Source organism: Paenibacillus sp. Marseille-Q9583, assembly GCF_976954365.1.
This window is the reverse complement of the sequence record NZ_CDRJTB010000013.1, coordinates 1-57671: the sequence shown is the minus strand read 5'-3', so window position 1 is coordinate 57671 and position 57671 is coordinate 1. Positions and strand designations below refer to the sequence as shown.

Here is a 57671-nt window from a genome sequence, read left to right as displayed (position 1 = left end):
GCTAGTTCTCCGGCGGTTCTTCCCCGCTGCTTGAGCATCCAGAGAATGGATAACATATGATCAGCCTTGGACATAAATCTGGAGCCTCCTTGCTGGGTTTATTGAATAATATAGCAAGTGTAACGTGAAAGTCACTGTTCCGCCAACTGAAGAGAAGGCTTTTATACCATTATTTTTTTGAGAATATGAATGTAACGAGATCTAGCAATAATGAAATAGAGGGTCTGCACAGCAAGGAATGTACCGGATGTAATTAGTACGGGAAGAGTTACATCGGTGATATTCATTTGCTTCAGTATGGGACGAATCACGACAAGGGTCTGAATGGTGGCAATCACAATCGGAATATAAAAGAGCACAGAGATCTGTTTGGTAGCAGAAGCTGACATTTCTTTGGTGCTAAGACCGATTTTGGATAGCGCGGTGTACATTTGCTTATCTGTGTTCAGCTCGGTATGAAGCTTGAAAAACAGAAAGCTGGCCGATGAAAGTGAGAAGATCAGAGCGATAAAAATGCCGATAAAACTAAATATGGCTGTTCCCTGTTTGGTTGATAAATAGCTGTCTGCTCGTGCTGTTAGTAAGGCGCTGTATTGATGGTTAGCACTGTTGGATGCTTTACTCCACTGGATAAGTTCTCTGGTGATCACAGCTTCAGGGGAGTTATCCTCAGGAGTAGGGCCGTCCCATGCAGGGATTGAATATAGGTATCTCACATATGGTCTTGTGTACTTCGCTGCTGAAGAGAATTTATCATAAAAACTGTCATTTACGATTAAGAGTGAGCTTGCCATGGGGTCCATTGGATGTATCTTGGGAGTTCGCAGTTCTTTTAGCAGCAGCTCTTCATCTTTCTGATTTTTCAAAAGAACCGTTTGATTAGCAGCATAATTCTGTGTCTGGATATGAGGGCTCAGCAGTAATACAGCTTCTTTCTCAGATAAGGGCCCCACTTCGGGCACATTCATTTGAGGAGCCAATTGATTGAACTCTGACTGTGAAATGATATCAATGTTAAGTATGGTTTCTTTATCAATTCCTTGAATGGAAGCGGAGATTAGATCAACTTTATTCTCTGTATACTCGACTTTGGCATTCTGTAATTTATTATGGAGGTGTCCTAAATCAGGCATCTCTCCCTTTGGGTTATAACTTGAATAATTCATAGCGAAGGAGGTTTTTTTATAGTGCTCCGTGTTCGCTTGATTGATGGACAAAAGAAATCCTGAAGCCATACATGCAATCGAGGTAACTACCGTAACAAGGAATAACATTCTTGCATTGTCTTTGATCTTGTAGCTCATCTCGGAAATCCACAGCAGATTGGTTCCACGCCAAAACCGTTTTCTGCTTAGCTTAAGCAATCGTATTCCTAGTACGGACAGCTGAGAGTAGAAAAAATAGGTTCCCGCAATACCTGTGACAGCAGCGACTAGGAGTGAGCTGGGAGACAATTGCTTCCGTATAGCGAGAGCGCCGATGGCTAACAGAAGAAATCCGAAAAGCGAGAACAAGAAGGAGACACGAGGCTCTTTCTTAGGCTTAACATTTCCCTTAAGCAGTTCAAGGACTTGATGCTTGCGAATGAACAATAATGTGAAGATCGAAATGACCAGAAATAATGAAACGAAAGAGATAGAAGTAATTATTAACGCCTTCATTGGCCAATAAAATGGCAGTGGCTCCATGCCCATAATTGTCGTGCTTAGCAGCAAGAACAGCTTGGATAAAAGCATGCCGAAAGACGTACCTGTTACTATAGAGATCAGCCCGATCAGCATATTTTCTATAAGAATCAGCTTGTTGATCTGGCCAGGGCGTGCGCCTAAAATCATTAGTAAGCCGAACTCCAGATTACGCATTTTCAGAAACGCACTAATCGAGTATAGAACGAAAAAGAACGCAAAGATAAACACAATATAAGAAGCAATTTGCATGCCGGAGGCTGAATTCGCACCCAGCGCGATGTTTGTAATACTAGGGTGGTAAATAAAGACTGAATAAGAGAAAAAGATCATGACCATAAAAGAACTGCTTAAGAAAAAGGCAAAATAAGCCCGTGAATTGCGCCGCACATTGTTAAACGCGAATTGAGGAAAGTTCATGACTATTCCCTCCCCAGAATGAAAGTGTATCGATAATCTTTTGGAAGAAGGCCTGACGGTTATCTCCCCGGTGAATTTCTGCCGCCAGCTTGCCGTCTTTTATAAATACGATTCGATTACAGTAGCTCGCTGCCAGTGGATCATGCGTTACAAGCATTATCGTCGTGCCCTCTATGTGGTTAATATTCTCCAGCGATTCCATTACCGTCCGTGAAGAGTTGGAGTCAAGCGCACCTGTAGGCTCATCGGCCAATATAATCGAAGGGGAGGTGATGATTGCGCGGGCAATTGCGGTCCGCTGACGTTGTCCCCCTGAAATTTCATAGGTGCGTTTACTAAGAATATCGATAATGTTTAAGCGTTCTGCGACGCTTTGAAGCAAGATCTCCATCTGTGAGAGTTTACGGTTATCCAGCGTTAGGGGCAGTACAATATTCTCGGCGACGGTTAATGTCTCAAGCAGGTTAAAGTCCTGAAACACAAAGCCTAGTTGTTTGCGTCGAAAATGGGCGAGCTCTTTTTTATTCAAAAGATATGGGTTGCTGCCATTGATATTCACCTCGCCAGAGGAGGGCTTGTCGATCGTGGAGACCATATTAAGCAGTGTTGTCTTGCCGCTACCGGAGGGGCCCATGATGCCTACAAACTCACCTTTTTCAATATTAAGATGGATATCGGTGAGGGCTTGAGTCGTTATTTTGCCGGGGTATACCTTATGAAGTCCTTTGACCTCTAATACATTCATATCATACATTCCTTCCGTTACAAAAGTGATTTCATCCCTCACGAAGCGGGGACGGTTTATGTATATAATTTATAAGATAGGGTGATAAGTTGCTATGGATTTACCTTAATATTATCTTACAATGTGGTTAAGGTTATGTTCGTATCTAGAGTGGGCTATTTGCAAAAAAAGGGACTGCATAGCCATAAGTATGACTAGAAGTACCCTCTGGGCTTATTTCTGTAAATGATCACTGTTGCTGAATGTAAGTCGCACGCGGGTTCCTTCTCCGAGCCGGGACTGAATAACCACTTTATGTTCGAGCCTGCTGCAAATCTCCCGAACGAGGTACAGTCCCATACCTGTCGATTCATGATAATGTCGTCCACGATCACCCGTAAAATAGGGATTAAAAACCCGCTTCAAATCCTCAGGAGAAATACCAATGCCTTGGTCGGTAATATCCAGAATCGTGTCGGTGCCTGCACGCTGAGCTGAGAGGGTAACGGTTTTAGCGGTGCTGGAGGTGGAGGTATAATTCACGGCATTGGTCAAGATTTGGGTCAGCATAAACATCAACCATTTGGCATCACTATATATGGCGAGATTGGCATCCACCTGCACATCTACTTTTATACCTCGGCGTATGAATAGTCTGCGATTCTCGGCTACCGCCTCACTAACTGTTTTGCGTAGAAGTAACGGTTCAACTCGAAAATCATCTTCAAACCGGTCGAGTCTTGCCGTGTAAATTACCATCTCCAGCCCGTCGCGTAAACGTTCTAATTCCTCCTGAATACTTGTAGCGGCTTCCTCTTCAAGATCCTTTAGCGTGAGTTGAATTACAGAGAGTGGAGTTTTAATCTGATGAACCCAGCGGTTCATGAATACGATATGCTGATCCATTTGACGGACATGCCCATTTGCCTGCTCCTGATACTGGCGGTCAATAAGCTGTAATAACTCATGGATCGCTTCGGCAAGTGGAGTGTCCCCAAAGGATACGAGATGCTTTTGGAGCGTGTCCATAGGATCGCTTAATGCTGCATACAATCTCCGGTGCTGAACATATCGGTAGCCTAAAAATAGTAAAAGAACTACGGTGCTCAGAGTGATTCCATAGAGCATGATAGAGATCGGTCTGTTCTCACCTGACAGCCAATATAGCAAGGGAATAAGTAGCATTTGAAGCAGATAGAACAGGATTAGTGAAAGTTGGTCTCTCCAAAATAGCTTCATGACATATCCTTAGTGACATTAAGCCGATAGCCAGCACCTCTTACGGTTTCCACAATATCATCAAGACCGAGGTCTTTAAACTTTTTGCGAACACGGGTAATATAGACATTTAATGTATTGTCATCAATGAAATGCTGATCTTCCCACATAAGATCAAGCAGGCGCTCGCGGTTTACGACACGTCCTTCCTTTAGTAATAAAGCTTCGAGCAGGATCGCCTCTTTCTGTGTCAGTTCGCTGGTTTGCCCGCCATATTGAATCACATACCGCTCAGGATAAAGAATTAGTTCTCCGGCTTGGAGCGTCCGTTCCTCTTGAATTTGTGAGTAAGAGCCGTAAGCTCTGCGTAAATGGCTGCGGATTTTGGCAAGTACGACTTCATAATGAAAAGGCTTGGTGATGTAATCATCTCCGCCATTTTCTAGCGCCATCACCTGATCCATTCCACTATCCCGAGCGGATATGAAAAGAATAGGGCAGAGTGAGGTAGTGCGAATCTGGCGACACCAATAAAAACCATCGTATTTAGGCAGATTGACGTCCAGAAGGACAAGGTCAGGTGAGCTTTCATTAAAAATCTCCAGTACCCTGTTGAAATCCTCAACTATCACCGTACGAAATTCATATTTAGATAGATACGTGCTTAGAAGGCTTGCGAGCTTAGCATCATCCTCTATGATTAGAATCGTCTCCATAGTTAGCTCCTTTGATCAAATATAAGAATGTGATGGTTCACACGGTTATACAGTAACACGGACTAGGAAAATTATGCAAAAAGGACGTCTAGCTGCCGAAAAATAATATGAGGAGGAGATTAGCTTAGTGCAGCTATAAAGTTGAGATTCGGCGCTGTGAAAGGAAAAATAGGAATTTAATTGCACGAAATACAACTAAAAAAATCTGGAGAGAGAGTTACAAGAGGAATAGTTGCACTTTGTACAATAGATTCTATCAAAAAGACATTGGAATTTGATTCTATTGCACATTCTGCAACCAATTGGTTACCAAAACGTCTTATTATTACAAATGGGTTGAATTCTAATGTACAAAGTACAACAGAATCCTATTTTCCTATAAAAAAGAATGCATCTATTGCACAACCTGCAATAGATGCATCAAAAAAAGTATTCTTAGAAGTCGAACCCGAAACCTAGCACAACGCTCGCACATGACGCTGGTTAGATCATTCTATTGATATTTAACCACAATTGCGTTGCTAATCTGACGCCCAGGGGTCGTGAGATATTTGCCATTGTAGTATAATCCGCTTGATGCGCCGCCATCCAGATTCATGGCTTGATACGCTCCAGCCTGCTTCATCATTTCTGCCAGCTGTGGGATAGTAGCTCCACCAGTGGTCAGCAGAATTAGCTTGTGGTCGCGAGTGAGGCCTAGTGCGCTGCGGGCACCGCCGCCTGTTAAGATTTTGGCATCTTTGAAGCCTTCTGCCGCAACATTAAGAGATACCTTACCATTCACAAGCAGACGTGGTCCGGCTTGGAGCGCCCCCTCCATAGATCCGGAAGCGAAATGGTTCGTAAACTCTAGTCCGGGAATAAGCGAGGCCAGGTGATTGCTGTCATAGGTGAAAATCGTACGGCGATCTCCAGAGCTATTTTTGAGCATTTTTCCACCACTGACCATGTAACCGTAAGGAGCTTTGTAGGCCCCTTTAGTATAGGCATCAAAGAACGTACCATTAATAGCCACTACGGCATTATTGCGCTTGGCTAGACTGCTCAGGTCCTCCACTTTTCCCACCGTATTTCCTGCTAGTACAACGTCGAGCTTCACTTTAGGATGCAGTAGGGATACTGTAACCGTTTGGGCTTTGAAGGATCTGCCGCCCACCTTGAAAGTTTTGCTAGCACTGACAACGGGGGAGGAATCTGCTTTGATAAGTGCGCCAGTCAGTACAGGTACCGTTGATGAAATCCCGTTATTAGTAAGGGTTACAGAAGAGGCTTCCTGATTCCATTCTAATTGAAAGCCCAGCGTTTTGCTGACAAAGGACAAAGGGATATATACCGTACCGTTTTCACTAAAAGCGGAATCGGTTAGTGTAACTGGCTTGTCGTTGACTAGCGCAGCTGCTTGTCCTACAGTAAGTGTAATCTTAGTGTCTGCGTTCGTAATGGTTATACGTTTGTCACTAGCATTCATTTCAGCATGTATACCAGTGAAATTATTTAAGAGACGCAGCGGGATGTACGAGTGATTATTCTTGGTCACATACACGGTGTTTTTCGGAACCGGAGCAGCACCAGCAGTGGAGGAACAAACTGTATAAACCGGAACCAAACATAGTAGAAATGCGAGAAAGAACGGAAACAATAACTTTTTCATATTAACCAAAATCTCCTTATCCTGTAGCTGATGTAAAAAGCGGTAAGGTTTATTATACCTCAAGTTCTAAAACATGGATAACCTCATTTTTCAAATACTCATGGAAAGATTCTGATAGAATGTAGTTACCATTACAAGAATAGTACTAGAATTCAACAACTAAAGGGAGATCTTTATGACTACAATAGGTTTAATTCGCCATGGAAGTACCGCGTGGAATAAAGAAGGCAGAGCGCAAGGGCATACGGATAATCCATTGGATGCTGAGGGTGTGCAGCAGGCGGTTCTTCTTGCTGAACGGCTCAGCACTGAACAATGGGACTATTTATATTCGAGTGATCTGCTTAGAGCGCGACAAACAGCAGAGGTAATTGCAACAAGGCTTGGCATGGAGATCGCCGGTTTAGTGCCAGGTATCCGTGAGATGAACGCAGGGCAGATTGAAGGTACTACGGAACAAGATCGCGTGGAACGATGGGGAAGTGAGTGGAAGAAGTTAGATTTGGGACTGGAAAGTCCCGAGGCTAGTGAGATCAGAGGCAGTCAGGCCATCGAAGATATCGCGGAGAAACATCCGGGCAGTCGTATATTGGTCGTTAGCCATGGTGCGATTTTACGGAGTAGTCTTAGAAGACTTTTTCCAGAACTGAATGTAACTGTTTTGCTCAGTAATACATCTATCACCCGGATTATTAAATCCGATTCGACATGGAATTGTGAACTATACAATTGTGCACGGCATTTGAAGATATAATTAGTGTTCAGATAATGTTCAGAGCATTTTAATATTGTAATTGCTCAGATAGTTAATCATTTTTGTAGTCAGAAGGATGTGCGAATTTAAGGTGGCAGAGGTCCAGATTTACTTACAAACGTTATTCTCCATTCTCATCGCAGCAGCGGCCGGTTATTTAGTGCTAAGACTTTACCGGGATATTTCATCTAAAACGCCTCAAAAAAGAGCGATTCATACCGGTCTTTCCGTGATCATTATCGTCGCCTCCCTATGGATCATGCACCAGCTAGGTGTAGAAACCTTACTGGGAAATGAAGTGGCCGAAGATGGGGTTATTATACCGCTGGTGGTCTATAGTCTTACGATAGCCCTATGTATGTTTTTACTTACACGCATGAATCTAGTATTGGCTGAAAGAGAGCAATTGAAAGAGCTGGCGTATAAGGATGCTTTAACGGGGTTATTGAATAAGAATGGAATGGATCATTTTTGGGATCGATGCAAAGTAAATGAGCAGCTTGCCGTGTTATTTCTGGATCTGAATCGTTTCAAATCGATCAATGACAGCTTGGGACATCATGTGGGGGACTTATTGCTACAAGAAGTGGGTAAAAACCTAATTCAATTCTCCAGCAAAAGAAAACGCCATATTTTCCGCGTGGGCGGGGATGAATTTGTGATTGTCGCCAAAGGTAGCACTCAGAAGGAAGCGGAGCAGCTTGCTGTGCGGATTCTGGAGAAGACGACTAAGAGTTACCAGCTTGGCGAGCATAACTTGTTCGTATCCATGAGTATAGGGATCAGCATAAGTCATGGTAAGGTGGATCATTTTAGGCTGCTAAATGAAGCAGATACAGCGATGTACGCTGCCAAACAGCTTGGTACGGGGCGTTACTCCGTTTATAAGAATTAGAATGAGTTGGTATAAAATACAAGCGGCAGCCATGGATCTTTACAATAGGTCCTAGACTACCGCTATTTTTATTGGACTAACTATTCTCTTTGAAATGAAATTATGCGCCAGGCGAATGAATGCTGTTAGTCACATCCTTGCGGCCTTTCATGAGGAACAAGCAGACAAGAGCAACTGCCATACTAATCGCCGCCACGTAGAACAGGATCGAGTAATCAAAGATATCAATCATAAGTCCGAGTAGTGGAGGCGAACTGATGGCCGCAAGGGAAGAGACGAGATAATACATCCCTGTTCTTGTACCAATACTCTCTTCTGTCCCTGTTGCCACAACATAAGGATAGGAATTGATATTAATACAAGCCCAGAAGACTCCACCTAGCAACAGTAACCCTCGAAGGAGCAATAAGTCCTTTGCAAAACCGACGAGAGCAAAAATGGTCATTAATCCGCATACGCCGATGATGATCATTTTTTTCTTCCCGAATCTTCCGCCCAGCCAACCGCTCGGAATGGCGAATAGCACAAAAGCCAAAGAGAAGAAAGTGAGCGAGAAAGAGGCCGCCTGTTCGCTTAGGCCGAGATGATGTTTGCCATATAAGGTAAACAGTGTCTCAACGCCTTGATATGCTACGAACCAGAAGAAAATCGCCGCTAGCAAAAATACTGTGGTACGGTCAAGCTGACTTCGAAAGGAAATACGAGAGGGCTTGGTGGCAGTAGCTGCTTCTGAAGGAAGCTTCATTTGCACGTTTACGCCGTCCCGATTTTCTTTAATGAAGCGTGATACGATAAACATACATAATAAGGTAATCAGTCCAGCTACGATAAACGGAAGTGCTGGATTGGATTTATACAGGATCGAACCTACACCAAAAGCGAGAATAGAACCGAACCCACCCATGAAATTAATCAGCCCGTTGGCCTTTGTACGCTGCTCTTCTGGCGTAATGTCCGGCATAAGGGCGACGGTTGGTGAACGGTATAAGCTCATGGCCAGATTCATTAGCATCATAAACAACAGAAGTGTAAATAGTCCGGTATGAAACGGAATCAGCATGGTTAGCACGGCAGCGAAAGGCATACCGATCATAAGATAAGGCATTCTGCGTCCAAAACGCGAGGTAGTGCGGTCACTACGGTTGCCAATCCAAGGCTGCAGGAATAAGGCAAAGTAATTATCAATCGTCATCAAGAAGCTGATAAGTGCCACACTATGTACGTATTTTTCTAGAAAAAAGGGTACAAATGCGTTATACAGACTCCACGTAATGCTGATGCTGAAGAAGCCGAATCCGAGCAACCAGACTTTTTTCACACAGTCACACTCCCTTATTATTTAGCTAGAAGCCCAGCCAGCACATCTGGATGATCTGTAATAATACCTGACACTCCAGCTTCGATTAAAGCCTTCATACGCTCTGGATCATTAACAGTCCAAGGATGATAAGCGATGCCATGCTTAGCGGCTTCTTCGACGAATTCAGGAAGCACCGCTTGATGATAAGCATGTAGTGCGTTTGCGCCAAGCGTAGCTGCATAATCCCAAGGACGGTACAGACCTTCCCCGTATAGAATTCCTGTCTTGATCTCAGGTGCGATCGTTTTACTGTGAGCTAATGAATAATGGTTAAAGCTTGAAAAAATCACGCGATCGCTCATCTTGAACTCCCGTACAGCCGCGATAACCTTTTCCTCCATACCCGGGTAAAAGAAAGTACCATTCTTAAACTCGATGTTCAGTACTGTATCTCGACCTTGCAGCAGATCTAACAAATCTTCTAGCAAGGGGAGTTTCTCGCCTTTGAACTCGGGACTGAACCAAGAGCCCGCGTCCACTTCCAGAATTTCTGCAAGGGTTTTATCCTTCACATAGCCGCTTCCGCTTGTCGTACGGTTTAGGGTTTCATCATGAATAAGAACAAGCCCGCCATCCTTGGTCATTTGTACATCGGTTTCAATCCCGGTTGCACCTAACTCAAGACCTTTGCGGAACGCTGCCATAGTATTTTCCGGACACACTGCCGATGCGCCGCGATGCGCAAAATTAACGATGTTTCTCATAAGATATTAATCCCTCCAATTTAGTGGTTGCTATCGCCCTGTAGATGAGGACTACTTTTCATATTCCACACGAAGACAAGAAACCCTGTCTAGAAATACTGACAGGGCTCTATTTCTTGAAATTTAACATACAGTTAACCTTACAGCAATTCTAGCTTCAATGATTCATAGTGCCATAAGGGATCCGTTCCAGCAGACCTGATCCATAGATGTTTTGCAGCTTCAGCTCTGGCATATGAATATAACCGATATAACAGTCGCATACCTTCATTCGGCAGGCTCTTACAGCGGATAGACCTTCCAAGCCATCGCGGTAGAGATTGCCAATGACACCTCTGTCCTTATAGCAGCGTTTCACCAGTCCAGCGCCTTGTACATAAAAGACTTCATTTCCAGCGTTGCAGGTTTGACCAAGACTCTCGTAATCCATAGCATTCACAGCAAAATGCGGATCAATTTTGCTCAGAATGGAAAGATCATCGGCAGTATAGTAATCCGGTTTATCTTTATAAGCATTGACCCATAGATATACACGCTCCGGTAATGCTGCGCGGAGCGAGGCTATAGCAGGAAAGGCGCTGTGGATCCCAACGCACCCTACACTGAAAGGCATATTATTCTCATACAAGGTCATGTATTGCGTTAGAAACTTATCCTCGCTCACCTGTCCGGGGTGATAAGTAGCCCAAAAGGCAGCCTTGTTTCGATTCAGCTTATGAATGAAGTCAAGATTTGCTGAAAGGTTCGTCTGAATCGCTACCTTCTCCACATGCTCCATATTGGAGAGCGAGATCATCGCTTCTTTGTACCAGCGATGAATCAGCCCTTCGCCATAAGGATTGAAAAAGATAGACAGCCGATGGCCCGCTGTACCTTGCAGAGAGGCCCACTCGACAAAGGTTTCCAATCCTTGTCGATCCTTCGCAAGAGTGGCTGCGCTGTCTCTTGTTTTGCCGAAAGGACAGTAGGGGCAGTCATAGTTGCAGGAGGTGAGAGACCCACGGTAGTAGAGGACCGCATTCATGGCAATACGAACCTTTCCATCTGCTCTCGTATCTCTCCTGAAATAAACCAATCACCGATGGAATCGGAGTAGCCCATGCCTTCAGTAGTGAGGCGTAATACTCCATCTTCTTCTTTCCCTAAGCCGGTATGAAGCAGGTTAGACAGTTCAGGATAATCACTCCAGAGTGAACTTTCGAAGCGCAGACTATAATCTTCAAGCCTCAGACCTTCACTATGTAAAATCGCCTTTAGAATAAAGCGGCGCTTCTGTTCTTCCAGACTTAGCACAATTCCGTAATCTGCCGTATCGTAACGATCTGCACTGACGTAATCGGCAATAATGCTCTCGGTTGCTTTACGGCTCACCCCATAACGGGAAGCGTAATGCACATTGCGGGTATAGGACCTAGCCCCGCAGCCTAGCCCGACCATTCCTTCTTCCTGGCAGCTGTAGTCAAGAATGCGTTTATCCGTTCCTGCGGTTTCCTTGGCGAAACGACGCATGGAATATTGGCGATAACCTCTGGCTTTAAGCAGTTGCCCAGCGGCCTTGTAGCAGTCTAGGCGAATATCCTCCTGACGCTGGATATCCCCTGGCTTTACGATGGTATGCTCACGGGTATAGAGCGGATAAATAAAGATTTCCTCAGGATCATAGCTAAGCGTCTGATTTAGCGAATACAGCCAAGAGTCGACGGACTGCCCCGGAAGACCATAGATCAGATCCAAATTTAGAATGGGAAAATCATACTTTCCCAGCAGCTCTAATGCGCGATACACCTCATCCGGATTTTGTGGGCGATAGATGGCCGCCGATTCAGCCGCGACAAAGCTTTGAATGCCCATGCTGACCCGATCCACCGTATATTCTTTTAGAATATTCAGCTTCTCTTCGGTGATCGTCTCCGGTGAAGTTTCCACTGAGATGGAGGCTGAGCTCGTATCCAGGCCCATCGTATCAACGGCAATGTGGAACAAGCGGCGAAGTTGATCTGCCGCCAGTAATGTAGGCGTACCCCCACCAATCGCGAAACGGGCATACGGCTTATGTTTGGTGAACGCAGCCCACTGCTTAGCTTGACGTTCTAGCGCATCTACGTATGTAGCGTGAACATTCGCGCGTTTATCAGGCAAGGTGAACAGGTTGCAGAATCCACAGCGAGCACCGCAAAACGGGATATGCATATATAGAAAAAAAGATTCTGCAGGCTCATCTCGCCATAAGGATTCTAGTGGTATCGGAGGCTGTAGATCCCTGTAAGCTGTTTTGTGTGGATAGGAATACAGATAAGATCGGTAAGGGTTAGCAGTAATATTGTCTTTCCACCCGTGAAGCTCTTCTAAAGAGAAGGACGATAACGTCATAACAGTTCTCCATCCTTTCCTTTTATAAAATAAATTCCCGATAAGGGACGTTCCATACGGTCTCGTGAGCCAAGCGATGCCCCTGATAGCCATCTTCGCCAAAAGCGGTTCCATGATCAGAAAACGCCAGACAGAAGGTAGGATTACTGCGTTCCCGGAAGGCATCGAATAATCGGCCCAGTTCACCATCCACATAGCGGAGTGCAGCGCGCTGGCTGTCTACGGAGTCCTTTTTAGCACCGGGTATAAAATAATGGCTCGGTCCGTGGATGGCTGAGACATTGAGGAACATGAACAATCTTTGTTCGCCCGGAGTATCCTTCAACAGCTTCAAGGCATGATTCACCTGATGCTCTGTGGAACGCGGATTGGTGACCCCGAACGTCATCCGCCAGTAGCTTTGCTGGAAATAGCTTGGTAACACACGAGCGAGTGGATTTTTTTTGGTGAAAAAAATAACGCCCCCAATACAAACCGTACGGTAGCCCTCGGCAGCAAGCCCGGATACGATATCGGGTGTATCGAACAGCCAGGTATGGGGATGCGTCTTCATTCCGGTGTTTCGGGAATGGAACATTCGGATATGTTCCGTCTTATCCGTTGTGGCTGGAGTAGGCAAAAAACCGCCGAAGAAGGCGTGATGAGCCGCATAGGTAAAGCTGCCTGGGGTATGTCTTTTCTCCCATGATCCGGTTCCGCACAAGTTCGGGCAGTTTGATTCTTCCATAACAGCAGCATCATAACGAAGCGTGTCGAGTGTGATCATAAGAATGTCATGAGTGCCGACGATGGTGTTCATATCCATTAAGATAATCCTTCCTTTATAAGCGGTGTGGAGGGAGGTGTGATATAGTCTCTAGCCGACAATACCTTCATTTCCCATTCGTAGGTGCTGCAGCCGCGGTATTTCACATCGTACAGCAAGTCGCCAAATGGATTGACGTCCGCGACAAAACATTGCTGTGAACCCTCGGAGACGAGTACATCGATTCCGGCTACCCCGGAACGGGGAAAAGCAGCCAGTGCTTGCACAGCGGTATTCCGCACCTGCTCCTGTACGGATTCAGACAGACCGGCTTCCGAAAGAGACATCCGCTGGTTGCGTAAATGCAGATTCGTAATTGGTGTAGGGCTGACCCGAGCCACCGCGTGGCAGGCCTCGCGGAGAACGACTAGCTGGCGAATATCGAATGCTTTTCCCTTAAGCCCCGCTTTAGGGATCCATTGCTCAGCATAAGCCCCGTGCCGGTAGATCCAGTTCATAATTCCCGAGATTGTGGCGGTATCCGTGTACCGTCGCAGTTTACCGGAATTATAGTAAATGGGTGGTCGAGTGATGTAATCCTCGACCCCCACTGTTGTTAAGGCGATTTCGGCCCCCGTCACAGGATGGATTTGATAGGCGATCACTCCAGAAGCGGCAGAACCAAAGGCCAGCTTAATGAATACCCGGTGCATGCGCCTGGATAACATCATCTCCCGGAGAGAGTCATAATCCGTAGGCTGCTGATCTTCGCCTACTGGGCGAGGGATTGGAATCCCTGCCTCGCTCAGAATCTGTTGTGTCTGGCGTTTATCGGTCATGGCCGCAATGTCAGTAGGGTCATTTAACCACAGCGAACCTGGACACGCGGTGTTGGCCTCTCGCTGTAGTCTAGCCAGCATTCGGCAGTAGCCACGGAACCATTGTGATGGATGATGCAGGACACCTTGCATTTCCTTCAATTGACGGGCTACCTTCACGCGGAGTGGTCGCGGATCAGGCCTATTGGCGAAGGGATGAAGGGAATCATCCATATCATCCGAATCCGGTGCACCCAGAGCGATAATGGCTCGTTCTATCTCGAAGCAGCTGCCAGGCGATTCCAGTCTCAGTAGCGGAGGAGCTGCACTGAGATCTACTCCGTTATAAACGGAGGACTGACGGGGTATCTGTTTCTTCTGCTCTTCCATAAGATCGCCTAACGATCTTCCTTGCAGAAACTCAGCGTACGATAAAATAATGGCAGGGGGCATTCCAAGATCGGAACGCGCTTGCTGGATGCCGCTAGTCCGTTTATCACCGGGAATACCGATAACGATCATCGGCCTCATGAGAGGCTCACTCTGTGATGGAAGGATAACGCCAGTCTTCCTCATCATCGCTTTCCTGCTTGTCGCTAACATCAACAGGCAATCCACTTTGCTTCCAGCGGCTAATCATCTCGTCAGACATATAATGATGGCTTAGGTTTAATGCTTTTAATTTTTTGATTCTGTCGCTGGCTAGAAGCAATTCCGCCCCCTCATCGCTTAGGGTACCGAGTGATAGATCGAGCGTATCTAGCTGATCCAGAATAGGCGCATTTGCTACTGCACCGGCGATTTCATCTTGTATTTCGCTATTTTTTAATCCCAGATAGGTAAGTTTAGGGAACTTTCCTACTTCTATAAGAGGTAAAATATCTGCGAGGCTTCCGTCAAAGCCGTAGTTATCTACGCCAAGATATAGTTCCAGCTTGTGTAAATTTGGCAATTGGCTGGCTGCAATATTTTCAAGTACGGCTTTACTTAAGCCGCCACTAATAATTATCAGTTCCTCCAGCTTGTCATGCTTTAGCTCTGATAGGCTCAGCTCATTCGCACCTTGAATCGTGAGTGACTGTAGCTCTGGAAAAGCGGGGAGCAGCGGCGATAGATCGCTTTGGGTAATCCAAGAAATCTCGCATTCCTCATAGCCCATCTCGCCTATGAAAAGCTTGCGCAAAGCAGGGAAGCTAGCACTATGCGTAACCAGTGACTCTACAACTTCTTCTGAACTATTTTCGTAGGCTTGCCCCCAATCACCGATAATTAGACTTGTCAGCGAAGAACTTTCAGGGCTGTTACTAAGTTTCTCAATTTCAGTGCCAATTCTTTGGCCTTCTTCGAATTCGTCGTATCCGATACTAAGCTTTACTTCCGTCATGGGCATTCCCTCCCGGAAAAATTTAACTTCGAAAATACCCTATCATCTGTAGCCGAGGGAGTCAAATCACAGGTTTAAATAATTATAGTCAAATTCGTCATGTCATTGAGCTAATCATTTATGGTAGGTTTATGCTAGGGAGAATTACATTATTTTGAAATATAAGAAAGTATACGTTTCAAACTATATTTTATCCTTATATTTCTCGCTAAACGCTTACCGTCCTTATAAGGACGCCGAAGGCGATTATACTGGAAGGAGCTGCTCTGATGAAGATCAAAATTCAGGAATGGATAATAGAAGCGGATATTGCAAAGCTGCAAGCGGCTATGGAAGCAGGCGTAGTCAGCTCAGAAGATTTGGTAGTAGCCTATTTGGAACGGATTCATAAGTACGATATAGACATAAACGCAATCTTAGAAATCAATCCAGAGGCTAAAGACATCGCTAGAGCACTGGATATTGAACGTAGGGAACAAGGAAGTCGGGGAAGTCTACACGGTATTCCTATATTGTTGAAGGATAATATAGATACCGCGGATAAAATGCATACGAGTGCCGGGTCAATAGCTTTAGCAGGATCATTCGCGGCAAAAGATTCCTTCGTAGCTGCGAAACTTCGGTCGGCAGGAGCTGTTTTGCTTGGAAAGGCGAATATGTCGGAGTGGTCTAACTTTATGTCTAGTTCAATGCCAGCTGGGTATAGCTCCCGGGGAGGGCTAGTGCTGAATCCTTACGGGCCTGGGAGCGTATTTGTCAGCGGATCTAGTTCTGGACCTGCGGCAGCTATTGCGGCGAATTTGGCAGCAGCCTCGATCGGAACGGAAACCGCGGGATCCATTGTTGGGCCTGCCTGTCAGCATGCTCTCGTCGGGATCAAACCAACGGTCGGATTAGTCAGTCGTACTGGAGTGATTCCTATTTCAGTTAGCCAAGACACGCCTGGACCTATTGCTAAGACGGTTACGGATGCGGCGATTATTTTGGGGTCATTAACGGGAGTAGATGACAAGGATGAAGCAACAATATCGAGCGAGAAGCATGCTTTTGCGGACTATACTCCTTTTTTAGATAAAAGCTTTATACGGCAAGCAAGAATAGGTATCCCACGGCATTATTATAACCATTTAGATGCAGAGCGACTTTCAATTATGGAAGCAGCAATCCAGACTTTGAAGAATGAAGGGGCTACGATTATAGATCCGGTGACGCTTTACGTTGAACAACAAAACTGGAATAATGATGTGATCTGTTATGAATTTAAAAAGGGGCTCAATGCGTATTTATCTGGGGTAGATGATTCCGTTCCGATTCACTCTTTGCAAGAACTGATAGCGTATAATGAGATCCATGCTGAAATCGCATTACAATATGGGCAAGACACATTAACTAGGTCAGAGGAAGTAACTTTAACCGAAGAAGAATATCAGCAAAAGAAACAAGAATACAGAAAGCTAGCGCTCGAGCAAGGAATAGATTACGTGTTGGAACAATATAGTTTGGATGCATTATTACTGCCAGGTGATGTAGATGGTATGTATATTGCGGCACGCTTGGGGTATCCGTTAATTACCGTTCCGGCAGGGTATGTAGAACAGGGCATTATTGATGCTGATGGTGATCCTACTCGGGGGCCCTTTGGTGTAGTTTTTTCCGGAAAAGCCTATAGTGAGCCTACGCTCCTATCCATAGCCTATGGGTTTGAACAAGCTACACAGCATCGTGTTCCACCGCAACTGGATTAGGTATTGACTACTTTATTATAGAAGGAAGAGATCAGCTTGAAATATTGTCTTGAATGTGGAACGGCGTTAGTAATGAAAGAAAGCGATGGGGAAGGGCAGGTACCTTATTGTAATGCATGCGAAATGTTCCGATTCCCTATTTTTAGCACGGCGATCAGTACAGCAGTATTAAATCGGGATATGAATAAGATTCTATTGATCCAGCAGTATAACCGACCAGATTATATATTGCTTGCAGGGTACGTGAACAAAGGTGAAGATGCGGAAACCACACTTATTCGTGAGGTAAAAGAAGAGGTAGGAATTGATATTGTAGCTTATGAATATATGCGCAGCTTGTATTTCGCACCTTCTAATACGCTGATGCTGAATTTTATAGGTGTTGCAGATACGGAGGACTTAAGTCAGGTGAGTGCTGAGGTAGATCATGCAGAATGGTTTACTTTGGAAGAGGCCGTCAGTGCTATTAAAAAGAATAGTCTAGCCGAAACCTTCCTGTTGGCGATTATTGAAAAATTGCATGCAGATCAGGTACAGGTAAATCCAGTGTCGGTAGGAGGAACAATGTAAGATGATAGTATATAGCTTTCAGCTGAGAAGATAAGTTTGACGATGCCGATGGAGCAAGAGATTCTTGAGCGGAGGTAAAACAATGTTTAATCAAGAGAAAAGAACAATGACGACCGAAAGATTGATTTTGAGACCCTTTGAATTATCTGATGCAAAACGTGTCTCTGACCTCTGCAATAATTATAATATCTACAAAAGTACGTTGACTCTACCTTATCCATACACTATCGAATGTGCAATATCATGGATTGAAGCTCATGAAGAGAATTTTATCAATAATATGTATTATGAGTTTGCGATTACTGATAAAAGTACAAACGAGCTTTATGGAGCTATAGGACTGACAAATAAGCAAGCACACAGAAATGGTGAAGTTGGATATTGGATCGGTGAGGAATATTGGGGGAAAGGGTACGCGACTGAAGCGACAAAAACGATCATTGCGTTTGCTTTCTCAGATAAGCATTATCATAAAGTCTTTGCTAGACACTTTGCTTCAAATCCCGCCTCTGGGAAGGTGATGCAAAAATGTGGCATGGTGGAGGAAGGCATATTCATGCAGCATATCTATAAAGAAAATAAATATGATGACCTTATTCATTATGGAATTATTAACTCTGAAGGTTAAGCTACATGAAGTGAAATTTAAAGTTTTTACAAGCTAATAGAACAAAAAGGAGCCGAGTGGCTCCTTTTTGCTGTGCAGTAAGGGCTATACAAATTGTTACATGGATTTATTGCGATAGGTGCGCGGCGTTGTGCCGACGATCTTTTTAAAAGCACGACCAAAATAGGAGAAACTGTTAAAACCCACGGCTTCCGAGATTTCTGTGATCGGCATGCTAGTATTTGTGAGCAGCCGCTTGGCGTGGTGAATCCGTGTTTGGATTAGAAAATCGGTTATAGTCAGACCAATCGTTTTTTTGAACAAATGACACAGATAATACGGATTGATATATAAATCCTGTGCAAGCTTTTCGAGCGAAATATCAGCGGTGAAGTTTTTGGATAAATATTTTACCGCTTCTTCGATTTTAACATTAATTGTATTTCTCTCAATGGGCTCAAGACCATGCTCTTCTCCGCTAAACACAAGGCGGTGTATTTCAAGCAGCATCTCATTGAGGTAAATTCGCATAGCCAAAAAGTCACCAGTATTCAGCTTTACATATTCTTCTTGCAGTCGATCTAGGAGATATTCGAAATGACGCAGACGTTCACCGCTCATTCGTATATGCCTATGCTGGTTTCTGCGGTCAAACATACCGAGAAATCGTTGCTGAATTTCAGAATCCAGGAGTTCAGGGAGAAAGTGGATGGCGGTACGTGTGCTGGGCACTTGCAACTTAGGAGAACTTTTATGAGATTCTAGGGAGCTTATCAGAATCAAGTCGTTGCCTTCAAGCGGATAGATATTTTCTTCTATTAAAAAATAACCAGTGCCTTCGTGAAAAATATAGATCTCAAATCCGGCATGGGAATGGAAGTTCATGTAAAAAGTTTGTTCAGTTTCTCTATACTTCATATGAATGGGTAGTTCTTGCAATTTATTGTTCACGAAAACGTCAGTCGATTGGTAAGTTCGGTCTTCCATACTCCACTCCTCCTGTATTAGAATGCGCTTTCATACATCATATAGGCTCGTAATCAATAAAGCAATATCGGTATGGTTTTACGCAATTCATCGAGAGAATTGCATCCGTTTTCATAATATACTTGGATTCAGGCCGCTAATAGCGCCGTTGGGAGGTGGCGATATATTGTATGGCGGTATTCAACCAGAGGAGTGGAATTAAAGAAATGATTATTGAAATAAATGAACAAATAAGACATGCTGCTGATCGTGTGTATCGATATATGACGGAAAGCAGATCTACCGATTGGGGAATGAACATCAATGAATGGGACTGGGTCCCTGGTGTAGGTACGATGGCATTGCTGCATTATTACGAGAAGACGGGAAACCAGGAAGTTCTTGATTATTTAATTAGATGGGTCGAAAGAAATCAAGAAAAAGCAGGACGTATGAAAGTTATTAATTCGATGGCGCCGTTCGCCATTTTTCCCAGGCTGTATGAATTAACCAAAGAAACCTATTATTTGGACCAAGCGAAACAAATCTCTCAGTGGATGGTACGAGAGGCCCCGAGAACGCGAGAAGGTGCATTTGAGCATACCGTCACGGAGAAAGGTAGCTTCCCAGAGCAGGTATGGGCAGATACAATGTTTATGGCTGTACTACTGCTTGCCCGCACAGCCAAATTAACGCAAGATTCGGATCTTGCAAAACAGGCTTTGGAGCAGGTCAGCTTGCATATGCGGTTGCTGCAGGACGAAGTGACCGGGGTTCTATTCCACGGCTGGAACAGTGCCGAGAGAAATCATTTATCCGCTGCCAGATGGACGCGGGCGAATGCATGGGTTTGTATAGCCGTACCTGAAATCTTGCAGGACATCGTAGGACTAGTCACAATCCCGTCTGATATAAGGTCTAGCTACAAGCGCATGATGGATGGCTTAATCAAATACCAAAGCAGCAACGGTCTATGGCACACGGTAATGGACCGGACAGACTTTTACCAAGAAACGTCGGGAAGCGCGGGTATTGCCTGCGGAATACTGCTGGCTATCCGTACAGGTCTGTTGGAAGAAACCTATGGAGTACACGTGTTAAAAGCTTTAAAGGGTGTTTTGGGATGTATTAATACTGCCGGAGAAGTAAGCAGTGTTTCCGGAGGTACACCGATCATGCCGACCATCGAGGCGTATCAAACGATTGAGCGTATACCGACCTTGTATGGTCAAGGGCTTGTGTTGATGCTCTTTTCGGAGTGCTTCGGAAATGAGTAAACGAAAGCTATTTTTTGTTCTGGAGGGTTAGGTATGAACTTACAAAAGTCAGCGTCACCTCTGACCAGCCCCCGAAAGGGATCGGTATTGCGCAGCATGTATCGCTATCGCAGGTTGTATGTGCTCGCGCTTCCCGGCATCATATATTTTATTATTTTTCATTATGTGCCAATGTGGGGCGTGTTGATCGCGTTTCAAGATTACAGTCCGTTTCAGGGTTTTTTCGGAAGTGATTGGGTCGGGTTTAAACATTTTATTGACTTCTTTCAAGGGGACAATTTTATCAGGTTGCTAAGTAATACACTCGTGATCAGTGTGCTGAAGCTTATCTTTTTCTTTCCTGCACCGATTGTACTGGCGCTTTTACTGAATGAGGTTCGGAATGCACTTTACAAGCGATGGGTGCAAACGATCGTCTATTTACCTCACTTCTTATCGTGGGTCATCGTCATTGGGATCTATTCACTGATGTTTTCTTCAACAGGCTTCGTCAATGAGCTTGTAGTCATGCTCGGAGGAACGGTCAAGAATTGGATGATGATGCCTGAGCTATTTAAAATAACCATCGTACTTCAAAATATCTGGAAGGAAACAGGGTGGGGAACGATCATCTTTCTCGCTGCACTAAGCAGCGTATCACCTGAACTCTATGAAGCAGCGGTAATGGATGGAGCAAGCCGCTGGCGTCAGTTGTGGAACATCACGCTTCCTTCGATCCGCCCAACCATCATCATGATGCTGTTACTGCAGCTTGGCCATATTCTTAATGTCGGCTTCGAGCAAATCTTCTTGATGCTGAATCCGCTCGTTATGGATGTTGGTGATGTATTTCCTACTTTTGTGTACCGTGAGGGTATTCTTCAAGGGGACTTCAGCTTTGCCTCAGCGGCGGGTTTGTTCAACTCTCTGGTAGGACTCATCTTAATTCTGGGTGCAAACAAGCTGACCAAAAAACTGGGTGAAGAAGGAATATTCTAAAGAGGTGAAATTATGAGATTCAAAAGAACCCTTGGCGAAAGATTGTTTGACCGCTTGAACTATGTACTACTTGCTCTTGTGTCGGCTGCCATGTTGCTACCCTTTGTCAATGTGCTTGCTTCTTCGCTTTCTACCGGGGTTGGGCTGAGCAGAGGGGGTCTTGTTCTCTGGCCGCGTGGCTGGTCACTGGAGGCATACAGCTATATTTTCAAACAAGGGGATTTAATTCGGGCTTTGGGCGTTACCATCTTTATCACCGTAGTAGGAACAGCGCTAAATCTAATCGTTACATTTACGCTCGCGTATGCACTATCGAAATCGCATTTGCCGTTCCGTAATCCGATGCTTATGATGGTGTTCTTTACTACGCTGTTCAGTGGCGGGATGATTCCAACATTTATTCTAGTTAAAGATCTGGGGATGCTGGACAGTCTTTGGTCGCTTATCATTCCCGGAGCGGCAAGTGCATTTAACATCATTATCGTAAAATCATTCATGCAGACGATTCCAGATGGGCTCGAAGAGTCAGCGACGATTGACGGATGTACGGAATTCGGTACCTTTTTCCGCATTGTGATTCCTGTGTCTATGCCAATCATAGCGACCATGATCCTGTTTTACGCCGTCGGACATTGGAATGAATTTTTTCAAGCGATATTGTATATCAACAACCCACTCAAATGGCCTATGCAAGTGTTCTTGCGCCAAGTGCTTCTGGTATTGAGTTCATCGGAGCTTAACGCTTCCATGATTGATCAGGATCAAATGATGCAGCTGGCTGAACCTATCAAAATGGCGATGATTATTGTGGCTACAGCACCGATTGTTATTGTTTATCCTTTTTTACAAAAGTATTTCGTGAAGGGTGTCATGATCGGTTCAATCAAAGGGTAGATTTCCCCTCGATAATTAAAGTAAGCGATTTATTCCAAGGAGGAATATCAAATGAAAATGCTGTCTAGAAAAAATGTTTATACCTGCTTCACTGCCCTGATTGGGGGAACGCTCGTCTTGTCTGGCTGTGGCAATTCGAAGGGAGGTAGTTCTGAGGGGACTGCCAATGCTCCATCCAAGCCAGTGCCAATTGAGTTCTCGATGAACGTGAACACTGTTCCAGATGTTAATAACAATGAGGGAATCAAATGGTTGAATGAAAAGTTCAATATGGATCTAAAATTCACACCGATTCCAAACTCTAATTTTAAGGAAAAATTCAATGCGATGGTCGCTTCTGGCTCGATGCCTGATGTATTTACCTTTAATTTCGATGCAACTGCGATCAAGCTCATCAAGCAAGGAGCCGTCGCTCCGCTCGACGAGTACATTTCGGAGTACCCGAATTTGAAATATACCCAGCTTCATTATGATAATGTCAGCTATGATGGGAAGGTTTACGGTATTCCTATTGCACGTTCATTGCTCGCTGCTCCAAACGCGCCGCTGATCCGCCAAGATTGGCTGGATAAATTGAACTTGCCTGTTCCGAAGACATTGGATGAGCTGTACGCTACCATGCAGGCGATGACAAATAATGACCCGGACGGCAACGGGAAGAAGGATACGTATGGGCTGCAGCTTGGTGAAATTACTGGTCGAGCAGGCGATTTCAATGGACGGGAATTTTGGGGAACAGGCGACCTGTTATACAGTTTCGGTCTTGACGGCTCGGGCTGGGTGCTGAAGGATGGTCAGCTTGTTATGAACGAAACACTGCCTGAATATAAAGTTTATCTGGATTGGCTGAAAAAAGCTGTCAGCGAAGGCTTGGTTGATCCTGATTTCGTCTTGAACCAAGCGAATGAGGCACAGGATAAATTTTTCAAAAACGGAAAAGGCGGAATTGCCTTCGACTTTGTTTCGATGATCCGTAATTTTACTTCGACCGTTCCAGTGACTACACCTGGGGCTAAGCTAACTGCATTTGAACCTCCGGTTGGACCTAATGGCGAAAGCGGAGTTGTATCTGGTCCGGGTAATGTCGGTGTCATCTTTATCAGTGCTGAGGCCGCGAAAGATAAGAATAAAGTGAAGACGATTCTGCAATGGCTTGACTACGGTCCGTCCACGGAAAATGGTTATGTTGTAGACGGTGTACAGAAATACAACAAATTGCAAAACTATGGGCTTGATGGCGTTACCTTCAAAACGAATAGTGACGGCAGTGTTGAAGTGACCGATAAGGATAAGCTGAAAAAACTTGGAGGCGGATATATTTTGCCAACTCAAGCACTTCCGAATCCGGAGAACACGAACTATACAAAAGATTCGGATGATCCTGAAACATTGGCACTGGAAATCGCTGCTAACGATATTTTGCTAAAGCATCTGAAAGTAAGCCCCATCGCCGGACTTCATTCCCCTACAGAACAAAACACTCCGGATATGTACATGGATCTTGTAAAAGCCAAAGTGAAATACGTCATGAGTCAATTGAGCTCTGAGGAATGGGACAACGCGCTTAAATCGTTCATGGACAAAGATGGTACAAAAGTGACGCAAGAATTTAATGAATCACTGAAAAACGCTAAAAAATAAAGCTTCTCCCCCGGTTTCCGGGGGATATTTTCAAATTATCCTTTGTAAAGGAAGGGCAAGACATATGATGAATTCATCAATCCAACAGGTCTACAAAGATGTTGTAGAGAAGCAGTGGAAGGATTTCGACAAGCAGTGGCTTGCACTTAAGACTAGGAGAGGCCCAACCTACAATTATCATACTAATGTGCGCGACGCAGAGGTTCATATGATTCGTGAATCGTTTTATTTCGCCTTATCTTTACTAGACCGCCAAGATGAGGGCGATGCCGAACTTGCGGCGCAAATGATCGGTCGTCTGCTCGACTTCCAGGAGCTAGATAGAGAACACCCTTATTACGGAATTTGGCCTTATTATATGGAAGAATCAGTCGCCGATATGGCCTCTCCTGATTGCAATTGGGCTGACTTCTGTGGGAAAGCGCTCATTCAGGCCTATGTGGATCATGGCGATAAGTTGCCGGCTGAACTACAGGGTCCAATTAAGAATTCACTGGAGGCAGCTGCTGAGTTAATTAAAGAGCGCAATGTATTACCCTCGTATACGAATATTTGTATTATGGGGACTTACGTAGCACTGCTTGCAGGGGAACTGCTCGACAACAAGGACTTGTTCACTTACGGACGGAGTAAATTGAAGCTTCTGCATGAATATTGCACACTGCATGGTGCATTTACGGAGTACAATAGTCCGACTTATACCATTGTAGCGATTGAAGATTTGTCACTTATGCTCAGACATATACGGGATACAGCCAGTTTAGAAATGATCCGTGAACTGCATGACATGGCGTGGGCTTCCATCGCCGAACATTATCATAGCACTACTGGACAATGGGCAGGACCCCATAGCCGATCATACGAAACGCTGCAAGGCAACGGATTATTGTCATTCTTACAGCTTGCAGGGCAGGGACGTCTCCATTTCTTGGATGAGGATGAGCTGGAGATCAGCGCGCTTTGGGTACGTGTCGGGTTAAATATGCCGGAACAATATGTGTCTTATTTTAAGGAGTCACGCGCAGCTTCATACTCGGAAAAGGTGATAGTTAAAGGAGCTATTCCGGTAGTTGCATCTTCTTACCTGACGCCTGAATTAGCTCTTGGTTCTTTTAACCATTGTGATCTGTGGAATCAGCGCAGACCACTGACCGCGTACTGGGGAGAGAGAGGGCATGCTTCCAGCCTGCGTTTCCGCTGTCTTCATGACCAATATGATTTTAGTTCTGGATTGCTACACACGGTTCAGCATCGTGGTATGCTGCTTGGCATCGCTCATTTCTGTGCGGATCATGGTGACAAACATTTTGTCTTGGACCCTATTCATGGAGTGGTGAAAGCTACCTCCTTACTCTTTCGATTTGAATTCGGTGGAGAACGAAGTCAGCTGGTGATGCCGGAGCAGATAGAAGCGGGCAAACCGCTGTTAATCCGTTCTCCATATGTAACGATTGGGCTTGTGTTTGATGATTACCGTTTTGGAGCTTATATACCGCAGCTTCGCGTGATAGAAGAAGAAACAACAACTTCTCTGGAAATCATCCTATATGAAGGAGCGATTAAGGAGTTAAAGTTAACCGAACTAAAGGAAGCACATCTTGCGTTCGGATTAGTGGTTGAAAATGCGAATGGTTCAGAGGAAGAAATACTTGCTAAGCTTGCCGGTATAAGTATGGTAAACAAAGATGGGCAGTTACAGCTTACTTATGAGGATCCGTGCAAAAAGTTGAAATTACAGGTACCAACCGGGGTATTGCCATTCCGTCAAACGATGGAGCAGGCTGCTGGAAGGATAGGAATTAAGATCGAAGCGGGAGCGCCGATATGGTCGGTGTAAAAGGAGGAGCAGCTTCACGCTCGCTCCGACAAAAACATGTAAGAGTAACTATTAAGGTGTGGGAGGTCAACTATGAAGGATAGATTGAAACGAAACCCAAGCAAACGGTGGTACTCGCTGGTACTCACCATACTGTTCACAATCACTGCCGGTAGTCCGGCAGTGAAAGCTGTCGGGCTAACGACCATGACACCGGACACACCGATCTATTACGATAGGGTAGACAATGTCTATCCTAATTTGGCCAGAAGTGAAGTAATGCTGGACTTTTTTGAACAGAACCTCATTGCCAATCAACAGCCTGATGGACGTTTTGACAATTATCCGCAAAAAGTATATGTCACAGGAGATACCTTAACCGCAGGAAACGTTACAGATAATTACGGTTTTGAGTCCGGTGCATCTGGCATAGCGGAATGCTGGAGTATTATTGACGAAGCCGAAGGAGCAGAAGAACAGGTAAGTGTCACTTGGCAACAGGATGTTTCGGCGGCTCTGGAGGGTAAGAGTTACTTTAAAATGACAGCGCATTCATTTGGCGGTGCTGCGCTCGTACAGCATATAAGTAATCCGCTACATGTTTTGGTGGACTACATAAATCCCGCTGACGTAACGCTAAAGCCTGGCAGCCTGATGATTTTCAGCGCTTTCTATAAAGCGGATCAGGTTATGACAACACCACAAGGTCAGGGGATTTACGGCAAAGTCACATTTGTGGATCAGGGTGGTACCCCGATTGGAGACCCTTATGTGTTCAATGCTGCATCCAGTGCGGTAGACTGGCAAGAGATTCGCGGGCTTGTGACGGTTCCTCCACAGCAGCCTGCTGGCATTATTGTGCAAGTAGGCTTGGATGAGAGTAAAGGAACCGTAATGTGGGATGGTGTCCGTCTGATGCGTGTGAACACATCGGTTGGAAGCGATCAGATTCCATATGCAACGAAAGGAACAGCAGCAGTTCCGAACGCCGGATTTGAATCGTCTGTTTCATGGACGCCGGTGACAGAAAGCGGATCGGTGGATTCCATAACACCGTCGGTCGCTGGAGGTTATAGTGGAAAGGGTGGCCGAATTGTGTCCTCATCCACCTCGGCTGTCGCTCTTCTGAGCAATACGCTGTCCGCATCTGGTAACGGGACGCGGCAGTTTGGTGGGGATTATCGCATTTTCAACGTGAAGTACAAAACAGAACCGGGTTTTACCTCTACCGAAGAACATGGCGTAGAAGCTCGTCTTATCTATCTTAATCAAAGGAAGGAGCAAATCGGCAGCCAGAGCTTTTATGGAGATCCGACAGGGGGAGAGTGGAAGGGGATCAATGGCGTCTTCGATACTCCATATCCGGTTTATTATGTGCGGATCGAACTGCGGAGCAATCATGCCCAAGGCAAGGTAGTCTTTGATAATGTCTCATACATTGGTGTAGATCAACAGGCCAGCAGTACGGAGGCTGGCTTCGGTACGATAGGGATGCTCGCTTTCAACTGGGTCCGCGGCGGTAAAACAGACGAGGTGCTTGCCAAACGTGCTAGAGACGGACTTGATTTTTATTTAAACAATAGAGTCACAGCAATCGATAATATTGCTAATGCAAGCAAGTTAATGCCCGGTCAGGCTAACAGTGGGACAGCTTATGTTCCATACAGCGTAAGTGGTGCTACAACAGGGGCGGATTATCCAACGACAGCCTTTGGTCTGCATAACTTGGCTACTGCTATCGAGTATGGAGACGACTTGTTTACGCCACAGCAAATGGAGGATGCCAAGGAGAAAGCTTTGTCAATGTGGAAATGGCTCACTCGGGTAAGCCAATTCAATACACAGCAGTCTATGAACCAATCACTTGTCGCTTTGTTAGGTGGGATTCAGATGGCGAACCTGATCCAGGATGATGCGTTGAAAAGAGAAATTCGCGATTATTATGCCGCAGGCATCGACGGCACAAATCTCCCGATAGCGTCTGGTGGCATGCGCAAGGCCGCGCGGCAAAATATAGATGGTTATGATATTTTTTACGAGGTTAATGGATTTGACGTGAGTTATGCGGGCGTTTCGTTAAGCGACTTAGCCGGTATTATGCAGGCTCTTCCCTATCAGGATGCTGGTTATGGTGATGTGAAGGAACTGCTATATCAGGATGGCTTGGAAATGGCGAACTATTTCAACATGCGTATGTCCGCGGATGGGTGGATTTTTGCGGGATCGCGGCATAACGAGGGCGGCAGCTCAGCTTATAATATGGGGAACTTTTCAGGGCTTTCGTACTGGGGTCATGCACTGCAAGTGGATCTCGGTCGTTTTTTGATCAAATCGTTCGGCTCTCCTGTAATGTCATACGGGGATACAGCCAATTTGGGACATCTAGCGGTACATGGTCCGCTGCAAATGTACGAAACAATCAAGCAATATCCATGGGATCGTACTCAGCAGCAGAAGCTGGAAGATAGCAGCATGCGCAAAGGAGAGGTATCGGTTTATTTTAAATCCGATTCCAAGCAGCCGCTTAATATTTCTGTATCCGGCACCGATTTCATGGAGAGCCTGCACGATACCGGAAAGGATGATCCCGATAAACTAGGCTTCCCAAAAATCGATCGAGTGAACGGTTGGTATGCAAAAGGGGCTGACGGAAACTGGAAATACGATGATATCAAACAGCTTACAGTGAGTTATGAGCTTCCCTCTTATTATGTACACCAAGATGAAGGTACGACAGCGAATGAAGTTAATTTGACGAAGCAATATTACATCACCGACGGCAAATCGTTATATAACCTTTTAGCGGTCCGGTTCGGGTCTGCTCAAAGCTATTTATCACTTGGTGAACTGATCGGCTTGCCATATATGTCTGTACCGAATCGGGTGTATATTCCGGGGGAGAATGAGCTTGATCGGATTCGTATTAATGGTCTTTACGGCACGGACGGTACGCCACTGCTTGATTTAGCTCAGGATAGCGGTTCTGTATCAGCACCTGCTTTTGTGGCGGGGACGGCCAGAATTACCGGATTCCCGATGTTGAAGGCGGATAATGCACCCGCTGGAGGAGCAGCAAAGCCGACATGGTTATCCATTGCAGATGAGGGGGCGCTAAGCGCAGGATTTGTTACTGCACACGGAAAAATTATGGATGATTTATATTCAAAAGCGTTATGGGATCCAACGAATGTTCGTTCATCCGCGAACAACGGAAATATCGTTCAGTTCGCCAACAGCGACAAGATTACTGTTCAAGTAACGGACAGTACACTTCCTGTATCCTATAAAGAAGGAGACTGGGTCTACTTCGTTAGTAAAATCGAGCCTAATGCAGAGGCGTCCGGTTTTACAGTCAAATCGGTTGCGAAGTATACAGGACGAACGGACGTACTTCGTGTATTGATGATTGAAGATGAAGGGATGCAACTGGTGTTGTATGACGGGCACTCCCTGTTTATTGATAAAGGGGGGAAAGCAGCTTTAATTGATGGTCATCTCGTTCAAGGATCAGACTTGTCTTTGCTTAGGGGACAACTAGACCGTTCATTAGGAGACGATCCAGAACAATTTTCATATATATTAGATTTGAACGGGGACGGCCAAATTGATGCTGATGATTTGGAATTAATGTCAGTGAATCAACTTCAGACAGAGTAGTATCAAAAAAAGGAAGAAGCCGCGAGGACTTCTTCCTTTTCAAATTATTTAAGCTTATATACACGAGCTTCATAAGGACGAAGCTGAATTGTGTTTATTTCTTCTTCTGGATTTACTTCGTAGTTGGCAATAAGCAATTCCTTCGCTTGGAATTTCACAGTAGAAGGAAGTTCGAAGGTTGCAGGCTCTCCAAAGAAATTCAATACAACCAGTAGCTGTTCTTCTCCAAGAGTACGCAGATAAGCATATACCTGCTCATTCTCCTCGGCCAAGATAGTATAGTTTCCGTATACGATAATCTCATGCTGCTTACGCAGTTCAATTAGCTTCTTATAGTAGTGGAAAATAGAATCGGGATCAGCCAGTGCCTTATCTACGTTGATATCTTTATAGTTAGGGTTCACAGCCAACCACGGAGTGCCGGTAGTGAAGCCAGCCTGCGGTTCCGAGTTCCATTGCATCGGCGTACGGCCATTGTCCCGGCCTTTGATGTAAATGGAATTCATAATTTTTTCTTCCGAGTGTCCGGCAGCCAAGTATTCCTTATACATATTTACAATTTCAATATCCTTATAGTCATCGATGGAAGCAAATTGTACATTTGTCATGCCGATTTCTTCACCTTGATAGATGTAAGGTGTACCTTGGAGCGTGTGAAGCAGTGTTGCTAGCATTTTGCCAGACTCTTTCGGGAACAGCTTATCATCTCCAAAGCGTGATAGCATACGCGGCTGATCATGGTTGTTCATATACAGGCTATTCCAACCCTTACCGTCGAGTGCGACTTGCCACTTGGAAATAATGGACTTAATGTCCGCCAGCTTCCAAGGTTGTACATTCCATTTACCTCCAGGACCGGAATCGACGTCCATGAGCTCGAAATGGAATACCATGTTCAGCTCATTACGATCCTCGGAAACATACAGTGAAGCTTCTTCTGGAGTAACATTAACAGCTTCGCCCACTGTCATGATATCGTACTTGGATAGCACCTCACGGTTCATTTCCTGCATATACTCATGTACGCGTGGACCGTTAACGAAATAGTCTCCACCGAAGTGGTACGCAGGCTGTTCTCCGTTACTTTCCCCAGAAACGCTAGGTAATTCCGGTACCTTGGAGATCAGGTTGATTACATCCATGCGGAATCCGTCAATTCCTTTATCCAGCCACCAGGTCATCATATCGTAGATTTCCTTGCGGAGCTTTGGATTGTCCCAATTTAAATCCGGTTGTTTACGGGAGAAGAGATGGAGGTAATATTCCTCCGATTTCTCATCGTATTCCCAAGCTGATCCACTGAAGAAGGAGCCCCAGTCGTTCGGCGGCTGGCCGTCTTTTCCAGGACGCCAGATATAATAATCACGATAAGGATTATCCTGCGATTTGCGGGACTCAACGAACCAGGCATGCTCATCTGAGGAATGGTTGACCACAAGGTCCATAATCAGCTTCATGCCACGGCTGTGAAGACCAGCAAGCAGTTCCTCCCAATCGGAGAGCGTTCCGAAATCATCCATAATACTTTGATAATTACTGATATCATAACCGTTATCGTCATTAGGCGACTGGTACACTGGGCACAGCCACACCACGTTGACACCAAGATGATTTAAATAATCGAGTTTCGAAATAATCCCTTGCAGATCACCAATACCATCCCCGTTACTGTCTTTAAAGCTGCGGGGGTAAATTTGATACACTACGCTTTCTTTCCACCATTTTTTATCCAAGGTTGTAATCTCCTATCTCTATATAGACTTACTATTTTATTTAATGGACCCTGATGTAAGTCCGCTGATAATCCATTTTTGTGCGAACAAATAGACGATGAGCATCGGGGTTAATGCGAGCAAATATGAAGCGAAAGCTAAGTTGAAATCTGTACTGAACTGCCCCTGGAATACATATTGTACCAGCGGAAGTGTGTAGGAATCCTGATCGCCGAGCAGAACCAGCGGTAGCATAAAGTCATTCCAAGTGGATAGACAAGACAGGATACCGATCGTTGCACTAACAGGAGCAAGAAGTGGAAAAATAATCTTCCAGAACGTTCCGAAGGTCGATGCACCGTCTACTGTAGCCGCTTCTTCCAGTTCATACGGAATGGAACGGATATAACCGGTGTAAACAAATACGTTAAAGGCCAGACCATAAACGACGTATAGAATAATAATCCCTACAATGTTGTTCATGTGCAGGTCGGTAGTCACTTTGACCACAGGCAGCATAATAATCTGGAAAGGGATAAACATAGCGCTAATAAAATAGAAGTAAAGCACTTTGAAAAATCTTCGTTTCATATTTCGTGCAATAGCATAGGCTACCATGGAGTTGGTAAGCAATATGAACACAACTGTTGTAATGGTAATCACGGTACTATTTCCTAATGCATTGAAGAAATTCGTTGCCTTAATCGCATTGGAGAAGTTCTCAAAATGCAGGCCAGTTGGCAGTGAGAAGATAGATTGAGCCATTTCCTCGGGATTCTTGAGTGCGATGGCAATGGTCATGTACAGCGGAAACAGGATCAGTAGTGAGCCTAGGGCGATAAGAATCGTTACAGGCCAATTGGTTGATTTTTTGATCATAAGTCCATCTCCCGTTTCTGCAGAAATTTAAGCTGAAGGGCGGAGATAACGACAATCACGATAAAATAAATTACGGCGTTCGCCGATTGATAAGCAAATTCTCCGCCTTGGAAGCCGCCTGTGTAGATTAAGTGGGCAATAGATTGTGTCGAACGACCTGGACCCCCGCCTGTCAAAGCGACGATTTGGTCAAATACCATCAGACCGCCCTTCATTGCGAGCACCATATTGATGGTGAAGAAGGAAGCAAGCATTGGGAACGTAATGCTCCAGAATTCTCTCCAGCGGCTAGCGCCGTCCAGATTGGAAGCTTCGTAAAGATCATGAGGAATGGTTTGAAGACCCGCCAGATAGAGAATCGTGTTATAAGCAATCCCCTGCCAAACGGCTACAATGACGATACCGATCCAAGCCCAGTCGGAGTTACCGAGAATGTTCTGTGATAGGAATTCGCTGCCGATTTTCGCACCCCAAATAGGGAATACATTAGCGAACAAGTAGTTAAAAATAAAACCAACAATCAATACGCTGAGGATATTCGGCAAGAAATATACGCCACGGAAAAAGTTTTTAGCTTTAATTTTGGCGTTAAGTCCAAGCGCAATCAACAAGCTGATGATATTGATAAGAATAGTGGTTAGAATGGCATATTTAAAAGTGAACACATATGAATTCAACACATTTTCATCTTGAAAAATGTTAATGAAGTTCTTAAATCCTACGTAATCAAAGCTGTCACTAAAGCCGTCCCAGTTCGTGAACGAATAATATATACCCTGGATTGCAGGAAAGGTATGGAAGGCAAAGAAAAGAAGTAATGCCGGTATAGTCATCAGATAAAAGGCGACTCGGCGTTTGGCCATCATGTAATCCTCCTCATTGTAAAAGCGAAAGAGAAGAGGGGGAGCCCCGTTCTCTTTCGCGGTTCATGTTTGTCTGATCAGTTTATTTCCGGTTAGCTACTTTATCCCATTCCTTATCAAGCTGTTCTAGGTAAGCTTTAATATCTTTCTTTTGCAAGAAGGATTGGTTGATGGTATCCACTTTCATCGCACTTGGGATGTAGTGGTCAGCAAAGTCAGCCAAGTTGCCAGCGGTAAACGCTTCTTTGAAGCCATCCATCGTTGGATCATCTTGTGTTACACCTTGTACAGCCGGGAATGCTTTTTGCTCATTGATGTATAGGCTAACATTCTCAGGTTGAAGCAGGAAGTCTACGAATTTCTTTGCTTCTTCTTTATGTTTAGTGTTCTTGGAAATCGTCAGCAACGTATCTACGCCAGAAATGACTTTGTTATCGGCAGCATCATTTGTTGCTGGGAATGGGAATACGCCAAGTTCAATGGATGGATTGGCTTTCACGATTTCTGGGATCGCCCATACGCCTTGCAGGTACATTGCGGATTCACCTTTAGCGAATGCTGTGTTTCCGTCATTGTAACCTTTACCAAAAATATCTTTTTGTCCGTATTCCGTCAGCTTAAGCAGCTTTTCAGCAACCTCGTTAAAGCTGTCTGCGAAGGTTACAGTGCCTGCCGCACGCTCCTTGAAGAAATCATTTCCTTTAATGATCGTGGAGAGGGAGTTGAACGGCGTAAGTGTTGTCCATGAATCCTTCAGTGTCAGGTAAAAAGCATTTTTACCGCTGTCCTTGAACTTTTGAGCGACAGCCATGAACTCATCCCAAGTAGTTGGAACAGTAACACCGGCTTCAGCGAACATCGCTTTATTGTAAATGACACCACTTGCGTTTGAAGAGAATGGAAGACCATTTAGTTCGTCCGAACCCGTCAGGTCTTTCAGCATTTGAAGATATGCTGGCTGGATATTCTCAGCGAGTGGATCACCTGTGAAATCTTCAAAAAGACCGCTGCCAGATAACGTCTTGTAGGTGTCAGTTGCTCCGATCCCTACCACGTCAGGAATATCTTTCTTCGCTGCACGAGTTTTCAATACCGTTTCAGCATCTGGCGGGTTAACCTGTGTGACAACAATATTTGGATTAGCTTCATTGAATTTCGCAACCAGCTTGTCGAAGGTGGCTTTGGCTTCGGTTTTATTTTGGAAAAACTCGACTTTTACCTTTTCACCGGAGGAGGCATTTCCACCACTATTTGCGCTGTTGTCAGCCGCATTGCTACCACAGGCACTAAGTACGGACATAGCCAGTACGCTAACCACTACGGGTTTGATTGTTTTTTTCATGATTAAATCCTCCTAATAATTTGTTGGTATTATGAACATGTAAAAGATTAAACATGTACGTAAATGAAAACTAATTGATATTCTGCTACTTATAGGCGGCAGATATGCATCACCAATAGAGAGAGTAAACGTTTACGTAAAAGGGGTAAAAAGACTCAGGTAAGTGATCTTACCGTTTGTCTTTCCACGATTAAGTGATCGACAATTTTGCTATCTACAGTCTCGCCTGTTTCAATCATCTGAATAAGCTTCTCCACGGCGATCTTACCAATATCGTACAGTGGTTGACGCACTGTAGTTAACGGAGGAATAATCATTTTCGCCATTCCAAGATCGTCATAACCCATAATGGATATATCGTCGGGAACACTTAAACCATATTTGATGACCGTGGAAAGAGCACCAATCGCCATTTCATCACTAGCGGCAAAGACGGCAGTGACATCAGGGGCTTGCTCCAAGAGAGCTTCCATTGCAATGCTCCCGCTTTCATACAGAAAGTCTCCAAAGGTGAGATAGCGGCTGTCGAAAGGAATCCCACTCGCTTCAAGCGCTTTACGATATCCCTCGGCTCTGGGTGCACCAGCGATAGCATCGCTTGGATTTCCGCTGATCATGGCGATTTTGCTATGACCTTTGGAAATTAAGTAGAGGGTAGCATCATAAGCAGCCTGGTAATCGTCTACTTTCACGTAAGGTACACTGGCAAATTCCGTTTGGGAAGAAACCAACACAACTGGGATCTTCATGGTTTCTAGCACATCGTAATACTCTTTCTTCAAGACCTCACTAGAGTAAATAATGCCATCGACCTGCTTCTCCCTTAAGAGTTGTAAGTACTTTAACGTTCGTTTACCATCCTGGTCGGTATTACAGACCATTACACTGTAATTACGGTCATTGGCCAATTCCTCAATGCCTTTAAGCAGATCGGAGGAGAACGCTCCAGAAACACTTGGAAACATTACACCAATAGTCTGCGTACGCTTATTGATTAGACCACGAGCAATCGCGTTGGGTTGATAGCCGAGTTCTTTGATAGCTTCATTTACCTTTTGTTTCGTCTTGTCGGAGTACCCACTTAAATTGTTTAGCACGCGAGAGACTGTTGCAATGGAAACGTTCGCTTTTTGTGCAACATCTTTAATTGTTGGGTTCATTCATACGACTCCTTAGATTACGGTTAGCCTTAGATTAAACGTTTACGCTTCGAAAATCAAATTCATTAAAAAGTATTACGTAAACGCTTACCCTGAATATAAATCCTGACAGGTATGCTTGTCAACTCCACTTAAAAAATATGTGAATGATAAGAACCATGAAAGGTGATTTTTTTTTAATAGAATGAAACCGATTAAATTACCAGAAAATCTCTGTTAAAGTGGTGTGTAAGAGGAAAAAATGTAGTTGGAGCAGGATATTAAGAATACAGAGACCCAGAATTGACAAAAGAATATTAGAGGACTAACATTTAGACAGTAAACGCTTACGTGAAATCGGATTGACATGTTTATCATTGGTTTAGTGTTTAACCGGATAAGGAGCTGCGCTTATGAATATTTATCTCGAAATTCCAGATGTGGATAAGCATTTTCCTTTTAGAAGTTTACTATGTGGAGGAGATACGCTGTGCTATCCGCATTGGCATAAAGAAATTGAAATTATATATGTAACTAAAGGAAGTCTAAATCTGGGAATAAATGATACCCCTATTCACATGGAGCAGGGTGAGGTTCAATTTATCAACGGTGGGGATGTCCATTATTTTCTCGCCTCACCTGAAAGCGAACGGGTAGTCATTCAATTCGATCTTAACCTGTTTCAGGAAGTTGCAGCTTTGAGCGGAAGTGATTATTCGCTTCGTGAGGTCTTTACGCTTATGGAGCATTCTAGTTCAAAATGGCCCGAAGCAACCGCCGTGAAGATCAAAGGGCTGATTGAGAGTATTTATGAGGAAGACGTGCAGCGAAGAGATGGGTACGCTTACTTAATCAAAGCTAGATTGTTTGAACTATTGACCGTTATTTTACGGGAAGTACCGAAGAGTGCACTCAATAAACAGCCTAAGTTCTCGGAAGATACGCTGAACCAGTCCAGAGAAACACTGGAAAGATTAGAGCGGATTTTTATCTATGTAGAGCAACATTACCAGGAAGCCATTACGCTGAATGAGGTAGCTAGCTATATGGGCTTTAGTCCGTATTATTTTACCAAGCTATTCAAGAAGAATACTGGTATGACCTTTATAGCTTTCTTAAACGAATATCGGCTTAACAAAGCTAAATGGATCTTAATCAATGAAGATTTGCCGATGTCTGCGGTGGCGGAAGCCGCCGGGTTTGGCAGCGTGAAGACATTCCATCATTTTTTCAAGGATGCTACGGGGATATCCCCCCTAAAATACCATAAGACAATATTCGGGAATAATACAGCAAGAATGCAGGAAGAAAGACGCCCCCGGGCTTTGTATGATAGAGATATCAAAACAGGAACAAGTGGAGGTTAAGACAAAGATGACATTAACAGTAGGAATTATCGGCTGCGGAGGCATTGCTAACGGCAAACATATGCCAGCATTAAAAAAAGTAGAAGGTGCGCGAATGGTTGCTTTTTGCGATATCGTTCCTGAGCGTGCAGAAAAGGCAAAGGCGGAGTTTGGGGATGAGAACTCTGTAGTTTACACGGATTATACAGAACTTCTTAAAGATGCAAGTATAGATGTAATTCATGTATGTACACCGAACATTTCCCATGCGGAGATTTCCATTGCGTCAATGGAGGCAGGTAAGCATGTAATGTGCGAGAAGCCAATGGCTAAAACCACTGAAGAAGCGCAAGCAATGATCGATGCTTCAAAACGAACTGGGAAGAAGCTGACCATCGGTTACCAAAACCGTTTCAGACCAGATTCAGCTTATCTGCATACGGTATGCGAGAATGATGGTCTTGGAGAGATTTATTATGCTAAAGCTAAGGCGATCCGTCGTCGTGCCGTTCCAACGTGGGGCGTGTTTCTGGACGAGGAAGCGCAAGGCGGAGGTCCATTGATTGATATCGGTACTCATGCCCTTGATTTGACTCTTTGGATGATGGATAACTACAAACCAAAGTATGTTGTCGGTAACGCTTATCATAAGCTGTCCGGTCGTAAAAACGCTGCGAACGCTTGGGGCCCGTGGGATCCTGAGAAATTTACAGTTGAGGATTCCGCCATTGGATTCATTACTATGGAGAATGGAGCTAGCATCGTTCTCGAAGCAAGCTGGGCGCTGAATACCCTTGATGTTGGTGAAGCTAAAACTGTGCTTTGCGGTACTGAAGGTGGAGCGGATATGGAGAACGGCCTGCGCATTAACGGAGAAGAATACGGCAAGACATTCGAGAAGCATATCAGTCTGGAAGCCGGTGGCGTTGACTTTTATGATGGCGCGGGAGATGATCCTGCATTGACGGAGGCTACTCAGTGGATCGAAAGCATCGTCAATGACACCGAGCCTGTAGTGAAGCCAGAACAGGCACTTGTTGTTACCCGCATCTTGGAGGCTATTTATAAATCTTCTGAGACTGGCATGCCTGTATTTTTTGACTAATTTGAATAATCAATAAAGCTTAACGACATAGATAACTATGAACTAGGAGCGTGTCCCAAGTGACCAGAGTAACGGTATGGAATGAATTCCGCCATGAACGGCAGGAAGAGAGAATTCTCAAGGTTTATCCGCAAGGGATTCACGGACAATTGGCAAGCTTCCTTCAGGAAGCAGGACTGGACGCTCAGACAGCTACGCTGGATGAACCGGAGCATGGACTGACACAAGAAGTGCTGGATAACACGGATGTACTGATTTGGTGGGGACATGTTGCCCATCAAGAAGTTAGTGATGAGATTGTAAATCGTGTTCACCAAAGAGTGCTTCAAGGCATGGGGCTAGTAGTTCTTCATTCGGGTCATATGTCCAAAATATTCATGAAGTTAATGGGCACCAGCTGTGATCTAAAGTGGCGTGAAGCAGGGGAGAAGGAGCGTCTTTGGGTCATGGACCCAAGTCACCCGATTGCTGAGGGCATTGGTGAATATATCGATTTGGAGCAAGAGGAAATGTACGGAGCACATTTTGATGTGCCAGCACCAGAAAGTCTAATTTTTGTCGGCTGGTTTGAAGGCGGCAATGTGTTCCCAAGCGGATCGACCTATCGTCGCGGGAACGGGAAGATCTTTTATTTCCAACCCGGCCATGAATCTTATCCAACCTATTACAACAAAGAAATCCAAAGAGTGATCATCAATGGTGTGAACTGGTGTGCACCAACGAAGCGTGATTATCCAGTTTACGGACATTCTGAAGCTTTGGAGCCAATCAAAGAAAAGGTGGTATTATAAATGAAATTAGGCGTATTTGATCCTGTATTTGGAAGTTTGACTCTCGATGAGATGCTTGATAAAATCGCTGCTGCTGGTTTGAATGCGGTAGAGATCGGTTCAGGAGGCAATCCCGGAAATGCCCACTGTCCAACAGATGAGCTGCTTGCCAGCGAATCAGCACGTAAGGAATATCTGGAGAAGTTCACGAAACGTGGCATTATGATCAGTGCATTCAGTTGCCATAATAACCCGATTTCGCCGGATAAAGAGGAAGCTCGTGAAGGCGACGAAATTCTGCGTAAGTCGATCAAGCTAGCTTCGCTAATGGGCGTTAAGGTAGTGAACACTTTCTCGGGAACCGCGGGAGACAGCGACGATGCAAAAGCACCGAACTGGCCAGTTACACCTTGGCCTACCGTGTACAGCGACATCAAAACCTGGCAGTGGGAGCAAAAACTGATCCCTTACTGGAAGGAAATTGGTAAGCTGGCTGAGGAGCATGGCGTTAAGATCGGTATTGAGCTTCATGGCGGATTCCTCTGCCATACTCCTTACACGATTCTGAAGCTTAGAGAAGCAACCTGTGATGCGATCGGCGCGAACTTAGACCCGAGCCATCTGTGGTGGCAAGGCATCGATCCTGTAGGTGCGATCAAGATTCTTGGTAAAGCTGGTGCGATCCATCATTTCCATGCCAAGGATACGTACCTGGATCAGGACAATATTAATATGTATGGTCTGACGGATATGCAGCCTTACGGCGATGTACAGACCCGCGCATGGACCTTCCGCTCCGTTGGCTGTGGACACAGCATATCTGAATGGTCGGATATCATGAGTGCGCTGCGTACTTACGGTTATGATTATGTGGTCAGTATCGAGCATGAAGACCCTCTTATGACGGTAGACGAAGGCTTCCAACGTGCAGTAACCAATTTGCAATCCATTCTTATTCGCGATCAACCACAAGGTATGTGGTGGGCGTAAGAATAGTTTAAGAACGAAAGGTCTTGATTCTCTAGTATTTGTAGAGGATCAAGATCTTTTTTTGCGTGTTTATGTGGATGTGGGTTAGGATAATGTGCGGATGAAGAAAATAGCAGAAAGCAAGGTTCTAAGATGAATAAAGGAGAGACAACAATGTTACTAGAAGTTATTGCTACAACATTAAGTGATGCAGTACTGGCCGAGCGTTATGGAGCTGATCGAATTGAATTGATCACTGGGATCAGTGAAGGGGGATTGACGCCCAGTCTGGGACTTATTGAAAAAGTGCGCAATGCTGTCTCTATCCCGGTCAGGGTAATGGTTAGACCCCATGCCAGATCCTTTTCTTATGATAAGGATGATATAGAAACCATGGAGAAGGATATTCAGCATATCGTATCTATCGGTGGGTTATCTGTCGTAATGGGCATGTTACGCCCTGATGGGACAATTGACGAAGAGTCACTTCAAAGGCTGCTTCGTACTGCAAAAGGTTTGGAGGTGACATTCCATCGTGCTTTTGATGAAGTGAGAGATCAATTTGAGGCGTTAGAAATATTGATGCGTTATCCTCAAATTACTGACATTCTAACATCAGGAGCCGAGAATACAGCCCCTAAAGGTGCGGAACGTCTTGCTGCGCTGGAGCAGCTTACCTCGAAGCAATCTATATCTATTCTTGCTGGCAGTGGGTTAACGGCAGACGGGTTAAGTGATTTTATAAAACAAACGGGTGTGCGCCGAGTGCATTTCGGTTCAGCCGTTAGAGAAGATGGAGATGCGCTAAAACCGATAGATCCTCTTCGCCTGCAGGCTGTTCGAAACTTTTTGGATCAAAGAAAAGAGCAGTAACCTCACCGGTACTTATTGATTTCATTCTCCGATAGGCTTGTCCGTTGATTTCGATTTAATTTCCTCATATTGGATGATATTATAAAATCGGAATATTAAATTTGCAAATGTTGATCAAGCCAAATATGACAATCGGAGGATGATCCACAGTGAGTAAGGTACAGTTCTCGGTTCAAGTAAGGTTAGTATCCAATCTGGAACGTTCCAAGGAATTTTACGCTACAGTGTTAAGCTGTGAAGTGAATGACTGGTGGGCGGTACGCGATGAATTTGCACTGGGATTCAAGCTAATACAGGCAGCTCGTACGGAAGATGTACAACCAAATATAGCTGGACAAGGTCAGATCACTCCGTGGGACACCTATGCTTATGTGGAGACTCATTCTGAGCTTGACGAGCTATATGAAGAGCTAAAGGGTAAAGGAGCAGAATTTGTTCAAGAGCCTGATCTTCAGGAAGCAGACTGGGGGAGCTGGAAGGACTTTGCGATTAAAGATCCGGATGGGTACGTGATTGCATTTGGTTCAGGTAAGAAACATTAGTTGTCTAATCATGAAATACTGAGCATATAAAATATAGAGCTGATCTTTGGTTATCCAAAGGTCGGCTTTTTTAATGTGCGTTCACTTGGTTACAGTATTGCAATCTCTGCGTCAAATGTGGGGGACGAGTTGAAAAGAATAGGTACAGGTTGGCATGCAACAAAATTGAAATGATTTCGTCTTTATATATGGAGGTGGAGAAAATTGGGATTTTTCGTTTCGGGTGGCCAGTTTCAATCTTCATTACAGCGGTATGTGAAGCTGATGCTAGTGTTTGGGCTTCTGTTCGCTGCATGTTTTACAGGTGTGGGAAAGGCGGAAGCTGCTGCTGGATCAGATCTGATTATCGTGAACAAAAAAACAAACAAACTCGCGTATTTCAGTGATGGTAAGCTGGTAAAGATCTTTCCAGTCGCAACGGGGAAGTCGAAGGAACTGACACCCGAAGGCAGCTTCAAAATGGTAGTTAAAGTAAAGAACAGACCCTATTACAAAGAAAAAATACCCGGGGGTGATCCGGCCAATCCACTTGGCGACCGCTGGCTAGGGCTAGAAGTGAACGGAACTTATGGTACCACGTATGCGATTCACGGCAATAATAATGAGTCCTCCATAGGAAAGTATGTTAGCGCCGGATGTATTCGAATGCACAATGATGACATCCACTGGCTGTACCCAAAAATAGCTAAAAATACAAGGGTTATTATTACAACAAGCACACTGGCTATGGAGAGTATTGCGACTAAAAATGGGTATTCCGTAGGAAGTAAGATGTTTGCTGGAGCTTTTGAGATGGATGGAGTCACGACAAAGCTAAAAGATCCCTTTTTAATGGATAACTCCCGTGTGTTTGTTCCGCTGAGAGAATCCGTAGCCTTGTTAGGTGGAACTTTACAGAGCAAAGCTGGAACAGGTGCACTGCTAATTACGATAGGAGATCGTACAGTGGCACATCAGCCTTTATCCGATCAGGCTGTTGTGAATGGAAAGACACTTATGATACCGGCGTCCCGTATTGAAAATGGTCGATTGATGATTCCGCTGAGCATTTTGCCCGAATTATTTGGTATTCAGGTGCAATGGAGTTCACAGTCTCAGTCGGTAAAGATTATTTTATAACTATTCTTGAACTTTTAATTCTGGCTTAAATGGGTATATACTATATTCATTCAAACCAATTCGGACAATGACGGAGGACCACCGACTAATGAATAACTAACACGTTTCCTAGAAGAAGACCATAGAGCTTGTGAAGTGCATATGCACAAGTCACGGATCACCCGTTCAGGGTGATAACGGTCAGGGATACGTGTGTCGGTCGGGGGTCTTACGTTGCTTTTATATGAATAGATCTATCTATTGTTTGGTTTACTCTGCATACAGCAGGTGATCACGGCCGTAGTCTATTCATGTTATGGCATATTTCCCCCCATCATACGCTATTTGACCGCAGACCGCTGGCTGCGGTTTTTTATTTGCAATATAATCGGAGGAATGAAATATGACCTTAATAAAAGCAAAAAATTTACGTAAAGAATGGAACGGGACCCTGTTATTCGAGAAGGTGTCCTTTGAGATATCAGAAGGAGAGCGTGTGCTCTTGTTCGGTCGTAATGGAATCGGCAAAACCACATTACTTAAGGGGCTGATCGGTCGCCTCCTCTTTGAGGAGGGAAGTATCTATCATGGCTTGCCACGTGAGGAATGGGGTGTGCTGGATCAGCAGCTAGAAGTATCCGAAGAAGTGACCGCCTTGGATTACGTAATCGCCGGATCGCCAGAGCTCCCCCAATTGAAGCGCCAGCTTGAATTTCTCAGTCAAAGGTTGCAGGAGCAGGACGACGAGAGTGAAGCGGGATTGGCTGAATACGCCGAAGTGTACGATCAATACTTGCAGCTTGGTGGATATGACTGGGAGGCTAAAGCCGAAAAATGCTTGAAGCAGCTCAAACTTGAGCGTTCGGTTTGGAATGTGCCTTACCCATTGCTAAGCGGTGGGCAAAAGACACGCGTTCAATTGGCAGCATTGTTAGCCCAGCAGCCGAAGCTGTTGATTCTAGATGAGCCGACGAATCACTTAGATGGGGAAACGATGGAGTGGTTGGAACAATGGGTTCATACCTATCCCGGAACTGTGCTTTATGTTTCGCATGATCGTACGTTCATCGATCGAACGGCGACGGCGTTGCTGGAGCTTAGTCTAGAGGGGTGTCGCCGGTATTCGGGTGGATATACGCAGTATCGGGAGCAGAAGGCGGTAGAGGCGCGAACGCTAGAGGGACAATATAAGAAGCAGGAACAGGAAAAGGAGAAGCTGCTAGAGAGCATCAGAAGGTATTCCGAATGGTTCCAACAGGCACACCGTGCTGCCGGACAGCATGATTTCCTGCGTGCGAAATCAAAGAAGAACGTATCTCGTCTTCATGCGAAGGAAGCTGCACTCGAACGCTTAAATAAGAACCGTGTGGAATTACCACGCGAGACAAGTAAGCTGAAGATGAAGCTGGAAAGTGAAGCATTTATGGCGGACACTTTGCTGTCACTCCATGAGATTGATTTTGCATATAAGGGTAGTGCGCCTGTACTGAAAAATTTCAGTTTGTCATTGAATCGAGGAGATCGTCTCGCTATTCTGGGTCCAAATGGTGTCGGTAAGTCTTCTTTGCTGAAGCTGATTGCTGGTATTCATCAACCTAGCAAAGGTGAAGTGCGGCTGCATCTACGTACGAAGGTTGGTTATTTTGCGCAAGAGCTCGATAATCTAGCGGTGTCGTCCACCATTTTGGATAGTTTGCTTGAACTGCCAGGTATGACCCAAACGGAGGCACGGACGATTCTGGGCTGCTTTTTATTTTCGCGGGAGGATGTCTTTAAACCAATTGGTGATTTAAGTCTGGGGGAGAAATGTCGTGTAGCTTTCCTTAAACTGTACTTTGGAAAAGCTAACCTATTAGTACTGGATGAACCCACCAATTATCTGGACATTGACACTAGGGAACGTGTAGAAGAAGCGCTAAGGGTATATCCTGGAGGAATTGTGATGGTCTCACATGACCGGTACCTTCACACTAAAGTAGCTAATCGTTTGGTAATACTAGCACCGACTCAGGCACCGAAGTTTTTTCAAGGCTCCTATGAGGAATACACCTCGAAAGACAGGAGTCGAGTGCTTACCCGTAAAGAACAGGCCCTTGAGGACGACCTCGTTCTTCTGCAGCTGCGTCTGAATCAACTGATCCAGAGCGGAACTAGGGATACAGAGGAGGAGAATGAAGCGTTAATGGCGGAAATCGTTAATCTGAGGGCACAGATTCAGGAAATAGAGGGTAAGGAAAAAACTATACACTCATAGGGAAGAACCGACACAACCTAGCTCAGGATAGAAGGTATCTTGGGCTGGGTTGTTTTTTCGAATATTCCGTTAGGAGTCATCACAGTCAAAGTGTATAATTGGATGAATATGGATTTTTTGCGAATAGAAAATCTTGAAGGGAAGGCTGTAGAAATGACAAAATTCGGCTCTTTTATATTGGAATTACTTCGAATGTGTGTATTGCTTGTGTTGACCTTGTGTTTAAAGGTTGGTACAAATCGCAGAAAAATCAAAAGCTAACGATCCTCACTACGAGAATCACAACGGTTATATCGCTTGGACTTATCATCCTGCCGATCGGGCTCGGCTAAGCCTATGAGGATTAGAATCATCGGGGCCTGTGATGATTTTTGAATGGAATCGGGGATATGATCAGGAAGCGATACATAGAATAATTGAATTAACGAATAATTTTTCTGATAGCATAATAAGGAACTGGAAACCATTATTGAAGAGCGGATAATCAGGATGAATGAATAAAGTAAGCATAGAGAGTGAGGCCCTAATATGGATAATTATAAAGTTGAACGTTTGGAACAGGAGGATTTCATAGGCTTTTGGAAAAGAGTTCTCGCTACTATTCTTGATCTCCTTATCATTCTGATACCTGCGGTTATTGTATACTGGATATTCAATTCATTAGCTGTATCCTTGCATTCGGAGATTCCCATCATCCTTGAGTATATTTTCTTCGTCGTGTTTGATGTTTTTATGATCGTTAGATTTGGCGGAACGCCTGGGAAGCTGGTTTTAAAGATGAAAATTGTCAATCAGCAAGGGAATATCCCAACGTTGAAGGAAGCTCTAATTCGAAATATTTTCCGAATCATTAGTACGATTTTTTCAATGATTGTTGGCGTAAGCCTCTACGATCTCACTATGATTTCCACCACTCTTAATTTATGGGCACCTTTAGCTACTGACCTCAGTAAAATACTTGGCCTCATCATGCTTGTGGATTATCTATTTGTCGCATTTACTCCCCGTAAACGGGCGCTTCACGATATGATGGCTGGTACTTATGTTGTTGATAAATCCGCAATCTAAAGAATGCTTTTATAAGCATTCTTTTTTTATATTAAGTATTTTATTATTAAACATTTTACTATTAAATATTTTAGTGTTAAAATATATCTCGAAGTAGCCAATCATTATGAACATCTTAGGAGGATGTCTTGGAAAACCCAGATATTTTTAGACTCATACATGCAGTTGAATTATTTACGAATGAAATCATTGTTCGATGGATGAATGCTTTTGACCACAATATTGGGATATCTCCTGTTCTCGTCTTGGGAGAATTGAATAAAAAGGGTCCCCAGAAGCAAACTACTTTGGCTAAGAAGCTAGGTTATACGCCGGGGGCGATGACGAATATTGCCAATCGCTTAATTAAGCAGGAAATGGCCGAGCGCAAATATAACGAGGATGATCGCCGAAATGTACTGCTGTCTATCACGGACAAAGGCAGAGATGTACTGAAGGAAGCACAGCTAAAAGGGCAGGAGCTCCGAGCTGAAATGTTTCAGAAGCTCGATGAAGAAGAACTGCAGCAATTCTTGAAAATCTATGAAAAGTTGTTAACGAGCTTTGATAGCTCTGAAACATAAATGAAGTCATCTAAGAATCTTAATCACATTATAAAGGGGTATGAATATGGGAAGAGTTCAAGGTAAGGTTGCATTAGTAACTGGAGGCGCTTCAGGTATTGGCTTATCAGCCGCTACTTTAATGGCTAGAGAAGGAGCCAAAGTTGTCATCGCCGATTTTAATGTAGAGGCTGCCAAAGAAGCAGCGGCTAAGATTAAAAGTGAAGGTGGAGAGGCGGAAGGTCTTTTCCTGGATGCATCCCAAGCAGATTCGATCAAGGAAGCTGTTGATTTCACAGTCGCTCAGTATGGCACGATTACAGTCCTATTTAACAATGTAGGTCTAACTAATCTGCAAAAAGACCTAGATGTCGTCAACATAGATTTGGAAGAATGGGATCGCTTGATGAATGTGAACACCAAAAGTGTTCTGTTAGGCAGCCGGTTTGCCATTCCACATATGATTTAAGCGGGCGGAGGCTCGATCATTAACACAGCTTCCATGTCAGCATTTGCTGGAGATTCATTGCGCACGGCTTATGGCTCCTCTAAGGCAGCTGTTGTGAACCTAACTCGTTACATCGCCACACAATATGGTAAAGATAAGATTCGTTGCAACGGAGTGGCTCCGGGCCTGATCTTAACACCTGCGGCTGCAAGAAATATGCCGCCAGCTGTGCTGGATATTTTCCAGAAGTTCAACGCTCTGCCTTACCATGGAGAAGCGGATGATATCGGAAACACAGTGTTGTTCCTGGCATCGGATGAATCTAAATTCATTACTGGTCAAACGATTGAAGTAGAGGGTGGTCACTATATGTCCAACCCGAGCATTACGGACTTTCAGAATTACATGATGGAAGCTAAAGGTAAATAAAATCATGCGTAATTAAAAATCCGGTCCTAAGCTCGTATTCAACGAGCGGGACCGGATTTTTGTTTGTATAAGTGAGTTAGGCTAAGTTAGCTTACCTTTTGAACAGCTTGTATAAAGGTCTTCAATGCGGAGGACTTTGCTCCTTCGATCCATTGCTTCAAAACATTTGTCTGACCATTTACATACCATCCGAGTTTTTCCTTCAGCTCTTGGTCAAAGTTGTTAGGCTGTTTTGTTCGTTCAGCTATGAGCTGTTTAATCATTTGTGGCCAACGATACCCATTAAGACCAAAGCTGTGTTCGGGGTAATGCTCAGCCAATGTCAATACAGAAGAAAGCGACTCACCAGCGTATAATTCTGCAGCCAAATAGCTGCCAATAAAACGATGGCTGTCATCATGCTCTAAGGCGATAGCAAATTGCTCCCGAGCTTCTGTAAGCTTGCCTTGATGCATGAGAGCTTTGGCGTTTATAGAGCGTACATAACTGTTTAATTCGATTGGGTTTAACTCGTTGTAGCGGGAATGAAATTCGTTATAAGATTTCCAGTCCTTATGGTCAAAATAATACTGCGTCAACGTGAAGGCATAATTAGAATAAGGATGCAACTGTATGAGCTTTTGGAGTAGCGGAATCGCCTGATCTTCTAATGAGTCATCCTTCGTCAGGGAGGATTTAGCGAGCATCAGCTTCACAAGCATATGCAGGGCATGAGCATCCTGTGGATCATCGGCAACATTCTGTTGGTACATTTCTATGGCTTGATCAGGTTTCTTATTTAGCAATAGTCTATCGGCTGTGGTTAATTCTCGTTCCTTGAGATAGAAGAAGGGTAGATTACCAACGGTGTCTTTGTTCAATCTGTAGCCATTACTGCGGGTAAGCAGATGTCCATCCGCATCAAATGCTTCGATATTCCAAGAAAAGCGTGCTTCAGGATTCATGAACACGAGAAAAGATAGAGGATCAATCGATTCAAAGCCCTCTCCGCCACTGCCGTAGGAGAAACCACTGTTGTAATAGAGTTCATCTACTGGAATAGAGACTTGATTGTCCGTTATATGGTCCCGAATCTGCGAACTGTAGGAGCTCCCCACCATCGAGACCCCACCGCTTAAACGATAGTAAGCCGCACCTTCAACAGCCTTCCAGTGGAAAGCTACAGACTGACCCGTTATCCTCTCCTGATTAATAGGAGACTGAAGCTCAAGCAGAGGTTGTAGAACAATGCTCTCATTCAACCTATCATCCGGTTTAACTTCAAGCCAATCGTCATACTGTACAGGCCAAGTCCATCCGTCGATCTGATCATAGCTAAGTCCAAGCTGCAATTGATAGAAGCCCGGAATCACACCGTGGAATTCGAAACGCCCTTCATCGTCGGTAACGATTCGGTACGGTTCAGCAGCTGTGATGCTGTGATTAACTTCGCTTTCAGCACGGAGAAAAATACCTGCGCGCGGGATTGGTGTCCCATCGCTTCGGGTTAGGGTTCCAGATACGACAGCTGTTGAGGTATTTCCCATATCTACAGCTGACTGAATGGCAGATATTAGCGCTTCAAGCTGCATTTCGGCTTCTGAAGTGCCAATCGTTGGTGCTGAACTTGATGATGAGCCCGCTGCTTCGCTGTCTGCGGTGTCTTTATCAGAGTTACTAATGACAAGACTCATTTGTTTATGAATATCCTGCCAGTATTTTTTGTAGCTCTCCAAGCCATTGGTTACTACGGCAAGGGCTTCCTGCGCTTTGCCTTTCGTGAAGAGCAGGCGCCCGGTAAGCCATGCTTTTTGCGCTTCTAAATCTTTCTGATTCTCGTATGGAAATGAAGTTTGTTCAAGAATAGATTCAGCGGCTGTTGTATCCCCACGATTCAGGGCACGTTCTGCTTGAAGCAGCGCCAGTTCTTTTGCCACGCTAGAATTACTATCTAACTGTTTCGCGGCGGTGTTTAGCGCTTGATCTCCGTCGTCTCTACGACCAAGAGCATCATATTCGTAGGCAAGCAGCTTTACCGCAAATATACGTGTATTATTCGCTGGCCCATCAAGGATGTATTCCTCTAGCAACGCGATTTTATCCTCTGACAGCAAGTCGGAAATACTCGGTTCATCATGATTCCACTGACTCATAGAGGGGCCAATATTTACGTCGTATCTATAGGGATCGTAGCCGTGCTCCTTATCAATGATATTGGTTTGAATAAGCTCCATACGTTTCCTGCCAGTTGTAGACTCTAGCTTTTTCAGAAGTTCTGTACGGGCCAGGTTAGATTGAATAGCTGAGCTTTCCTCCATTTGTGCCTTTGAGGAGGGCAGAAAGTTAAATAGAAGAATGAGCAGGGAGGCCGGGAGTAGCACGAATGACACTAGATGTTTGACTTTGATCTTAATTCGCATGTCTCTTCACCGCCTGATCATAGATATCCTTCCAGTACGTATTGCCTCCAGCCTCAATAAGTTCACGGTTCGGATGCTGCTGGACGTTTTGTTGTGGTTGATGTTTAACCTCTGGTTGATGCAGAGTCAATGATACGACTAGAATAATGGCACCAATCGCGCCTATAGGTTTCACAGGGATCTCGATTTCTTTATTCCAGAAAGCCAAGAGACGAGCTCCAAAGGTTGGAGGGTGGGTCATCTTGAGGACGCGTTCATGTCCTTCGAAGTGTATGGGTTGTAGTTCTTCATCTAACTGTTGCTTGATAGCTTCGCGTTTCGTATTCTCCGTGTTCCCCGTATTCATAAGAAATGTCCCTCCTTCTCCAACATCTTTTTTAAGAGTGTCCGTCCTCTAACTAACCGCGATTTAATCGTATTCTCCGGTGTATTCAATTGCTCGGAAATTTCACGGATGCTCATCTCATGAAAGTAATATAACGTCAGACATTCGCGGTATACATAATCGAGATTCCTAATAAACTCGGCGAGTTTAACATTATGCCATTCCACCATGAAAAGCTCTTCTGCCCCGGCAGTGAAGCCCGCATCATCGCTGGCTTGTAGCTCTGACCCACCCGAGGGGGAAATATTACGCCAGCTCCAAGTCCGTTGCTTCATGCGGCAGCGGTTGACTACGATGCGAATGAGCCAAGCCCTTAACCGTTCCGGATCCTGCAACTGATTCATTTTGGCATAGGCTTGAATAAAAGTATCTTGTACCGCCTCTTCGGCACTCTGTCGATCTTTGAGCAGCAAGCAGGCAGTTCTGAGCAGCATATCCCCGTAATCGTCCATCAATAGGCGGAGAGCTGACTCATCCTTTGCTTTGATTCTCTCTATAATATTCAGATGAAGCTCCCCTCCCTTTACTAATAAGATGCGGCTTGGAGGATTAAGGTTGCGTTTGTGTGGAATATTTTTACTGAGGGGGACTCCAATTGCACTATGTGCAATGCATTGCCTTTTTCGAAGCAAACTGCCCCAATCTATTGCACGTTCTGCAATGAAATACTCCGGTGGTGAGAATTAATCAGGTAATTTATTGATGTTCAGCAGATTTGGGTAAATGATAGTTAGACCAAGCCAAGCCTTCCTTGGCTGATGAAACTTTTTCATTTCAGTATCGTCTATATGTTCAGTTCCATTTTTTGCAAGATGGCTTTGAGCGAATTTACTAAGGAGATGTCACATGTCAGCACAGATTAAGTTTCTAGCAGCTACTATCCTGCTCACTGGAATGATTGGGCTTGCTGGTTGCAGTTCGAACAATGAGCAAGCTAATTCTGCTTCCCCAACTACGGTGCCAACTGAAACGGTAACAGCAACCGCAGAACCAGAAGTTAGCCCATCAACCACTCCTTCGGAAACTGCACCAGCAGCGACCGATTCCCCTATGGAGACTAATAAAGATACAGCCAATGCGAATCCGCAGAATAGCGACAAACAACTTCAAGAATTACTTGAGCTTGCTAAAAAGGGTAAGGTGCCCGGTGTTGAATATGCTGCACATACCGGACTAATTGATGAGGTAGAAGCCGATTGGGGTAAGCCTGATCAACAAGAGTCAGCGGGAAAAGGTATTTATGCTACCTACACTGATGAACATGTCGTATTCGGATTCAATAAAGGGAGCCTAATCTTCGATGTTCGTTCCAGTGATGCTGCGCTGCAAGAGCTAACACTGAAACAGATCGAATCCACACTGGGCAAGCCGGATGATATCAAATTAAATGGCGAGGATAAGATCTACACTTATCAAGCCAATGATCAATTCCAGTTGAAATTCATTATTCCAAACTCGACGGGTAAGGTAGGTCACATCTCTGTTTTTAGTGAACAGGATTCCACTAATAATATGGCTGGATAAGACCAGCAATGGGTGCAAGGAGCAATCATGCAGAGAAATCTGCGGGTTGCTCTTTTTGTATGTTTTCTTAATCTGGAGTACGCCTTGGATGTGCTGATATAATGTAACCAATGAGCGGATTCGGGAGAAAGAGAGGTTCTATCATGCAGCTGGAATTAATCGAAAGTGAATATAAAGTGACTGGAGATGGGATAACGATCGAATTATTCCCTAAAGAATTTACGCTTTTTCAGTTTTTGTACAAAAATAGAGGGCGTACGTTCAGTCGAGAACAACTGTTGGATAAGGTGTGGCCGCTAGAATACCCAGTAGAGCGAACGGTTGATGATCATATTTATCGCCTTCGTAAAAAGCTTAGCAAGCTACAAGGCTTGGATATTAAGACTGTTCGTGGATTTGGCTATAGTTTGACGATGCAGGGACCCTCAGCCGCTATGGCCAATCCGACTACATATGACTTAGAGATGCAAAAGACGATGCGGGAAGTATTCAAGAAATATCACTTATATGGCCAAGGCCGCTCGATGTTAATCCTCGCACGCCAACAGGATGTTTTGGGGTATGCGATGGATCCGTTTTATTCGATCTATATTCATTTTGTACAGGGAGATTTGGATTGGCTGTTAAACACAACCGAGGTGGGGATAGAGGAACGGTTTTATTCCTTATTAATCTGTTATGTTCTATTGGGTGATCCTAAGAAAAAACTAGAGTTCTGCGAGTTAGTCCTTGAGAAAAAGATTCTTTTGCCGCCTCAGCATCGCGAAGTGGAGATTCTAAATATTCTGGATTTGTACACGCTGGCAGGGAAACCGGAAAAAGCACTGGAACGACTAAAGCTAACGTATGAAGTCATTAAAGAGCCGGGGTATGAGAGTTTCATTCCTATAACGGCGACCTCGGAAATGCTTACACACTTGTGGATGGGAACAGAAGATCACGTAATAGAACGGATGGCAACAGACATTGAAGCATTTTTGCTGGAGAAACCTTATTTGCGTGAAATCGGTAGTTATAAAGTTACAAGGGGCTTGTGGTTTCTACGGCGCAAGTCTTGGCGTGAAGCCGAGCAACTGTTGGATGAGGCACTTCAGGTGCTTGAAATGTCAGGATTCGTGCCGATGCGGATATATGCGTTATACCGAATAGTTCATTTTTGTAACGAGTTTCCACCTAAGCCAGCTTTGTATCGCAAATATGTGGATATATTTGAACGGGAGAAGGAAGAGCGGGGATTCCATCGGTTAGAACAATCCTTGGATACCGTGCTTACGAACCTTGTGACTGCCCCCTGATAATTCTCTGACAATTCTCCATTACATTAAGGTCATGCTAATAAGCTCTTAATTGTAATTTGGAGGAATGTTTAATGAATGCTTCAACACAAGCAGGCACGAGCCTGCTTAAGAACAAGGTATATATGCGTGTGTACAGCGCATTTGCGACGGCGACCTTTGGAGATTGGTTCGATGCCTTGGCGATTCAGGTACTCGTAGGGTACCGCTGGCAGGCCAGCCCGCTAATGCTGGCTTTGATTCCGGTCTCCATAGCTTTGCCGGGGATTTTGCTGGGTTCGTTTGCAGGGGTAGTGGCTGACCGACTGAACAAGCTGAAGCTAATGCGGATGTGTGATCTGCTTACGGCATTGTTAACCGTATTCGTATTATTTGCTCCCAGTATGATGTGGTTGCTCCCGTTATTGATGTTGCGTGCTGCCATTTCTACGTTAAACGTGCCTGCTCAGCAGTCGATGACCCGTAGTATGGTTAGAGAAGACCAACTGCTTCAAGCTACCTCGCTTAATGGGCTTGTGAATCAAGGCTCGAAAATCGCGGGACCTTTACTGGGCGGCTTCGCGTTGTCTGTTCTTACGCCACAGTGGTGTATTTTGATCAATGCTTGTCTCAGAGGATGCTCTTACTTGCTCCTACTTACTGTTAAAAATAGTGAAGCGGGACAAGTAAGCTCAGAGAGCAAGGGGGATCCAGAGGAGCATTTTTCTCTCCGCACGATGTGGAAGGAAGGCTGGAGCTTTATGCTGCGCAGCAGACTGCTGCTAAACAGCATGCTCTTTGGTTTAGTTGGTGCGTTAGCTATTCAGATGATCGATTTTCAGTTTACAAGTCTATTCAGAATTATCGCACCTGCTGAGGAATCTATGCTGGGCTGGCTTGTCGCGGCAACTGGCGTGGGTGCAATATTGATGATCATGGTCATGAACAAAATGAACCGGGGAACAGGCTACGGCTGGAAGCTAGGTACGGGTTATGCACTTATTGGTGTATCGGTCGGAGGGCTTGGCCTGCTTCAGCCAGGCGTTACTAGCCTTCCTGTATTGCTGCTAGGATTCGTACTGGGTCTCGGAAACGGAATGTTTATGATTACCTTCAATTATTGTTTACAAAAAGAAACTCCCCCCCACATGACAGGGCGTGTGTTCGGTATTCAGAGTACTATTCTTAGCGGTGTGATGATTGGCGCCCCACTCCTCGGCGGTATGCTGGTTCAGGCCGCTGGGCCTAGCCGGATCTTTTTTAACTTTGGTATCGTAATCGCTTTGATAGGTGTGCTTGGGATTGTATTTGGCCGCGTGCTGTGGCCTGTGCAGAAAGAGAAAAGTGATAGCTCAACGGAGCAACCGGGGAAGGTTAAAATGATGGAAACTTGAGGTTGCAGATTTATTTAGAATAAGCTTGCGAAAGTGGGGAGTGAAGGTCAGGCAAACTAGCCAGACTAGAAAGCTTGAGTAGCACAGACTACCTAGCGGGCTTACCTAGCATTTAGTTGCAGAATCTGCAACTAAATGCTGTTTCATCGTTCAAAGCGAACTTTAGTTGTATTATGTGCAGCTATAATTTGATTTTTTCTCTTTTGGGGTAGAAATGATGGTTTTTAGTTGCAGAAACTACACTTATTTGCTCAGCAGACCTCTTTTTATGCTTAATAGTTGTATAGAGTGCAATTAAGAGATTTCCTATCTCGCTAGGATCGATTCTTGCCCATAAGGGCTTTTTTATGAAGGAGTTCGGATAGAACACGAGAAATGTAAAGGTAGAGGAGGGGGAAGAATGGTAACTTTTATTTATATGGTAAGGCATGGTGAGTCACCCAAGCTGTCCGGAGGAACTGAGAGAACACGTGGATTAACAGCGAAGGGGGAGGCGGATGCCCGTAAGGTAACGGAGAAATTACGTCTTGAAGGAATTGAAGTCTTTTATTCAAGTCCATATCTTCGGGCTATACATACGGTTTCTGGCTTGGCGCAGGAGTTAGGGGCAGAGATTCAAAGTGTTGAGGATCTTCGGGAAATCCATTTTTCGGATGGAAATATGATCATGCCTGACCAGGAGCTATATCCATTACTGGAAACAATGTTTGCTGATCCAAATTTTGTTCCGGTTGGTGGAGAGTCCATTCATGCGTGTCAGAAGCGATCAGTTGGCGTACTTCAAGATATACTGAAACAACACAGTGGGCAAAAGGTTGCGATTGGAACTCACGGTGCAGTCATGACGCTTATGATGAATTATTTTGACGCTAAATATGATCTGGATTTTCTACTACAAACCACAAAGCCGGATATTTATAAAATGGAGTTCGCAGGCGGAACGTTAATGGGTGTGGAGAGGTTGTGAACTCCCAAACTGGGATAAAGCTGTGATTATTCATAAGGATGGCCTGGCATTCGCTAGGAACCATCCTTTTGTTTATTTACAAGCTATAAAATCGCTTAGTATTCGCAGTCAGTATCTCTTCTGCTTGGCTGGAAGTGTAGCCATGCAGCGCTCCCCAAGCAGCGGCGACATCTCGAATCATAGATGGATGCGTGACTCTACCCGCAAAAGGTCCTTCAAATGGCCAAGGACCATCGGTCTCCGCCATGACAAGCTCTGAGGGATAGCGGCGGGCAAGCTCCTGGATCTCCGTCTCATAAAGGATATCAGGGGTGAAAGAGATATAGTATCCATTCTTAATCATACGGGCAATGGCTTCTTCGGGTCCCTTAAACCAGTGGAAGTGGGCACGCTTTATACCATGTTTCTCTAATAGATCACAGGCAATCAGCGCATCCTCATAGACAGCGTGCAGGACCACTGGTTTATCTATACGGGCGGCAAGTTCAAGCAACTGATCAAGAAGCAGAATATAAGGTTCCATATCAAAAGCCTCGCCGCGCTCCAGTGCTTCAGCACGCGAATAATAAGGCAGTCCAATTTCACCTACAGCGATGAAATCCTCCCGGGCTTGACGCTCAATCCATTCTAGCAAAGTGGATAACTCAGCTTTCTGCGGTATGGGCTGCTCTGGATGAAAACCATAAGCTGGGCATACCACTCCGGGATAGGTAGCGGCAAGCTTTTGAGTGCGAACGCAAGAGTCTAAATTCATGGAGACAGCAATCAGGGCTTCGATCCCCAAGTTAGGAAACTCACTCAACATTTGTTCCGAAACCTCAGGCTTATATTGCTCTAAATGTATATGGGCATCAATCATAGCTGCTTACCCACCACATAAGAGGCATACTCCTCATGAGGCTCAAAACGAATGGACTCAGGTTCCATTCCATCATTTCCTGAGCTGTAGGAAAAGGTTAGTGTACCAATACTCTCCAGAAATCCGATATAAACATTGGTCTCAGCTTTCAGCTTGCCTTCTTCCACCATGTAGTAAGTCACTGCACCAATCCCGGCTTTTTCGCCAAGATTGCCATCCTCGCCACGATCCGGATAACGCATAGTAACTATAGATGGAGTGGAACCTTTTACCTGAATTTGAATTAAGGCATCGCCTTTTTCATTGGAGATTGTTGAGGTAACAAATGCTGAGACAGCTTTATCCGCGGATGGTATATTCATTTCTTTCCACTGGTCAGGCTTTATGACGTGAAGCTCCTGCATAGACATGCCCGTACCTGTTCCTAGCCACAGTATGACAACAACTTCTTCCTGCCCATCCTGATCTATATCGGCATAATGAATCTCAGGAGTGTAACCTAACAATCTTGGTGCTTCCCAATTAAAGGTATGCTTATTACCATTCACCTCTACAACAAATCCTTCGTAGGTACCGCCATTTTTGAGGGCAGTATACAGCTTAACTTGGTCATTTTCTGTAGCAATCGCTAGAGGTTCGCTGGGGGTTCTTACGGTAGTACTAACATCCCCTGATGTAATGGCAACTTCATTTTGCGAGGCATTCAGCTGCGCAGTGGCACCAGAGAGAGAGTTTAGAGAGTCTGCCGGAATATAAAAAATACCATTTCGTAGAATTGCAGGTCCTCCCAGCTCATTTTGATAACCGTCACCCTGCATATACTCATTACCTGGCTTCAAAACATATTTACTGCTTCCATCAGAGATGGTTAAGGTTTTCGTAGCATTATCCCATTGTTGTTCAGATGAGTAGTACTCCATGAGTACTTTTGCAGGTACATAGACCTTATCACCTGAGAAGAAAGGTGGGAGAGAAGGAAGAACGGTTTCTCCATCAACGATTAGCTTCAGTGGTGCTTCAGTAGTTTGTGTTTGGTTAATTGCCATTGTTGTATCCATATCTATAGATGCCGATGCTCCGCATCCGGCTAAAAAGAGCGTGATAGCTCCGATTACGATGATTTTATTCATAATTACCTCCGAGGATTAAGTCCAGTCCTCTTAAGTATAGATTAAATCAGCGCGTAGTAGGTCACTTTCTGTAAACAAAGCAGAGACAAGGTTGTTACGTTTGCTATTTATTTAAAAATACGGTCCGAGTAACTTGTGATTTAGGGTCTACCGTTAGACTTTTGGTATAGCGGATCTCCCCAATAGAACAACCCGGTCCGATGACAATATCTTCACCGCAGACGAGATCTGCTGTCGTTCGATATAACATGATGCTAGTCCCTTCAATCGTTTTGCAGGTAAGCTTCCGGAAGTAGGGGATTAGCGCATTCATTAGCTTCAAAGATGGCTTAACAGTAATGGTACCGCTAGATTTTATGACATCGATTGTGCTTCTGTTTCCTAAACGTAGCTCAATGGATGATTCAGCAGTTAACCTATGGATCTTCACAGCACCTTCGGCATAAAAGGTTTCGAGTTCAGCATCTTGTGCTGCAGAAAAATATCCAGACGATTGCAGTCTGTCTGCCTGGATGTGTTGAACACGTAGACCTCCCAGATTAATAACCTGTTCGGCTCTACAATGACCTCCAATCGAACAATCACCAGATACCTTTAACTTAGCGGTAGTAACATTCTTCTGTGCACTTAAATGGCCGACAACATCGATGGTATCCGCACGAACATCTTCTTTGAGGGTCAGTGAACCTCTTACTTTCAGCGGTGGACCGATCATTTCCTGGCGTTCAAAAAGATCATTAGCATTGGACATTTACAGGGGCCGCC

General features: G+C 44.7%; 51 protein-coding genes and 1 pseudogene (1 of these 52 running past the window's edge). 27 read left to right on the top strand and 25 right to left on the bottom strand.

Annotation, left to right across the window (positions count from 1 at the left end):
• From ACWNM1_RS08825 to ACWNM1_RS08805, 5 genes are all read right to left on the bottom strand, one after another.
• Window positions 1–74, bottom strand: partial view of a helix-turn-helix transcriptional regulator gene (locus tag ACWNM1_RS08825; protein WP_449600702.1) — the 5' end (the start) only. 883 nt of this gene lie to the left of the window's left edge; 74 of the gene's 957 nt are visible here — the first part of the coding sequence; it begins with the start codon at window positions 72–74; the stop codon falls past the left edge of the window.
• An 87-nt stretch (window positions 75–161) separates the two neighbouring features.
• Entirely contained in the window at window positions 162–2105 is a 1944-nt protein-coding gene (locus tag ACWNM1_RS08820; RefSeq protein WP_449600701.1) for an FtsX-like permease family protein, read from the bottom strand.
• Entirely contained in the window at window positions 2080–2850 is a 771-nt protein-coding gene (locus ACWNM1_RS08815; protein ID WP_449600700.1) for an ABC transporter ATP-binding protein, read from the bottom strand. The genes ACWNM1_RS08820 and ACWNM1_RS08815 overlap by 26 nt, the downstream gene beginning before the upstream one ends.
• Window positions 2851–3063: 213 nt before the next feature.
• Complete coding sequence (locus ACWNM1_RS08810; protein WP_449600699.1) at window positions 3064–4068, bottom strand: sensor histidine kinase; 1005 nt, start codon at window positions 4066–4068, stop codon at window positions 3064–3066.
• Window positions 4065–4763, bottom strand: a complete 699-nt coding sequence (locus ACWNM1_RS08805) for a response regulator (protein ID WP_449600698.1) — start codon at window positions 4761–4763, stop codon at window positions 4065–4067. Before ACWNM1_RS08805 ends, ACWNM1_RS08810 begins: the two co-directional genes overlap by 4 nt.
• Before the next feature lie 180 nt (window positions 4764–4943).
• Between ACWNM1_RS08805 and ACWNM1_RS08800 the strand changes: the two genes are divergently transcribed.
• Window positions 4944–5222: a hypothetical protein gene (locus tag ACWNM1_RS08800; protein ID WP_449600697.1), complete on the top strand. Its 279-nt coding sequence runs from the start codon at window positions 4944–4946 to the stop codon at window positions 5220–5222.
• A gap of 34 nt (window positions 5223–5256) precedes the next feature.
• Here ACWNM1_RS08800 and ACWNM1_RS08795 read toward each other — a convergent pair whose 3' ends face one another.
• Window positions 5257–6414, bottom strand: a complete 1158-nt coding sequence (locus ACWNM1_RS08795) for a phosphodiester glycosidase family protein (RefSeq protein ID WP_449600696.1) — start codon at window positions 6412–6414, stop codon at window positions 5257–5259.
• A 175-nt stretch (window positions 6415–6589) separates the two neighbouring features.
• Between ACWNM1_RS08795 and ACWNM1_RS08790 the strand changes: the two genes are divergently transcribed.
• Both ACWNM1_RS08790 and ACWNM1_RS08785 read left to right on the top strand, forming a co-directional pair.
• Window positions 6590–7168, top strand: a complete 579-nt coding sequence (locus tag ACWNM1_RS08790) for a histidine phosphatase family protein (protein WP_042185403.1) — start codon at window positions 6590–6592, stop codon at window positions 7166–7168.
• A gap of 76 nt (window positions 7169–7244) precedes the next feature.
• Window positions 7245–8063: a diguanylate cyclase domain-containing protein gene (locus ACWNM1_RS08785; RefSeq protein ID WP_449600695.1), complete on the top strand. Its 819-nt coding sequence runs from the start codon at window positions 7245–7247 to the stop codon at window positions 8061–8063.
• Window positions 8064–8163: 100 nt separating this feature from the next.
• Here the strand turns inward: ACWNM1_RS08785 and ACWNM1_RS08780 are convergent, their stop codons facing one another.
• The 7 genes from ACWNM1_RS08780 to ACWNM1_RS08750 all read right to left on the bottom strand — a co-directional run bounded on the left by ACWNM1_RS08780 (window position 8164) and on the right by ACWNM1_RS08750 (window position 15444).
• Complete coding sequence (locus ACWNM1_RS08780) at window positions 8164–9381, bottom strand: SLC45 family MFS transporter (protein ID WP_076283990.1); 1218 nt, start codon at window positions 9379–9381, stop codon at window positions 8164–8166.
• A 17-nt stretch (window positions 9382–9398) separates the two neighbouring features.
• Window positions 9399–10127, bottom strand: a complete 729-nt coding sequence (locus ACWNM1_RS08775) for a glycerophosphodiester phosphodiesterase (RefSeq protein ID WP_449600694.1) — start codon at window positions 10125–10127, stop codon at window positions 9399–9401.
• 157 nt (window positions 10128–10284) lie between these two features.
• The gene (locus ACWNM1_RS08770) at window positions 10285–11151 is read right to left on the bottom strand and encodes an STM4011 family radical SAM protein (RefSeq protein WP_449600693.1); all 867 of its coding nucleotides are present in this window, start codon (window positions 11149–11151) and stop codon (window positions 10285–10287) included.
• A complete protein-coding gene (locus ACWNM1_RS08765) occupies window positions 11148–12497 on the bottom strand; it encodes an STM4012 family radical SAM protein (protein ID WP_449600692.1) in 1350 nt (449 codons plus the stop codon). The genes ACWNM1_RS08770 and ACWNM1_RS08765 overlap by 4 nt, the downstream gene beginning before the upstream one ends.
• Window positions 12498–12519: 22 nt before the next feature.
• Window positions 12520–13302 (bottom strand): STM4013/SEN3800 family hydrolase, encoded by a 783-nt coding sequence (locus tag ACWNM1_RS08760; protein WP_449600691.1) that lies wholly within the window; start codon window positions 13300–13302, stop codon window positions 12520–12522.
• Window positions 13302–14639 carry an STM4014 family protein gene (locus tag ACWNM1_RS08755; protein ID WP_449600690.1) on the bottom strand — a complete coding sequence of 446 codons (1338 nt, stop codon included), beginning with the start codon at window positions 14637–14639 and terminating at the stop codon, window positions 13302–13304. Before ACWNM1_RS08755 ends, ACWNM1_RS08760 begins: the two co-directional genes overlap by 1 nt.
• The gene (locus tag ACWNM1_RS08750) at window positions 14599–15444 is read right to left on the bottom strand and encodes an STM4015 family protein (RefSeq protein WP_449600689.1); all 846 of its coding nucleotides are present in this window, start codon (window positions 15442–15444) and stop codon (window positions 14599–14601) included. Before ACWNM1_RS08750 ends, ACWNM1_RS08755 begins: the two co-directional genes overlap by 41 nt.
• A 269-nt stretch (window positions 15445–15713) precedes the next feature.
• On the opposite strand from ACWNM1_RS08750, the gene ACWNM1_RS08745 reads away from it, so the two are divergent.
• The 3 genes from ACWNM1_RS08745 (at window position 15714) to ACWNM1_RS08735 (ending at window position 18387) form a co-directional block, all read left to right on the top strand.
• Entirely contained in the window at window positions 15714–17189 is a 1476-nt protein-coding gene (locus ACWNM1_RS08745) for an amidase family protein (RefSeq protein WP_449600688.1), read from the top strand.
• A gap of 36 nt (window positions 17190–17225) precedes the next feature.
• Window positions 17226–17759: an NAD(+) diphosphatase gene (locus tag ACWNM1_RS08740; protein ID WP_449600687.1), complete on the top strand. Its 534-nt coding sequence runs from the start codon at window positions 17226–17228 to the stop codon at window positions 17757–17759.
• A gap of 82 nt (window positions 17760–17841) precedes the next feature.
• Window positions 17842–18387: a GNAT family N-acetyltransferase gene (locus tag ACWNM1_RS08735; RefSeq protein WP_449600686.1), complete on the top strand. Its 546-nt coding sequence runs from the start codon at window positions 17842–17844 to the stop codon at window positions 18385–18387.
• A gap of 96 nt (window positions 18388–18483) precedes the next feature.
• Here the strand turns inward: ACWNM1_RS08735 and ACWNM1_RS08730 are convergent, their stop codons facing one another.
• Window positions 18484–19353, bottom strand: a complete 870-nt coding sequence (locus ACWNM1_RS08730) for an AraC family transcriptional regulator (RefSeq protein ID WP_449600685.1) — start codon at window positions 19351–19353, stop codon at window positions 18484–18486.
• Window positions 19354–19523: 170 nt separating this feature from the next.
• Here ACWNM1_RS08730 and ACWNM1_RS08725 point away from each other — a divergent pair, with 170 nt between their 5' ends.
• From ACWNM1_RS08725 to ACWNM1_RS08700, 6 genes are all read left to right on the top strand, one after another.
• A complete protein-coding gene (locus ACWNM1_RS08725; RefSeq protein ID WP_449600684.1) occupies window positions 19524–20609 on the top strand; it encodes a glycoside hydrolase family 88/105 protein in 1086 nt (361 codons plus the stop codon).
• Between the two features lie 33 nt (window positions 20610–20642).
• On the top strand, window positions 20643–21587 hold the full coding sequence (locus ACWNM1_RS08720) for an ABC transporter permease (protein ID WP_449600683.1): 945 nt from the start codon (window positions 20643–20645) through the stop codon (window positions 21585–21587).
• 12 nt (window positions 21588–21599) lie between these two features.
• Entirely contained in the window at window positions 21600–22481 is an 882-nt protein-coding gene (locus ACWNM1_RS08715; RefSeq protein WP_036680390.1) for a carbohydrate ABC transporter permease, read from the top strand.
• A 51-nt stretch (window positions 22482–22532) separates the two neighbouring features.
• On the top strand, window positions 22533–24122 hold the full coding sequence (locus ACWNM1_RS08710; RefSeq protein WP_449600682.1) for an extracellular solute-binding protein: 1590 nt from the start codon (window positions 22533–22535) through the stop codon (window positions 24120–24122).
• A 64-nt stretch (window positions 24123–24186) separates the two neighbouring features.
• Entirely contained in the window at window positions 24187–25959 is a 1773-nt protein-coding gene (locus ACWNM1_RS08705; protein ID WP_449600681.1) for a hypothetical protein, read from the top strand.
• Window positions 25960–26031: 72 nt separating this feature from the next.
• Window positions 26032–29595 (top strand): hypothetical protein, encoded by a 3564-nt coding sequence (locus tag ACWNM1_RS08700; RefSeq protein WP_449600680.1) that lies wholly within the window; start codon window positions 26032–26034, stop codon window positions 29593–29595.
• A 44-nt stretch (window positions 29596–29639) separates the two neighbouring features.
• Here the strand turns inward: ACWNM1_RS08700 and ACWNM1_RS08695 are convergent, their stop codons facing one another.
• The 5 genes from ACWNM1_RS08695 to ACWNM1_RS08675 form a co-directional block, all read right to left on the bottom strand.
• Window positions 29640–31328, bottom strand: a complete 1689-nt coding sequence (locus tag ACWNM1_RS08695; RefSeq protein ID WP_449600679.1) for a glycoside hydrolase family 13 protein — start codon at window positions 31326–31328, stop codon at window positions 29640–29642.
• A 36-nt stretch (window positions 31329–31364) separates the two neighbouring features.
• Window positions 31365–32186 (bottom strand): carbohydrate ABC transporter permease, encoded by an 822-nt coding sequence (locus ACWNM1_RS08690; RefSeq protein WP_170880249.1) that lies wholly within the window; start codon window positions 32184–32186, stop codon window positions 31365–31367.
• Window positions 32183–33049: a carbohydrate ABC transporter permease gene (locus tag ACWNM1_RS08685; RefSeq protein ID WP_042185429.1), complete on the bottom strand. Its 867-nt coding sequence runs from the start codon at window positions 33047–33049 to the stop codon at window positions 32183–32185. Before ACWNM1_RS08685 ends, ACWNM1_RS08690 begins: the two co-directional genes overlap by 4 nt.
• Before the next feature lie 82 nt (window positions 33050–33131).
• Window positions 33132–34391: an ABC transporter substrate-binding protein gene (locus tag ACWNM1_RS08680; protein ID WP_149646583.1), complete on the bottom strand. Its 1260-nt coding sequence runs from the start codon at window positions 34389–34391 to the stop codon at window positions 33132–33134.
• Between the two features lie 155 nt (window positions 34392–34546).
• Entirely contained in the window at window positions 34547–35551 is a 1005-nt protein-coding gene (locus ACWNM1_RS08675) for a LacI family DNA-binding transcriptional regulator (RefSeq protein ID WP_076284001.1), read from the bottom strand.
• Between the two features lie 392 nt (window positions 35552–35943).
• Here ACWNM1_RS08675 and ACWNM1_RS08670 point away from each other — a divergent pair, with 392 nt between their 5' ends.
• The 11 genes and pseudogenes from ACWNM1_RS08670 (at window position 35944) to ACWNM1_RS08620 (ending at window position 46974) form a co-directional block, all read left to right on the top strand.
• Complete coding sequence (locus tag ACWNM1_RS08670) at window positions 35944–36897, top strand: AraC family transcriptional regulator (protein WP_042185433.1); 954 nt, start codon at window positions 35944–35946, stop codon at window positions 36895–36897.
• A gap of 7 nt (window positions 36898–36904) precedes the next feature.
• The gene (locus tag ACWNM1_RS08665; RefSeq protein WP_449600678.1) at window positions 36905–37981 is read left to right on the top strand and encodes a Gfo/Idh/MocA family protein; all 1077 of its coding nucleotides are present in this window, start codon (window positions 36905–36907) and stop codon (window positions 37979–37981) included.
• A 59-nt stretch (window positions 37982–38040) separates the two neighbouring features.
• Window positions 38041–38772, top strand: coding sequence for a ThuA domain-containing protein (locus tag ACWNM1_RS08660; protein ID WP_042124690.1), 732 nt, complete (start codon window positions 38041–38043; stop codon window positions 38770–38772).
• Entirely contained in the window at window positions 38773–39741 is a 969-nt protein-coding gene (locus tag ACWNM1_RS08655) for a sugar phosphate isomerase/epimerase family protein (RefSeq protein ID WP_449600677.1), read from the top strand.
• Between the two features lie 153 nt (window positions 39742–39894).
• Window positions 39895–40593: a copper homeostasis protein CutC gene (locus ACWNM1_RS08650; protein WP_449600676.1), complete on the top strand. Its 699-nt coding sequence runs from the start codon at window positions 39895–39897 to the stop codon at window positions 40591–40593.
• Between the two features lie 149 nt (window positions 40594–40742).
• Window positions 40743–41135: a VOC family protein gene (locus ACWNM1_RS08645; protein ID WP_339245508.1), complete on the top strand. Its 393-nt coding sequence runs from the start codon at window positions 40743–40745 to the stop codon at window positions 41133–41135.
• A gap of 204 nt (window positions 41136–41339) precedes the next feature.
• Window positions 41340–42254 (top strand): L,D-transpeptidase family protein, encoded by a 915-nt coding sequence (locus ACWNM1_RS08640; RefSeq protein ID WP_449600675.1) that lies wholly within the window; start codon window positions 41340–41342, stop codon window positions 42252–42254.
• A gap of 382 nt (window positions 42255–42636) precedes the next feature.
• Window positions 42637–44487, top strand: a complete 1851-nt coding sequence (abc-f, locus tag ACWNM1_RS08635) for a ribosomal protection-like ABC-F family protein (RefSeq protein WP_449600674.1) — start codon at window positions 42637–42639, stop codon at window positions 44485–44487.
• Between the two features lie 528 nt (window positions 44488–45015).
• Window positions 45016–45555, top strand: a complete 540-nt coding sequence (locus tag ACWNM1_RS08630; RefSeq protein ID WP_449600673.1) for an RDD family protein — start codon at window positions 45016–45018, stop codon at window positions 45553–45555.
• Between the two features lie 128 nt (window positions 45556–45683).
• The gene (locus ACWNM1_RS08625) at window positions 45684–46118 is read left to right on the top strand and encodes a MarR family winged helix-turn-helix transcriptional regulator (RefSeq protein ID WP_042185446.1); all 435 of its coding nucleotides are present in this window, start codon (window positions 45684–45686) and stop codon (window positions 46116–46118) included.
• A 46-nt stretch (window positions 46119–46164) separates the two neighbouring features.
• A pseudogene (locus tag ACWNM1_RS08620) lies at window positions 46165–46974 on the top strand (SDR family NAD(P)-dependent oxidoreductase).
• 86 nt (window positions 46975–47060) lie between these two features.
• On the opposite strand, the gene ACWNM1_RS08615 reads toward ACWNM1_RS08620, so the two are convergent.
• The 3 genes from ACWNM1_RS08615 to ACWNM1_RS08605 are packed head-to-tail and all read right to left on the bottom strand — an operon-like array spanning window position 47061 to window position 50213.
• Window positions 47061–49373 carry a hypothetical protein gene (locus ACWNM1_RS08615; protein ID WP_449600672.1) on the bottom strand — a complete coding sequence of 771 codons (2313 nt, stop codon included), beginning with the start codon at window positions 49371–49373 and terminating at the stop codon, window positions 47061–47063.
• Entirely contained in the window at window positions 49363–49719 is a 357-nt protein-coding gene (locus tag ACWNM1_RS08610) for a hypothetical protein (RefSeq protein WP_339245522.1), read from the bottom strand. Before ACWNM1_RS08610 ends, ACWNM1_RS08615 begins: the two co-directional genes overlap by 11 nt.
• Complete coding sequence (locus ACWNM1_RS08605) at window positions 49716–50213, bottom strand: RNA polymerase sigma factor (RefSeq protein ID WP_449600671.1); 498 nt, start codon at window positions 50211–50213, stop codon at window positions 49716–49718. Before ACWNM1_RS08605 ends, ACWNM1_RS08610 begins: the two co-directional genes overlap by 4 nt.
• A gap of 391 nt (window positions 50214–50604) precedes the next feature.
• On the opposite strand from ACWNM1_RS08605, the gene ACWNM1_RS08600 reads away from it, so the two are divergent.
• From ACWNM1_RS08600 to ACWNM1_RS08585, 4 genes are all read left to right on the top strand, one after another.
• A complete protein-coding gene (locus ACWNM1_RS08600; protein ID WP_449600670.1) occupies window positions 50605–51282 on the top strand; it encodes a YjgB family protein in 678 nt (225 codons plus the stop codon).
• 143 nt (window positions 51283–51425) lie between these two features.
• A complete protein-coding gene (locus tag ACWNM1_RS08595) occupies window positions 51426–52577 on the top strand; it encodes a winged helix-turn-helix domain-containing protein (protein ID WP_449600669.1) in 1152 nt (383 codons plus the stop codon).
• Between the two features lie 74 nt (window positions 52578–52651).
• Entirely contained in the window at window positions 52652–53950 is a 1299-nt protein-coding gene (locus ACWNM1_RS08590; RefSeq protein ID WP_449600668.1) for an MFS transporter, read from the top strand.
• A 400-nt stretch (window positions 53951–54350) separates the two neighbouring features.
• On the top strand, window positions 54351–54917 hold the full coding sequence (locus ACWNM1_RS08585; protein ID WP_449600667.1) for a histidine phosphatase family protein: 567 nt from the start codon (window positions 54351–54353) through the stop codon (window positions 54915–54917).
• A 76-nt stretch (window positions 54918–54993) separates the two neighbouring features.
• Here the strand turns inward: ACWNM1_RS08585 and ACWNM1_RS08580 are convergent, their stop codons facing one another.
• From ACWNM1_RS08580 to ACWNM1_RS08570, 3 genes are all read right to left on the bottom strand, one after another.
• On the bottom strand, window positions 54994–55776 hold the full coding sequence (locus tag ACWNM1_RS08580; RefSeq protein WP_449600666.1) for a TatD family hydrolase: 783 nt from the start codon (window positions 55774–55776) through the stop codon (window positions 54994–54996).
• Entirely contained in the window at window positions 55773–56906 is a 1134-nt protein-coding gene (locus tag ACWNM1_RS08575) for a stalk domain-containing protein (RefSeq protein WP_449600665.1), read from the bottom strand. The genes ACWNM1_RS08580 and ACWNM1_RS08575 overlap by 4 nt, the downstream gene beginning before the upstream one ends.
• Window positions 56907–57009: 103 nt before the next feature.
• Complete coding sequence (locus ACWNM1_RS08570; RefSeq protein WP_449600664.1) at window positions 57010–57657, bottom strand: hypothetical protein; 648 nt, start codon at window positions 57655–57657, stop codon at window positions 57010–57012.
• Window positions 57658–57671 lie beyond the last annotated feature (14 nt).

What these genes read in the sequence shown, in the direction of transcription:
- ACWNM1_RS08820 (WP_449600701.1), bottom strand. Translation starts at nt 2,105, where the DNA reads ATGAACTTTCCTCAATTCGCGTTTAACAATGTGCGGCGCAATTCACGG.
- ACWNM1_RS08815 (WP_449600700.1), bottom strand. Translation starts at nt 2,850, where the DNA reads ATGAATGTATTAGAGGTCAAAGGACTTCATAAGGTATACCCCGGCAAA.
- ACWNM1_RS08810 (WP_449600699.1), bottom strand. Translation starts at nt 4,068, where the DNA reads ATGAAGCTATTTTGGAGAGACCAACTTTCACTAATCCTGTTCTATCTG.
- ACWNM1_RS08805 (WP_449600698.1), bottom strand. Translation starts at nt 4,763, where the DNA reads ATGGAGACGATTCTAATCATAGAGGATGATGCTAAGCTCGCAAGCCTT.
- ACWNM1_RS08795 (WP_449600696.1), bottom strand. Translation starts at nt 6,414, where the DNA reads ATGAAAAAGTTATTGTTTCCGTTCTTTCTCGCATTTCTACTATGTTTG.
- ACWNM1_RS08790 (WP_042185403.1), top strand. Translation starts at nt 6,590, where the DNA reads ATGACTACAATAGGTTTAATTCGCCATGGAAGTACCGCGTGGAATAAA.
- ACWNM1_RS08785 (WP_449600695.1), top strand. Translation starts at nt 7,245, where the DNA reads ATGTGCGAATTTAAGGTGGCAGAGGTCCAGATTTACTTACAAACGTTA.
- ACWNM1_RS08775 (WP_449600694.1), bottom strand. Translation starts at nt 10,127, where the DNA reads ATGAGAAACATCGTTAATTTTGCGCATCGCGGCGCATCGGCAGTGTGT.
- ACWNM1_RS08770 (WP_449600693.1), bottom strand. Translation starts at nt 11,151, where the DNA reads ATGAATGCGGTCCTCTACTACCGTGGGTCTCTCACCTCCTGCAACTAT.
- ACWNM1_RS08765 (WP_449600692.1), bottom strand. Translation starts at nt 12,497, where the DNA reads ATGACGTTATCGTCCTTCTCTTTAGAAGAGCTTCACGGGTGGAAAGAC.
- ACWNM1_RS08760 (WP_449600691.1), bottom strand. Translation starts at nt 13,302, where the DNA reads ATGGATATGAACACCATCGTCGGCACTCATGACATTCTTATGATCACA.
- ACWNM1_RS08755 (WP_449600690.1), bottom strand. Translation starts at nt 14,639, where the DNA reads ATGATGAGGAAGACTGGCGTTATCCTTCCATCACAGAGTGAGCCTCTC.
- ACWNM1_RS08750 (WP_449600689.1), bottom strand. Translation starts at nt 15,444, where the DNA reads ATGACGGAAGTAAAGCTTAGTATCGGATACGACGAATTCGAAGAAGGC.
- ACWNM1_RS08745 (WP_449600688.1), top strand. Translation starts at nt 15,714, where the DNA reads ATGAAGATCAAAATTCAGGAATGGATAATAGAAGCGGATATTGCAAAG.
- ACWNM1_RS08735 (WP_449600686.1), top strand. Translation starts at nt 17,842, where the DNA reads ATGTTTAATCAAGAGAAAAGAACAATGACGACCGAAAGATTGATTTTG.
- ACWNM1_RS08730 (WP_449600685.1), bottom strand. Translation starts at nt 19,353, where the DNA reads ATGGAAGACCGAACTTACCAATCGACTGACGTTTTCGTGAACAATAAA.
- ACWNM1_RS08725 (WP_449600684.1), top strand. Translation starts at nt 19,524, where the DNA reads ATGGCGGTATTCAACCAGAGGAGTGGAATTAAAGAAATGATTATTGAA.
- ACWNM1_RS08720 (WP_449600683.1), top strand. Translation starts at nt 20,643, where the DNA reads ATGAACTTACAAAAGTCAGCGTCACCTCTGACCAGCCCCCGAAAGGGA.
- ACWNM1_RS08715 (WP_036680390.1), top strand. Translation starts at nt 21,600, where the DNA reads ATGAGATTCAAAAGAACCCTTGGCGAAAGATTGTTTGACCGCTTGAAC.
- ACWNM1_RS08710 (WP_449600682.1), top strand. Translation starts at nt 22,533, where the DNA reads ATGAAAATGCTGTCTAGAAAAAATGTTTATACCTGCTTCACTGCCCTG.
- ACWNM1_RS08705 (WP_449600681.1), top strand. Translation starts at nt 24,187, where the DNA reads ATGATGAATTCATCAATCCAACAGGTCTACAAAGATGTTGTAGAGAAG.
- ACWNM1_RS08700 (WP_449600680.1), top strand. Translation starts at nt 26,032, where the DNA reads ATGAAGGATAGATTGAAACGAAACCCAAGCAAACGGTGGTACTCGCTG.
- ACWNM1_RS08690 (WP_170880249.1), bottom strand. Translation starts at nt 32,186, where the DNA reads ATGATCAAAAAATCAACCAATTGGCCTGTAACGATTCTTATCGCCCTA.
- ACWNM1_RS08685 (WP_042185429.1), bottom strand. Translation starts at nt 33,049, where the DNA reads ATGGCCAAACGCCGAGTCGCCTTTTATCTGATGACTATACCGGCATTA.
- ACWNM1_RS08680 (WP_149646583.1), bottom strand. Translation starts at nt 34,391, where the DNA reads ATGAAAAAAACAATCAAACCCGTAGTGGTTAGCGTACTGGCTATGTCC.
- ACWNM1_RS08675 (WP_076284001.1), bottom strand. Translation starts at nt 35,551, where the DNA reads ATGAACCCAACAATTAAAGATGTTGCACAAAAAGCGAACGTTTCCATT.
- ACWNM1_RS08670 (WP_042185433.1), top strand. Translation starts at nt 35,944, where the DNA reads ATGAATATTTATCTCGAAATTCCAGATGTGGATAAGCATTTTCCTTTT.
- ACWNM1_RS08665 (WP_449600678.1), top strand. Translation starts at nt 36,905, where the DNA reads ATGACATTAACAGTAGGAATTATCGGCTGCGGAGGCATTGCTAACGGC.
- ACWNM1_RS08655 (WP_449600677.1), top strand. Translation starts at nt 38,773, where the DNA reads ATGAAATTAGGCGTATTTGATCCTGTATTTGGAAGTTTGACTCTCGAT.
- ACWNM1_RS08650 (WP_449600676.1), top strand. Translation starts at nt 39,895, where the DNA reads ATGTTACTAGAAGTTATTGCTACAACATTAAGTGATGCAGTACTGGCC.
- abc-f (WP_449600674.1), top strand. Translation starts at nt 42,637, where the DNA reads ATGACCTTAATAAAAGCAAAAAATTTACGTAAAGAATGGAACGGGACC.
- ACWNM1_RS08630 (WP_449600673.1), top strand. Translation starts at nt 45,016, where the DNA reads ATGGATAATTATAAAGTTGAACGTTTGGAACAGGAGGATTTCATAGGC.
- ACWNM1_RS08615 (WP_449600672.1), bottom strand. Translation starts at nt 49,373, where the DNA reads ATGCGAATTAAGATCAAAGTCAAACATCTAGTGTCATTCGTGCTACTC.
- ACWNM1_RS08610 (WP_339245522.1), bottom strand. Translation starts at nt 49,719, where the DNA reads ATGAATACGGGGAACACGGAGAATACGAAACGCGAAGCTATCAAGCAA.
- ACWNM1_RS08600 (WP_449600670.1), top strand. Translation starts at nt 50,605, where the DNA reads ATGTCAGCACAGATTAAGTTTCTAGCAGCTACTATCCTGCTCACTGGA.
- ACWNM1_RS08595 (WP_449600669.1), top strand. Translation starts at nt 51,426, where the DNA reads ATGCAGCTGGAATTAATCGAAAGTGAATATAAAGTGACTGGAGATGGG.
- ACWNM1_RS08590 (WP_449600668.1), top strand. Translation starts at nt 52,652, where the DNA reads ATGAATGCTTCAACACAAGCAGGCACGAGCCTGCTTAAGAACAAGGTA.
- ACWNM1_RS08585 (WP_449600667.1), top strand. Translation starts at nt 54,351, where the DNA reads ATGGTAACTTTTATTTATATGGTAAGGCATGGTGAGTCACCCAAGCTG.
- ACWNM1_RS08580 (WP_449600666.1), bottom strand. Translation starts at nt 55,776, where the DNA reads ATGATTGATGCCCATATACATTTAGAGCAATATAAGCCTGAGGTTTCG.
- ACWNM1_RS08575 (WP_449600665.1), bottom strand. Translation starts at nt 56,906, where the DNA reads ATGAATAAAATCATCGTAATCGGAGCTATCACGCTCTTTTTAGCCGGA.
- ACWNM1_RS08570 (WP_449600664.1), bottom strand. Translation starts at nt 57,657, where the DNA reads ATGTCCAATGCTAATGATCTTTTTGAACGCCAGGAAATGATCGGTCCA.